The organism is Nitrospirillum amazonense (assembly GCF_007828045.1).
Lineage (GTDB): Bacteria > Pseudomonadota > Alphaproteobacteria > Azospirillales > Azospirillaceae > Nitrospirillum > Nitrospirillum amazonense_C.
On the sequence record NZ_VITN01000005.1, the window covers coordinates 166727 to 208415 of the forward strand.

At 66.8% G+C, this 41689-nt stretch carries 39 protein-coding genes and 1 riboswitch (1 of these 40 only partly in view); of the genes, 24 read left to right on the plus strand and 15 right to left on the minus strand.

The window, feature by feature from the left end; translation table 11 throughout:
* Together dnaG and FBZ89_RS10490 are read right to left on the minus strand one after the other, a co-directional pair.
* Positions 1-133 carry the start of a DNA primase gene (gene dnaG, locus FBZ89_RS10485; protein ID WP_145749932.1) on the minus strand. 1721 nt of this gene lie to the left of the window's left edge, so the window shows 133 of its 1854 coding nt (coding positions 1-133); its start codon is at positions 131-133; its stop codon lies off the left edge, out of view.
* A 76-nt stretch (positions 134-209) separates the two neighbouring features.
* Positions 210-668, minus strand: a complete 459-nt coding sequence (locus FBZ89_RS10490; RefSeq protein ID WP_145749933.1) for a GatB/YqeY domain-containing protein — start codon at positions 666-668, stop codon at positions 210-212.
* 396 nt (positions 669-1064) lie between these two features.
* Here FBZ89_RS10490 and carA point away from each other — a divergent pair, with 396 nt between their 5' ends.
* From carA to greA, 5 genes are all read left to right on the plus strand, one after another.
* Complete coding sequence (carA, locus tag FBZ89_RS10495; RefSeq protein WP_145749934.1) at positions 1065-2234, plus strand: glutamine-hydrolyzing carbamoyl-phosphate synthase small subunit; 1170 nt, start codon at positions 1065-1067, stop codon at positions 2232-2234.
* Positions 2235-2385: 151 nt separating this feature from the next.
* On the plus strand, positions 2386-2718 hold the full coding sequence (locus tag FBZ89_RS10500) for a hypothetical protein (RefSeq protein WP_145749935.1): 333 nt from the start codon (positions 2386-2388) through the stop codon (positions 2716-2718).
* A gap of 118 nt (positions 2719-2836) precedes the next feature.
* Positions 2837-3460, plus strand: a complete 624-nt coding sequence (locus tag FBZ89_RS10505) for a hypothetical protein (protein WP_145749936.1) — start codon at positions 2837-2839, stop codon at positions 3458-3460.
* 245 nt (positions 3461-3705) lie between these two features.
* Entirely contained in the window at positions 3706-6999 is a 3294-nt protein-coding gene (gene carB / locus FBZ89_RS10510) for a carbamoyl-phosphate synthase large subunit (protein WP_145749937.1), read from the plus strand.
* Between the two features lie 159 nt (positions 7000-7158).
* Positions 7159-7632: a transcription elongation factor GreA gene (gene greA / locus FBZ89_RS10515; RefSeq protein WP_145617113.1), complete on the plus strand. Its 474-nt coding sequence runs from the start codon at positions 7159-7161 to the stop codon at positions 7630-7632.
* Between the two features lie 153 nt (positions 7633-7785).
* Here the strand turns inward: greA and FBZ89_RS10520 are convergent, their stop codons facing one another.
* Positions 7786-8301 (minus strand): Lrp/AsnC family transcriptional regulator, encoded by a 516-nt coding sequence (locus FBZ89_RS10520; RefSeq protein ID WP_145749938.1) that lies wholly within the window; start codon positions 8299-8301, stop codon positions 7786-7788.
* A gap of 231 nt (positions 8302-8532) precedes the next feature.
* On the opposite strand from FBZ89_RS10520, the gene FBZ89_RS10525 reads away from it, so the two are divergent.
* The 5 genes from FBZ89_RS10525 (at position 8533) to FBZ89_RS10545 (ending at position 13329) form a co-directional block, all read left to right on the plus strand.
* Positions 8533-9444: a mitochondrial fission ELM1 family protein gene (locus tag FBZ89_RS10525; protein WP_186457288.1), complete on the plus strand. Its 912-nt coding sequence runs from the start codon at positions 8533-8535 to the stop codon at positions 9442-9444.
* Between the two features lie 227 nt (positions 9445-9671).
* Positions 9672-10355 carry a 2OG-Fe(II) oxygenase family protein gene (locus FBZ89_RS10530; RefSeq protein ID WP_145749940.1) on the plus strand — a complete coding sequence of 228 codons (684 nt, stop codon included), beginning with the start codon at positions 9672-9674 and terminating at the stop codon, positions 10353-10355.
* A 96-nt stretch (positions 10356-10451) separates the two neighbouring features.
* A complete protein-coding gene (locus FBZ89_RS10535) occupies positions 10452-12395 on the plus strand; it encodes a hypothetical protein (RefSeq protein ID WP_145749941.1) in 1944 nt (647 codons plus the stop codon).
* A 122-nt stretch (positions 12396-12517) separates the two neighbouring features.
* The gene (locus FBZ89_RS10540) at positions 12518-12793 is read left to right on the plus strand and encodes a type II toxin-antitoxin system TacA family antitoxin (RefSeq protein ID WP_145749942.1); all 276 of its coding nucleotides are present in this window, start codon (positions 12518-12520) and stop codon (positions 12791-12793) included.
* Entirely contained in the window at positions 12790-13329 is a 540-nt protein-coding gene (locus tag FBZ89_RS10545) for a GNAT family N-acetyltransferase (protein ID WP_211115185.1), read from the plus strand. Before FBZ89_RS10540 ends, FBZ89_RS10545 begins: the two co-directional genes overlap by 4 nt.
* Before the next feature lie 73 nt (positions 13330-13402).
* On the opposite strand, the gene FBZ89_RS10550 is transcribed toward FBZ89_RS10545, so the two are convergent.
* Entirely contained in the window at positions 13403-15565 is a 2163-nt protein-coding gene (locus tag FBZ89_RS10550) for a protein-disulfide reductase DsbD family protein (RefSeq protein ID WP_211115186.1), read from the minus strand.
* Between the two features lie 257 nt (positions 15566-15822).
* Here FBZ89_RS10550 and trxB point away from each other — a divergent pair, with 257 nt between their 5' ends.
* From trxB to FBZ89_RS10575, 5 genes are all read left to right on the plus strand, one after another.
* Positions 15823-16791, plus strand: a complete 969-nt coding sequence (gene trxB, locus FBZ89_RS10555; RefSeq protein WP_145749943.1) for a thioredoxin-disulfide reductase — start codon at positions 15823-15825, stop codon at positions 16789-16791.
* A 299-nt stretch (positions 16792-17090) separates the two neighbouring features.
* Positions 17091-18005, plus strand: a complete 915-nt coding sequence (locus tag FBZ89_RS10560; protein WP_088871934.1) for a LysR family transcriptional regulator — start codon at positions 17091-17093, stop codon at positions 18003-18005.
* A 413-nt stretch (positions 18006-18418) separates the two neighbouring features.
* Positions 18419-18937, plus strand: coding sequence for a PAS domain-containing protein (locus FBZ89_RS10565; protein WP_145749944.1), 519 nt, complete (start codon positions 18419-18421; stop codon positions 18935-18937).
* 111 nt (positions 18938-19048) lie between these two features.
* On the plus strand, positions 19049-19468 hold the full coding sequence (locus tag FBZ89_RS10570) for a putative toxin-antitoxin system toxin component, PIN family (protein ID WP_145749945.1): 420 nt from the start codon (positions 19049-19051) through the stop codon (positions 19466-19468).
* Positions 19465-19710: a YlcI/YnfO family protein gene (locus FBZ89_RS10575; RefSeq protein WP_145749946.1), complete on the plus strand. Its 246-nt coding sequence runs from the start codon at positions 19465-19467 to the stop codon at positions 19708-19710. The genes FBZ89_RS10570 and FBZ89_RS10575 overlap by 4 nt, the downstream gene beginning before the upstream one ends.
* 4 nt (positions 19711-19714) lie before the next feature.
* On the opposite strand, the gene FBZ89_RS10580 is transcribed toward FBZ89_RS10575, so the two are convergent.
* The 7 genes from FBZ89_RS10580 to FBZ89_RS10605 all read right to left on the minus strand — a co-directional run bounded on the left by FBZ89_RS10580 (position 19715) and on the right by FBZ89_RS10605 (position 27166).
* Positions 19715-20884, minus strand: coding sequence for an aminotransferase (locus FBZ89_RS10580; protein WP_145749947.1), 1170 nt, complete (start codon positions 20882-20884; stop codon positions 19715-19717).
* Positions 20885-21093: 209 nt separating this feature from the next.
* A complete protein-coding gene (locus FBZ89_RS30820) occupies positions 21094-21477 on the minus strand; it encodes a hypothetical protein (RefSeq protein WP_186457289.1) in 384 nt (127 codons plus the stop codon).
* 256 nt (positions 21478-21733) lie between these two features.
* Positions 21734-23287, minus strand: a complete 1554-nt coding sequence (gene gcvPB / locus FBZ89_RS10585; protein WP_145749948.1) for an aminomethyl-transferring glycine dehydrogenase subunit GcvPB — start codon at positions 23285-23287, stop codon at positions 21734-21736.
* Positions 23287-24630, minus strand: coding sequence for an aminomethyl-transferring glycine dehydrogenase subunit GcvPA (gene gcvPA / locus FBZ89_RS10590; protein ID WP_145749949.1), 1344 nt, complete (start codon positions 24628-24630; stop codon positions 23287-23289). The genes gcvPB and gcvPA overlap by 1 nt, the downstream gene beginning before the upstream one ends.
* On the minus strand, positions 24630-25004 hold the full coding sequence (gcvH, locus tag FBZ89_RS10595; protein ID WP_145749950.1) for a glycine cleavage system protein GcvH: 375 nt from the start codon (positions 25002-25004) through the stop codon (positions 24630-24632). The genes gcvPA and gcvH overlap by 1 nt, the downstream gene beginning before the upstream one ends.
* A gap of 74 nt (positions 25005-25078) precedes the next feature.
* Positions 25079-26194: a glycine cleavage system aminomethyltransferase GcvT gene (gene gcvT, locus FBZ89_RS10600; protein ID WP_145749951.1), complete on the minus strand. Its 1116-nt coding sequence runs from the start codon at positions 26192-26194 to the stop codon at positions 25079-25081.
* Between the two features lie 223 nt (positions 26195-26417).
* Positions 26418-26524, minus strand: a riboswitch (glycine riboswitch).
* Positions 26525-26668: 144 nt separating this feature from the next.
* Positions 26669-27166, minus strand: a complete 498-nt coding sequence (locus FBZ89_RS10605) for a hypothetical protein (RefSeq protein ID WP_145749952.1) — start codon at positions 27164-27166, stop codon at positions 26669-26671.
* A gap of 313 nt (positions 27167-27479) precedes the next feature.
* Here FBZ89_RS10605 and ispH point away from each other — a divergent pair, with 313 nt between their 5' ends.
* The 3 genes from ispH to FBZ89_RS10620 all read left to right on the plus strand — a co-directional run bounded on the left by ispH (position 27480) and on the right by FBZ89_RS10620 (position 29854).
* Complete coding sequence (gene ispH, locus FBZ89_RS10610; protein ID WP_004272219.1) at positions 27480-28427, plus strand: 4-hydroxy-3-methylbut-2-enyl diphosphate reductase; 948 nt, start codon at positions 27480-27482, stop codon at positions 28425-28427.
* A 27-nt stretch (positions 28428-28454) separates the two neighbouring features.
* Positions 28455-29048, plus strand: a complete 594-nt coding sequence (locus FBZ89_RS10615; RefSeq protein WP_145749953.1) for a methylated-DNA--[protein]-cysteine S-methyltransferase — start codon at positions 28455-28457, stop codon at positions 29046-29048.
* A 140-nt stretch (positions 29049-29188) separates the two neighbouring features.
* Positions 29189-29854 (plus strand): class I SAM-dependent methyltransferase, encoded by a 666-nt coding sequence (locus tag FBZ89_RS10620; RefSeq protein WP_186457290.1) that lies wholly within the window; start codon positions 29189-29191, stop codon positions 29852-29854.
* Positions 29855-30040: 186 nt separating this feature from the next.
* On the opposite strand, the gene FBZ89_RS10625 is transcribed toward FBZ89_RS10620, so the two are convergent.
* The 3 genes from FBZ89_RS10625 to FBZ89_RS30825 form a co-directional block, all read right to left on the minus strand.
* Positions 30041-30313 (minus strand): PspC domain-containing protein, encoded by a 273-nt coding sequence (locus FBZ89_RS10625; protein WP_186457291.1) that lies wholly within the window; start codon positions 30311-30313, stop codon positions 30041-30043.
* Positions 30314-30428: 115 nt separating this feature from the next.
* Complete coding sequence (locus tag FBZ89_RS10630; RefSeq protein ID WP_145749956.1) at positions 30429-31106, minus strand: PspA/IM30 family protein; 678 nt, start codon at positions 31104-31106, stop codon at positions 30429-30431.
* Positions 31107-31171: 65 nt separating this feature from the next.
* A complete protein-coding gene (locus tag FBZ89_RS30825; RefSeq protein WP_186457292.1) occupies positions 31172-31318 on the minus strand; it encodes a hypothetical protein in 147 nt (48 codons plus the stop codon).
* Positions 31319-31615: 297 nt separating this feature from the next.
* Between FBZ89_RS30825 and FBZ89_RS10635 the strand changes: the two genes are divergently transcribed.
* Both FBZ89_RS10635 and rnhA read left to right on the plus strand, forming a co-directional pair.
* Positions 31616-32608, plus strand: coding sequence for a homoserine kinase (locus FBZ89_RS10635; protein WP_145749957.1), 993 nt, complete (start codon positions 31616-31618; stop codon positions 32606-32608).
* Positions 32605-33078: a ribonuclease HI gene (rnhA, locus tag FBZ89_RS10640; protein ID WP_145749958.1), complete on the plus strand. Its 474-nt coding sequence runs from the start codon at positions 32605-32607 to the stop codon at positions 33076-33078. Before FBZ89_RS10635 ends, rnhA begins: the two co-directional genes overlap by 4 nt.
* A 182-nt stretch (positions 33079-33260) precedes the next feature.
* On the opposite strand, the gene FBZ89_RS10645 is transcribed toward rnhA, so the two are convergent.
* A complete protein-coding gene (locus tag FBZ89_RS10645; protein WP_145749959.1) occupies positions 33261-33743 on the minus strand; it encodes a peroxiredoxin in 483 nt (160 codons plus the stop codon).
* A 323-nt stretch (positions 33744-34066) separates the two neighbouring features.
* Between FBZ89_RS10645 and FBZ89_RS10650 the strand changes: the two genes are divergently transcribed.
* From FBZ89_RS10650 to FBZ89_RS10665, 4 genes are all read left to right on the plus strand, one after another.
* Positions 34067-34639: a YqgE/AlgH family protein gene (locus tag FBZ89_RS10650; RefSeq protein WP_145749960.1), complete on the plus strand. Its 573-nt coding sequence runs from the start codon at positions 34067-34069 to the stop codon at positions 34637-34639.
* 59 nt (positions 34640-34698) lie between these two features.
* Positions 34699-35559, plus strand: coding sequence for a DUF3108 domain-containing protein (locus FBZ89_RS10655; protein ID WP_186457293.1), 861 nt, complete (start codon positions 34699-34701; stop codon positions 35557-35559).
* Positions 35560-35896: 337 nt separating this feature from the next.
* Positions 35897-36334: an NUDIX hydrolase gene (locus FBZ89_RS10660; RefSeq protein WP_145749962.1), complete on the plus strand. Its 438-nt coding sequence runs from the start codon at positions 35897-35899 to the stop codon at positions 36332-36334.
* Between the two features lie 429 nt (positions 36335-36763).
* Positions 36764-41689 (plus strand): beta strand repeat-containing protein (locus tag FBZ89_RS10665; protein WP_186457294.1); only part of this gene is annotated, 4926 nt, incomplete at its 3' end.

The window sequence follows — 41689 nt, forward strand, 5'->3', positions numbered from 1 at the left end:
TCTTTTCGTTATGGAAGGGACAGGGCGCGCGGAATTCCCGCCCCGCCCGCTGCAGGCGCACGCGCCGCATCACCACGTCCGACAGGGTCAGCCGGTTCCGCAGCTCTTCCAGGAATTGGGGCGGCAGGGCCATGGGCGGTGGCGGGGTCCGAAAAATGGTCTGTCAGGAGGGGGGCCAGGCGGCGCGCCCGGCCCCGGGCGGGTGGTTCTCAGCCGTTCAGCGCGGCCTTGACCAGCGGACCGACGGTAGAGAAGTCCATCTGGCCGGTGTACTTGTCCTTCAGCACGGCCATGACCTTGCCCATGTCCTTGACGCTGGCGGCGCCGGTGTCGGCCACGGCCTGGGCGATGGCGGCCTTGGCCTCGTCCTCGGTCAGCTGCTTGGGCAGGAAGGACATGATGACGGCGATCTCCGCCTCTTCCTGGGCGGCCAGTTCCTCCCGGCCGCCCTGGCGGTACAGGACCACGGATTCGCGGCGCTGCTTCACCATGGTCTGCAGCATGCTGCCGATCTCGGCCTCGGGGATGCCGTCCATCTGGCCCTTGGGACGCGCGTCGATGTCCCGCTTCTTCAGTTCCGCCATGATCATCCGGACGGCGGACAGCGTCTGCGTGTCCTTCGCCTTCATGGCGTCCTTCATGGCCTGGGTGATACGCTCGCGCAGCATGGGTCGGCTTCCTCAAGAGGCTTCATGGCAACCGGCACGCCATCCGCCGGCCCCAGGTTTTGGGGGCGCACGCGGGATGGTAGCCAATCAATGGGGAAGGACGAACCTTACCCGGCCAACCCCTTGAGCGCCAGCGCCCAGATGACAGAGGCGCCCCCGCGCCCCGAGCATGGGGGCCATCGCTTGACCCGGCCGCCCGTGTTCTCTATGTGACAGAAGAATTTCCGACGACATTGGGGCGGCCCTCGCGGCATGCCCGCGTTCCAGGGGGCGGCTCCCGCCCCGTGCTCAGGCGCGCGCCCACAAGGTCGAACCGGATGAGATGAGAGGGCACCTTCAAGGCCGGCAGCCGCGAACGCCGTCCGGGGAGTGCCCCGCAGCGAATGGAATGAAGCGATGACCGCAGCCGCCCCCACCCACCCCCCGCAGCCTGAGGGCGCCACCGGCGTGCTGGTTCTGGCGGACGGCAGCATCCATTGGGGCAAGGGCATCGGCGCCGCCGGGCAGTCGGTGGGCGAGGTCTGCTTCAACACCTCCATGACCGGCTACCAGGAAATCCTGACCGACCCGTCCTACGCCGGCCAGATCATCACCTTCACCTTCCCGCACATCGGCAACGTCGGCACCAACGACGAGGACATCGAGACGGTGACCCCGGCGGCCCGGGGCCTGATCCTGCGCGTCGACATCACCGAGCCGTCGAACTGGCGCGCCACGCGCAACCTGGACGCCTGGCTGAAAAGCCACGGCCTGGTGGGCCTGGGCGGCCTGGACACCCGCGCCCTGACCCGCCGCATCCGCGACGGCGGCGCGCCCAACGGCGTCATCGCCCATTCCCCCGACGGCAAATTCGATCTGGACACCCTGCTGGCGCAGGCCAAGGCCTGGCCCGGGCTGGAGGGCATGGACCTGGCCAAGGACGTGACCTGCGGCCAGACCTTCACCTGGGATGAGAGCGCCTGGACCATCGCCGGCGGCTACGGCCGCCAGACCGATCCCAAGCACCACGTGGTGGCCGTCGACTTCGGCGCCAAGCGCAACATCCTGCGCTGCCTGGCCAACGCCGGCTGCCGCGTGACGGTGGTGCCCGCCACCGCCACGGCCGAGGACATCCTGGCGCACAAGCCCGACGGCGTCTTCCTGTCCAACGGCCCCGGCGACCCGGCCGCCACCGGCACCTATGCCGTGCCCATGATCCAGCAGATCGTGGCCAGCGGCCTGCCCCTGTTCGGCATCTGCCTGGGCCACCAGCTGCTGGCCCTGGCCCTGGGCGGCCAGACCACCAAGATGGAAAAGGGCCACCGTGGCGCCAACCACCCGGTGAAGGACCTGGCCACCGGCCGGGTGGAGATCACCAGCCAAAACCACGGCTTCGTCGTGCTGCCGGAAAGCCTGCCGGACACGGTCGAGGTAACCCACGTGTCGCTGTTCGACGGTACCAACGAGGGCATCCGCCTGAAGGACAAACCGGTGTTCTCCGTCCAGTATCACCCGGAGGCGAGCCCCGGTCCGGAGGACAGCCATTACCTGTTCGACCGGTTCATCGAGAACATCGCCGCCCGCTGACGCGGCAATATTGACCGAAGTATTGATGAACGTGCCTGGAGGGCCGGTGGAGTGCGCTTCACCGGACCTCACCTTTTGAGTATCCGACGCCTCTCGAAAAAATCTTACGCCGCTGCTATAAAATTCATTCGCAGGCGGCATGAGGCCAATAATGGGCGTGTTCGATTTCCTGAAAAAAGATGTGGTGGAAAAGGTGAAGGTGCCCACGCTGGCTGCCAGCGTGGTCATCAATTCGAAGACCTATCCCATCAACAACATGGCGGCCAACAGCTTTACCGCCACGGGGGCCGCCGGCCTGGGCCAGGGGACGAGCTTCAAGATGAAGGTCGCCTTCAAGGACAGCAAAGAGAACATCGCCTTCTTCTGCGACGGCCAGGTGGCCGCCATTATTGGCAAGGACGCCAAGATCAACTTCGTCAACCTGGACGAGGCGCGGCGCCTGAAGGTCGCGGGCTTCCTGACGCGCTACCTGCGTTCCCGCTGATTGGACGCACCCGGAAGGGCGAATATCAGTAAAATTTTAAATAATTCCCGTTAATAGCTTTTTCATCACTTGCGGTACCGACTCCCCAGCCGGGGTTGATCGGTGATATTCTCAAGTGATGCGCATCTCTTCTGTCCTGCTTTCGGCGTTCCTGGCGACGGCCCTCGTGGCCGCGGCGCCCGCCCATGCGCAGACCGCCGCGCCGGCAACGCCCACGCAATGGGTGGTGCGCCCCACGCCGCCGCATGACGGGCTGAAGCTGGCGCAGCCTCAGCCGGGCCACCTGGGCGCCGGCCCTCACGACCCCAGCCCGCCGCCGGCGGTGGCCCTGCCCCTGCCGCCGCGCTACACCCAGCCGCGCATCGTCTATGCCTTCGCCGGCCCGGCGGCGCGCATGATGACGGTGTCGCGCGACCTGTCGGACGCCTGTCGGCGCGGTCGCTTCATCCAGCGCATCGATATGCTGTACCGCGCCTTCGGCCCCAAGGAGAGCCCGCTGGGCGTGGCCTATGGCACCTGGGCCATCAACCTGGTGGACCCCGACCGCAAGCGCGAGGTCGGCACGGTCTATTTCTTCGATAAGCAGGACACGGCCCGCTGCACCGTCTACACCGCCCGGCAGGACGTGCTGCTGCCCTGGTATTACGGACCCGGCGGTGGCTACGGCAAGGACCCGGCCGCGCCGAATCCCGTCGCCAACGGCGTCACCCCCGTTTCGGCCCCCGCGCCCAAGGCCCCCTAAGCCGCTGAATTCCAAGGGATCAAGCCCTGGTTTGACCCGCGGGTTGCGGTAGGCGCACCCCCCCACCCCATATGCAGCGCTTCCCCCCGGGGCGGGGTCCCTTTATATAAGCGGCTCAGCCGAACAATCCCCCGCGCCACCATTCCAGGGCGGGGGATTGTTTTGTGTGGCCGGAGTCTGGAGCCCCCGTCGGGTTGGGCCGGACTGACCGGACGGTAGAATTCAAAAAATGGCGGCTGACCCTTATGCCTAAACGCACAGACATCAAGTCCATCTGCATCATCGGCGCCGGCCCGATCATCATCGGCCAGGCTTGCGAATTCGATTATTCCGGTGTGCAGGCGTGCAAGGCGCTGAAGGAAGAGGGGTACCGGGTCATCCTGGTCAACTCCAACCCCGCCACCATCATGACCGACCCGGGCCTGGCCGACGCCACCTACGTCGAGCCCATCACCCCCGCCGTCGTCGCCAAGATCCTGGAGAAGGAGCGGCCCGACGCCCTGCTGCCCACCATGGGCGGCCAGACCGCGCTGAACACGGCGCTGAAGCTGTTCCACGACGGCACGCTGGATCGGCTGGGGGTCAAGCTGATCGGCGCCAAGGCCGACGTCATCGAAAAGGCGGAGGACCGCCTGCTGTTCCGTGACGCCATGGACAAGATCGGCCTGGAAAGCCCCAAGTCGCGCATGGTGAAGTCGGAGGCCGAGGCCGCCGACGCCCTGGCCTATGTCGGCCTGCCCGCCATCATCCGCCCCAGCTTCACCCTGGCCGGCACCGGCGGCGGCATCGCCTACAACAAGGCGGAATATGTCGACATCGTCCGCGGCGGCCTGCGCGCCAGCCCGGTGGGCGAGGTGCTGGTCGAGGAATCGGTCCTGGGCTGGAAGGAGTATGAGATGGAGGTTGTGCGCGACTGCCGCGACAACTGCATCATCATCTGCTCCATCGAGAACATCGACCCCATGGGCATCCACACCGGTGACAGCGTCACCGTGGCGCCCGCGCTGACGCTGACCGACAAGGAATATCAGCTGATGCGCAACGCCTCGATCGCCGTGCTGCGCGAGATCGGGGTGGACACCGGCGGGTCCAACGTCCAGTTCGCCGTGAACCCGGAGAACGGCCGCGTCGTCGTCATCGAGATGAACCCGCGCGTCAGCCGCTCGTCCGCCCTGGCGTCCAAGGCCACCGGCTTCCCCATCGCCAAGATCGCCGCCAAGCTGGCCGTGGGCTACACCCTGGACGAGCTGGACAACGACATCACCGGCAGCACGCCCGCCAGCTTCGAACCGACGATCGACTACGTCGTCACCAAGATGCCGCGCTTCGCGTTCGAGAAGTTCCCCGGCGCCGACGCCCTGCTGACGACCTCGATGAAATCGGTGGGCGAGGCCATGTCCATCGGCCGCAGCTTTGCCGAATCGGTGCAGAAGGCCCTGCGCTCCATGGAAACCGGCCTGACCGGCTTCGATGAGGTGGATCTGACCGGCGGCACCGGCGTGGTCGATCCGCTGAAGATCCGGGCCGCCCTGTCCAAGCCCACGCACGACCGCATCCTGGTCATCGCCCAGGCCTTCCGCCACGGCCTGACGGTGGAGGAAATCCACGCCGCCTGCCGCGTCGATCCCTGGTTCCTGCGCCAGATCGAAGAGGTCGTGCAGGCCGAGGCCGGCGTGAAGGCCGCCGTCCAGAAGGGCGGCCTTGCCGCCCTGACCCAGCGGGATTTCGCCAGGCTGAAGGCCCAGGGCTTCTCCGATGCCCGCCTGGCCACCCTGACCGGCGCCACCGAGGCCGCCGTGGCGACGGCCCGCCGCGGCTTCAACATCCGCCCGGTGTTCAAGCGCATCGACACTTGCGCCGCCGAATTCGCCAGCAAGACGCCCTACATGTACTCCACGTACGAGGGTGACGGCAGCGTGGCCGGCGAGTGCGAGTCCGAGCCGACGGACAAGAAGAAGGTTGTCATCCTGGGCGGCGGTCCCAACCGCATCGGCCAGGGCATCGAGTTCGACTATTGCTGCGTCCACGCCGTCTACGCCCTGCGCGAGGCCGGCTACGAGACCATCATGGTCAACTGCAACCCCGAGACCGTCTCCACCGACTATGACACCGCCGACCGCCTGTACTTCGAGCCGCTGACGGCCGAGGACGTGATCGAACTGGTGCGGACGGAGCAGGCCAACGGCGAGGTGCTGGGCGTCATCGTGCAGCTGGGCGGCCAGACGCCGCTGAAGCTGGCCCGCGACCTGGAAGAGGCCGGCATCCCCATCCTGGGCACCAGCCCGGACGCCATCGACCTGGCCGAGGATCGCGAGCGCTTCCAGCAGCTGCTGCACAAGCTGAACCTGCGCCAGCCGGCCAACGGCCTGGCCCGCTCGCTGGAAGAGGCGGAGAAGGTGGCCGACCAGATCGGCTTCCCCGTCGTCATCCGCCCGTCCTACGTGCTGGGCGGCCGCGCCATGGAGATCGTCCACGACCAGGCCGGCCTTAAGCGCTACATGGGCAACGCGGTAAAGGTGTCGGGCAAGAACCCGGTGCTGATCGACAGCTACCTTCAGGACGCCATCGAGGTGGATGTGGACGCCGTCTGCGACGGCACCCAGGTCTATGTCGCGGGCGTGATGGAGCACATCGAGGAAGCCGGCATCCATTCCGGCGACAGCGCCTGCGCCCTGCCCCCGTACACCCTGCCCAAGCCGGTGGTGGACGAGCTGTCGCGCCAGGCCGAGGCCTTGGCCCACGGCCTGAACGTCGTCGGCCTGATGAACATCCAGTTCGCCATCAAGGCGAATCCGGAGGGCAACGGCCCGGCCGGCCAGGATATCTACATCCTGGAAGTGAATCCGCGCGCCTCGCGCACCGTGCCCTTCGTCGCCAAGGCCACCGGCACGGCCATCGCCAAGATCGCCGCCCGCGTCATGGCCGGCGAAAAACTGACCGACTTCAAGCTGGGCGGCGCCTTCCCGCCGCACACGGCGGTGAAGGAGGCGGTGTTCCCCTTCAACCGTTTCCCCGGCGTCGATATCCTGCTGGGGCCGGAGATGCGGTCCACCGGCGAGGTCATGGGCCTGGACCCCAACTTCGCCATGGCTTTCGCCAAGGCTCAGCTGGGCGCCGGCGTAACCCTGCCGACCACCGGCACGGTGTTCATTTCGGTTCGGGAACGAGACAAGCCTGCCCTGGTTCCGGTGGCGCGCCGCCTGGTGGACATGGGCTTCAGGATCGTCGCCACCTGCGGCACCGCCAAGGTGCTGTCGGCGGCCGGCATCCCGGTCAGCCAGATCAACAAGGTGCTGGAGGGCCAGCCCCACATCGTTGACGCCATGATCGATGGTGAGGTGCAACTGGTGTTCAACACCACAGAGGGCGCTCAAGCCGTCTCCGACAGCTTCAGCTTGCGCCGCACCGCACTCGTCAATAACATTCCCTATTACACGACGGTCGCGGGGGCCCGCGCCGCCGTGGACGCCATCTCGGCGCTGCGCACTGGCAGCCTTGAGGTTGCGCCGCTTCAGTCCTATCTGAGCGGGACTTACTAACCTGCGGGTGATCGATCGACCAGGGGATGACGGCCGACCGGCCGCCATCCCGGGATCAAGATCACCCTCGGGAGGGTTTCTCGTTGTCGCGATGCGGCCCCTCGGGGCTCGCCCCAGGGCAAGATCCCCTGGGTTCTGAGTAACGGAATATCGAAGGCTATGGAAAAAATCCCGATGACGTTTGCGGGTTACACCCGCCTCCAGGAAGAACTGAAGCATCTGAAGGTCATCGAGCGGCCGGCGGTGATCAAGGCCATCGCCGAGGCGCGCGAGCACGGCGACCTGTCGGAAAACGCGGAATACCATGCCGCCCGTGAGCGCCAGAGCTTCATCGAAGGCCGCGTCATGGAGCTGGAAGACAAGATCAGCCGGGCCGAGGTGATCGACGTCAGCAAGCTGACCGGCAACGCCGTGAAGTTCGGGGCCACCATCCGTTTGGCGGATGAGGACACGGATGAGGAGTCCACCTACCAGATCGTGGGTGCCGACGAGAGCGACATCAAGAACGGCTTCCTGTCGATCACCAGCCCGCTGGCGCGCGCGCTGATCGGCAAGCATGTCGGCGACAATGTCGAGGTGACCACGCCCGGCGGCTCCAAGAGCTACGAGATCGTGGAGATCGCCTTCCGCTGAGGCGGCGGCGACCTTGCGCATTAAAAAGAAAGGCCCCCGCCGGATTGTCCAGCGGGGGCCTTTCTTTTGTGCCTTCACGCGAAGCGGCTGCGGGGGGCCGCGCCCGGGGCCTGAGGGGCATTTGATCAAGGATCAAATGCCATGCGAAAGCGCTTATTCCCCGTCCTCGTCGTCCTCCAACACCTCGGGGCCCACATCGACGTCGATGGGAACGCCGGGGGTGTACTTGGACTGGCGGATGGCCAAGGCCGACTTCACGTGGCTGACGTTGGGGGCCGCCGTCAGCTTGGTCGTCAGGAAGCGCTGGTAGCTGTCCCAGTCCGCGGCCACGATCTTCAGCAGGAAGTCGGTTTCGCCGGCCAGCATGCTGCATTCCCGAACCTCGGGCCAGCTGTTGACCATGCCTTCGAACTTCTTCAGATCCGCTTCCGCCTGGGAAGACAGGCCCACCTGCGCGAACACCGTGACGCCGAAGCCTAGGGCCTCGGGGTTGATGTCCGCATGGTAGCCCCGGATGAAGCCCGCCTCTTCCAGCGCGCGGACACGCCGCAGGCAAGGGGGCGCAGAGATGCCGGCCCGCCGGGCGAGTTCCACGTTGGTCATTCGGCCGTCCGCCTGCAAGTCGCGCAGGATACGCCGATCAATTCGGTCGAGTTTGACCCGCCGCATGGTATTGTCTTGTGCTCCCGGGAGGGGTGGAGTTGAAAGGATATTACATAGATTGCCCGCCGCCCCCAGGCAAGAAAGATTATTGCGCGCGAAACCGTCCCATCCTTTGGGGATGCGCGGTACACTGGCGCCATGAACGCCCAGAGCCCCCTGGCGGCCCCCGCCGTCCCCCCAGCCCCACAGCCCGCAACCCCGCCCATCTGCTGGGTTTTATCCGATGGCAAGGCCGGCATGGAAAACCAGTGCCTGGGCCTGGCGGAGGCCGTAGGCGCCACGCCGGTGGTCAAGCGCATCCACCTTAAGACGCCCTGGCGCCAGCTCAGCCCCTACCTGCCGCTGAGCCTCGACCACGGCCTCACCCCCGACTCCGACGCCCTGGCGCCGCCCTGGCCGGATCTGCTGATCACCTCCGGCCGGCAGGCGGTGGGCGCCGCCCTGGCCATTCGCCGGCGTAGCGGCGGGCGCACCTTCTGCGTCCACATCCAGAACCCGGGCGTGCCCTTCGGCTGGCTGGACCTGGTGGTCATGCCGGCGCATGACCGTAAGGTCGGTCCCAACGTGATGGAGAGCCTGGGCGCCCTGCACCGGGTGACGGCGGCGCGCCTGGCGGCGGAGGCCGCGGCATTCGCGCCCGAGCTGGACCACCTGCCCCGCCCCCGTGTGGCCGTGTTGGTGGGCGGCTCCAACGGTGTCTACCAGTTGACCCCGGCCGTGACCGCGCAGCTGGCCGACCGGCTGGCCACACTGGCGCGCCAGGGCATCGGCCTGATGGTGACGCCCTCGCGCCGCACGGGGCCGGAGAACGAGGCGGTGCTGCGCCAGCACCTGCAGGGGTTGCCGGCCGTGGTCTGGGACGGTGCCGGCGCCAACCCCTATTTCGGCTATCTGGGCCTGGCCGACGCCGTCCTGTGCACCGGCGACAGCGTGTCCATGGTGTCGGAGGCGGCCAGCACCGGCAAACCCGTCTATGTCATCGCCCTGGAGGGCAAGTCGGCCAAGTTCGACCGCTTCCACCAGCTGATGGTGGAGCGCGGCGTCACCCGGCCCTTCACCGGCGTGGTGGAGAACTGGACGCCCACGCCCCTTGACGACACCCCCCGCGTGGCGGCCGAGGTGCTGCGGCGCATGGCCGCCCGGCGCTGACGCCCCGACGGCGCACGGGGACGCGGCCTGTGTTATGGTGGGCCCATCCGTTGCTGGGATGGGCCAATCGCCTGGGCCCAGCATTGACCCCGATGCGCCGCCGCCCCATCTGGGGTGAGGTATTTGCGAACCAATCTCAGCAAGAACGATTCTAAAGTACGATCCGACCCCGGCGTCGCATCAAGCGCCAGCCCCCATCAAGCGCCAGTCTTAGAAGAAGCAGGACCATGATCGGCACTTCCGTCCCCTCCTCCCCCGCGTCTGGCGCCCTGCTGGCGACGGACCCGGGCCACAACATCGACCTGGACGCCTTTCGCGCCACGCCCCTGTCGCACGACCCCTTCGCCCACCTGATCATTCCCGGTTTCGTGCGGGCGGAGGTACGTGAGGCCATCCACCGCGATTTCCCCGAGATCGAGCAGGCCGGCAGCTTCCCCTCACGGGAACTGAGCTTCGGCCCGGCCTTCGCGGCGCTGCTGGAGGAAATCCAGGGCCCGGCCATGACGGCGGCGTTCGAGGAGAAGTTCGGCATCGACCTGACCGGCCACCCCACGATGGTGACGGTGCGCGGCCGGGCCAAGGCCCAGGATGGCCAGATCCACGTGGACAGCAAGAGCAAGATCATCACCGTCCTGCTCTACATGAACCCGTCCTGGGAAACGTCGGACGGCCGCCTGCGCCTGCTGCGCGGGCCGGAAAGCCTGGACAACGCGGTGACCGAGATCCCACCGGCCGAGGGCACCCTGCTGGCCTTCCTGAATGGCCCTACCGCCTGGCACGGCCACACCAGCTTCGTCGGCCCACGCCGCGTCATCCAGCTGAACTGGGTGCAGGACGACGGCGTGGTGAAGCGGGAACAGTTCCGCCACGCCTTGTCGGCCAAGATGAAGCGCCTGAACCCCTTCCGCTGAATCTGTGAAAACGGTGCGTCTGCCCGTATAACGCCCTGATGCGTCACCGCCGGCCTGTTTGCGGGCCGGCGGTCCCCTTGTCATTTGGACCCGTCCATGCCCCTCAAGATCGAAACCTTCAGCAACGTCACCGGCGGCAGCAGCTACTTCAAGGCTATCGGCCACCCGCTGGCGGCGGAACCGGCGCAGGCGCTGCTGGCCGATCTGCGGGCGGCGGGTCGGGTCGCCGTCTACGACCCGCTGAACATGCTGGAGCCGTTCGACGAGATCCATCACCTCACCGGCCCCGGGGGATCGGTCGACGTGGCGGCGGTCTATGCCCAGAACGTGGACAAGATCGGCCAGCCGCTGCTGGGCCGGCCGGCCCAGCCGGTGACCGCCCTGGCCGGCACCGCGGTAGATGCTGTGTTCGTGGCGGCCTTCGATGCCGAACGGCTGGTGGCCCATATCCGGCACCTCATTCCCGCCGGCGCCAAGATCTACTCCCTGGACCCGCTGAAGCTGCCGGAGGAGTTGCTGACCAACCGCCGCACCTATCTGGCGCCGCTGAACTTCGCCACCAACTACGCCTTCTTCCGCGACGGCGCCGGCCACCACACCCGGGTGGTCACGGCCAACTACTGGTCCAGCTACGGCGCCGCCGAGCCCTATCTGTGGCTTTGCCTGTTCGGCGAGGACGGCCAGGTGCTGGCGCGCTGGACGCAGGATCTGCCGGGCGCCGACGGAACCGTGGTCATCGACAGCGCGGCCGTGCGCAAGGAGTTCGACCTGCCGGAATTCACCGGCCAGCTGTTCATCCATGTCGTGGGGGCAGCCGGCCACGATGTGGTGAAGTATGCGCTGGACACCTATGGCGACGCCGCCGACACCCTGTCCTGCACCCATGACGCCAACGCCTGGCCCTCGGACCTCTACGCCGGCCTGCCCGCCCCGCGGGACGATGAGCGCGTGATCCTGTGGGTGCAGAACAGCCACCCCTGCCCCATTCCCGCCGGCGCCGTGGCGCTGAACCTGATGGGCCACGATACGGCCGTGATGCTGGACCGGGAAGTGCCCCCCTACGCCACCTACGCCCTGGACGTGGCCAGTCTGCTGCCCGACGCCCGCTGGCCGCAGCAGTTGGAAATCCGCGCCGGCAAGCATTTCGTCCGCCCCCGCTATGAGGTCATCCGCACCGATGCCGCCGGCGCCATCCGCCACCGCATCGCCCACCCGAACGTGGAGCGCGTGGACCTGAAGCCGGACCCCAAGCTGGCCACCCTGACCAACCTGATGGGCAAGGGCTTCATCCTGCCCGCCCCCATCTTCCCGGCGGGCCGCTTCCGCACCATCGCCCTGCCCACGCCCATGGGCACAACGCAGAGCCACCTGCCGCTGACCGCCATCGTCTATGACGCCGACGGCACGGAGGTGGCGCGCCGCGACCTGGGCCGCCTGCCGCGCGACCATGAGACGGTGTTCGAGGCGGCCGACATCCTGGAGGGCAAGAGCCTGCCCTCGGGCTATGGCCATCTAGAGCTGATCTACGACTTCGCAGCCGGCGAGAACGACGCCGACGGCTGGCTGCACGCCCTGTTCCGCTATGAGGACGGCGTCAGCGGCCACGCCGCCGAAACCAGCTTCGGCGCCCACATGTTCAACACGGTGCTGACGTACAAGAACGAGCCGCAGTCCTATTCCGGCCGAGCGCCGGGCCTGTCCACCCGCCTGTTCCTGCGTACCGGCATGGCGGCCGACGTGGACACGCTGTGCCACCTGATCTACCCGGCCAGCACGCCGTGGAACGCGCGCTCCAACACCGCGCTGATCCTGATGACCAAGGACGGGGAGGAGGTGGCCCGCCGCACGGTCACCATCGCCTGCTCCGGCAGCTTCCACTTCCGCGTGGGCCAGACCTTCACCAGCGGTGAGATCAAACAGGCCGGCCGCGACGCCTACGTCCTGATCCGCGACACCACCTGCCGCCTGTTCGGCTATCACGGCCTGATCCGCGATGGCGCCCAGGGCGCCTTCGCGCTCGACCACATGTTCGGGTTTTAGGAACCGGCGACCGGGTGGCATGTCCTCTGGCCAGATCCAATGCGCTTTGAAAGCGCATTGGATTGCCGATTGCCTTCCCCTTGTGATACAAACGGTGATCATGGTGAAAGAGAGGGACGGCCATGCCCCGAGCAAGCGTTGACGACAACGGTCGGTTCTCGATGGATATTCCACCGTTGGAGAAGGCGCGCCTGGTCCGGGCGGCCACGCTGGAACACACGACCCTCAAGGATTTCCTGCTCCGCAATTCGCTGCGCGCGGCGGACTTGGTGATCGAACGCGCGGAACGGATCGCGCTGTCGGAGCGTGACACCCGGAAGATACTGGACCTTCTGGACAACCCGCGTGAGCCTAACCCGCATATGGTGGCCATCCTAAAGGACCGGCAGGCCACGTGATCGCGCTTCCTGCGTGGCGCGAAGAGGCCATCGATAAGAAGCACGACCGCAAGGGCTTTGACTGCGGACAGGCGGACCTCAATCTCTTCATCGCCCAATATGCTCGCCAATCGCATGAAAGCGGAGCGGCGAAGACCTATTGCGCGATTGAGGCGGCCGACGGAAAGACCATTCTCGGCTTCTACACCATCAGCCCGGGCCAAGTGGATTTGCATCAGGTCCCCCTTGCCGCAAGGCCGGGCGGCGGGGGCCGTTATGCGCTGGGTGGCTTCCGGCTGGCGCGCTTGGCCGTGGCCAAGACCCATCAGGGCCGCAGCCTGGGCGGCCACCTGCTGGCATGTGCGATGGAACGCTGCATGCGTGTTTCGGCCCAGGTGGGCGGCACCGCCCTGCTGATTGACGCCAAGGACGCAGCGGCAGCCGCGTGGTATGCCCGTTATGGCGCCCTGCCGCTCGACGACCGGCCGCTTTCCCTCGTCATGTCCTACGCGGAATACAATAAAGCCCGCGTTGCCGCCGGACTGCCCCCTTTGTAGGAGAGGCGCGGGGCCGCCTGGTTCTCGGACCGGCAAGCCTACGCCCCTTACTCGGCGCTGGTGTTTTGCTCTTTTACTGCGCGCTCGCGCTCTGCCTGGGCAGGCTGCCCACCGCGTCCAGCACCTGGGCCTCGGTCAGGATCTGCGGCCAGACGTCCGGCTCGGCCTGGCCGGGACGATAGAACAGGTAGAGGGGCACGCCGCTGCGGCCGTGGGCTTGCAGCACGCGGGTGATCTCGGCGTCCCGGTTGGTCCAGTCGCCCTTCAGCAGGGCCACGTTGTGGCTTTTCAGCGCCTGGTGCACCGTGTCGCTGGACAGGGCCACGCGCTCATTCACCAGGCAGGTGATGCACCAGGCAGCGGTGAAGTCCACCAGCACCGGGCGGTTGTCGGCGCGCAGCTTGTCCAAGGTGGCGGGGGAAAAGGCCTCGAACCCGTCGGTCAGGACCACGGCCTTGCCGCCCGCCGCCGGGGCGGCATTGCCACCGGCCTGGGGCACCACGGCCGCCACCGCCAGCACCAGGGCCGCCAGGGCGGCCAGGGCGCCGCCGCGCCGGCCCCAGCCCTCGGCATAATGCGTGACGCCATAGAGCCAGGCGGCGAAGCCCACCAGCACCAGGCCAACCAGGATGCCGGTCATCCCGGGCGCCCCCACCTGCACCGCGAACACCCAGACCAGCCAGGCGGCGGAGCCGTACAGGGGGAAGGCCAGCACCTGCTTCAGCCGCTCCATCCACGCGCCGGGCTTGGGCAGGTGGCGCAGCAGCCAGGGGCTGCAGGCCAAGGCCAGGAAGGGCAAGGCCATGCCGAAGCCCAGGGCCAGGAAGACGGCCAGCGCCACATACCAGGGCTGGACCAGGGCATAGCCCACGGCCGCCCCCATGAAGGGCGCCGTGCACGGCGTGGCGACGACGGAGGCCAGCACGCCGGTGAAAAAGGAGCCGGCATAGCCGTCACCCTGGGTCAGCCCCTGCCCCACACCCATGAACTGGTCGCCCACGGTGAAGACGCCCGACATGCTGAGGCCCAGCAGCAGCATGACATAGGCCAGCACGGCCACCACCAGAGGCGACTGCAGCTGGAAGCCCCAGCCGATTTCCTGCCCGCCGGCGCGCAAGGCCATCAGCACGATGGCGATGGCGGCGAAGCAGGCCAGCACGCCGCCGGTGTAGACCAGGCCGTGCAGGCGGGCGTGGGCGCCCTGGTGTCGCACCAGGGCCATGGCCTTCATGGACAGCACGGGGAAGACGCAGGGCATCAGGTTCAGGACCATGCCCCCCAGGCAGGCGAACAGCACCGCCTGCCACAGGGGCAGGACGGGCGCGTTGCCGGTGTCCGCTGCCGCGCCGCCGGCCGGCGCGGCCCCAACGCCGTCGGCGGGAATGGCGATGGCCAGCGCCTGGGTGGTGGGCTGGCCGTTCACCAGTTCCGTCACCTCCAGGATGCCGTTCACCGGGCCGGGCGTGGCGCGGCCGGTGGGCTTCAGGGTCAGGGTCAGGCCATCCTTGGTGACGGCCAGCTGCTGCGGCGCGCCGGCCTCCACCAGGTCGGGGTTCTCGGCGAAGAAGTAGGCGTCCTTGACCTGGTCAGCCGTCAGGCCGGGGGCGGCCAGGCGCAGGGTGACGGCGGTCTTGGTGCTGCTGACGCTGGCGGCGTAAGGGCTGGGCACCGGCAGGGCCGCACGCGCCTCCGCGAACAGCGGCGCCACGGCCGGGTCAGGGCTGGCGCTGGCGGCGACCGGCACCTCCAGGGTCAGGGTGGCGTCCTCGGGCACGCATACGTCGGCGCAGATCAGCCAGTTGGCGGCGGCCGTCAGGGTGACGGTGCCGCCCGGCTTGGCATCGGCCGGCACGTCCAGGCGCGCCAGGACGTGGGTGGCCTTTTCATAGCCGTAGTTGACCAGCGGGCCGGTGGTGAAACGGTGCGGCGCCGGGAAGTTCAGCGGACCGGCCTTCCAGCCGGCAGGCAGGGTCCAGTTGACCTCCGTTGGCAGGCCCGAGTCGCCGGGATTGACCCAATAGGTGTGCCAGCCATCCTGCAGCTTCTGGTCCAGCGCCACCCACAGCGGCTGGCCGGGAACGGCGGGACCCTCGGCCACCAGCTGGCTGACGGTGTGCTCGGTGTGCACCGGGGCGGCCGACGCGGACGCGGCTGCGAAGCCGGCGAGCGCCACGAGATACACCGCCCATTTCCTGAAACCGCCCATCACCGCCGCCGTCTTCCATCGTTCATCCACAAACCCATCCCCCTCATGTAGTGCATGAGGGCGGCCGCCGCCATGGGGGAATGGCCGCACCCCAGGCCCGCCAGCCCCCGCACCTTGGCGGCACCGGACACTCCTTTTCTGTGACGTCTGGCGTTGAGCTCGGGGCCGCTTGCCGGTATCGTCCCGCGTCTGAGTGAAATGTCACGCCTGCCCCACCATATCTAGAGGGCGGCGAGGGCCTGGCCCCCAATCAAGGGGGTCCCCTTTCCCTGCCAGGAACAGTTCCCATGACCACCCATCGCACCAAGGTCCTGATCATCGGCGGCGGCCCCGCCGGTTACACCGCCGGCATCTATGCCGCCCGCGCCAACCTCCAGCCCATCCTGGTCCAGGGCATGCAGCCGGGCGGCCAGCTGATGATCACCACGGAGGTGGAGAACTACCCGGGTTTCGCCCAGGCGGTGCAGGGCCCCGACCTGATGGAGCAGATGCGCCAGCAGGCCGAGCATGTGGGCACTACCCTGGTCTACGACGTCATCACCTCCGTCGACTTCAGCCAGCGCCCCTTCGTCTGCAAGGCCGACAGCGGCGACGAGTTCGTGGCCGACACCGTCATCATCGCCACCGGCGCCCAGGCGCGCTGGCTGGGTGTGGCCGGTGAGCAGGAGTTCCAGGGCGCCGGTGTCTCGGCCTGCGCCACCTGTGACGGCTTCTTCTTCCGGGGCAAGGAGGTCGCGGTCATCGGCGGTGGCAACACCGCCCTGGAAGAAGCGCTGTACCTGACGCACCATGCGTCCAAGGTCACCCTGGTCCACCGCCGCGACGCCTTCCGCGGTGAGAGGATCCTGCACGACCGCGTCTTCGCCAACCCGAAGATCGAGGTGCTGTGGAACCATAAGGTGGACCGGGTGCTGGGCAAGGGCGGGGCGGCCGACGGCGGCTTCGACCTCAACAACCCCAAGCAGGTCACCGGCCTGGCGCTCAGCGACACCGTCACCGGCGAGGGACGTGAGCTGTCGCTGGATGGCGTGTTCGTCGCCATCGGCCACGACCCCGCCACGGCCATCTTCAAGGGCCATGTCGAGATGGATGACGAGGGCTACGTCATCACCGCCCCGGACAGCACCCGCACCAACGTGCCCGGCGTGTTCGCCGCCGGCGACGTGAAGGACAAGGTCTTCCGCCAGGCCGTCACCGCCGCCGGCATGGGCTGCATGGCAGCCCTGGAGGCCGAGCGCTTCCTGGGCGGCCACTGAGCCCCTTCCAGCATCCCCGAGTCACCGAAGCGGGCACCGCCGTTCTGGTACGGTGGTGCCCTTCTTTGTACTAATTCGCGGTATCCGTTCGGGAATTCGCCACCGGGGCGTTGCCAAAACGGCACGATGCGGTGCTAAAATGCCTTATCAGTCTATGGCCTAACCGTGTGGACACCCACAATCGGTAGCGTCTTGGACAAGCTGGGTATATATTCTTTGCATGGCGGCCCGCTTGAGGCCGTCATTTCCGACGGTTCCGCCTGCGGGACCGCACAGTCTTTGACGCATAAGGACCGGGAATGGACTGGGACAAGCTTCGCGTTTTCCACGCGGTGGCGGAGGCCGGCAGCTTCACGCATGCTGGCGAGACCCTGAACCTCAGCCAATCGGCCGTCAGCCGGCAGATCAGCGCGCTGGAGGAAAGCCTCCACGTGCCGCTGTTTCATCGCCACGCCCGCGGCCTGATCCTCACCGAACAGGGCGAGCTGCTGTACCGCACCGCCCGCGAGGTGTTCGCCAAGCTGTCCATGACAGAGGCGATGCTCTCGGAAAGCAAGGAGCATCCGAAGGGCCCGCTCAAGGTGACGACCACCGTCGCCTTCGGTTCCACGTGGCTGACCCCGCGCATCCGGGAATTCCTGTCGATCTACCCCGACGTGCAGCTGACCCTGCTGCTGGACGACAACGAGCTGGACCTGTCCATGCGTGAGGCGGACATCGCCATCCGCATGGTACCGCCGCGGCAGCCCGACCTGATCCAGCGCCACCTGATGACGGTGCGCACGCACCTCTACGGTCACCGCACCTATTTGGAGAAGCGCGGCACGCCGGAGACGGTGGAGGACCTGCAGAAGCACGACCTCATCGCCTATCCGTCCGACGCCAAGGCGCCGGTGCCCAACATCAACTGGCTGCTGGCCCTGGGGGATCCGCCGGGCGGCGAGCGCGACACCATCTTCCGCGTCAACAGCCTGTACGCCCTGTACAAGGCGGTGGAGAGCGGCCTGGGCATCGCGGCCATCCCCGACTACATCATTTCCGAAAGCAACCCCGACTTGGTGCGCATCCTGCCGGACGTGACGGGTCCGCGCATCGACGCCTACTTCGTCTATGCCGAGGAATTGCGCCATTCCAAGCGCATCGCGGTCTTCCGTGACTTCCTGGTGAAGAAGGTCGCGGAAACATTCCCCGCGACGCATGCGCCTACCGCATAGCTGAGACGGCTAATCACCCCTTTAAACGGGGCATCAAAAGATTAAATATTGGCCATCGGATGTTGCGACGCAGCATCCGATGTTTCCTCCAGGATGCCCGTCCTGGAGTGGGCCTTCGGGCCCAACGTCTCCCAGACGTGAAGCCTCCCTGTTCAACTCGCCGGTAAGTCTTCGACTTACCGGCAGTTTTTTTACTTGGTGGTTGCGAAGTACCCCGTCGGGGTTGCTCCAGGATAACTGCGATGCGCAGGCCTGGCCTCTCTGGTTTTTATCTGCCTGATCCATTCCAGCCGTCGCGCATTCCACGCCGGGATGAGGACGGGCCTTTGCCGTTTTGCGTCCCGTCCGGGCTCAAATGTTATGGCCCCATCGACTTGCGACGCTCATGTAGAACGTAAGGATGGGAGACGAGAGTGACTGGACCTGCCACCTGGGGCGCGACATCGGTCGCCCGCTTCCCTTTACAAATCCAGAATTCAACTCTACGCCTTCTGCACGACTATTGGGATATCCTGCGCGGTGATCGCGCCTTTCCCGACAGTTCCGAGGTCGAGGTGGTGGATCTGCCGGTTTCGCCCGGCGGCATCATGCTGGTGGACGTGGCGCCCAACCAGATGGCCTTCACCCTGCATTGGGTCGGCACCGACTACGTTTTGTGGCTGCACCGTGAGTCCACCGGCCTGCAACTGGAAGATCTGCCCCCTTCCCCCAACACCATGCCCTTCGCCCAGATGCTGCGCCGGTCCGCCGACAACGGCCTGCCCCAGACCCGCAGCCTGCCAGCCATCCCCTCCATGACCATCCCCGCCGCCGAGCTGGTGGTGCTGCCCCTGGGCGGACCGCCCCAAAGCGGCATGGCCGGCAAGGTGGCCCGCCTGCTGGTCGGCTGCGCCTTCGACCGCAAGCGCCGGGGCCTACAGGTCATCGGCTGATTTTTTTGCGCCGCAGCTGGTAGCGCTACCTTACGGCGCACCTCGCATCCGATTTGCCGTTACTCGTGGTACCGTATATAGTACCGTCCATTGGCGACTGGTCCGGATGGCATGCGGGTTGTCTTCGATACCGATGTTATGGTCGCGGCGTTGGAAAGTGCCAACGGCGCGTCTCATCAACTGTTGCTGCGGGTCGGGCGGGGCGAGTTGCGGCCGCTTCTCTCCACCAGTCTCTTGCTGGAGTATGAGGCCGTCCTTACCCGGCAAGCCTATCTTCAGCGAACCGGCCTGACGGCGGAAGATGTTCAGGCGGCGTTGGACGACATGATCCGGCTATGTCACCGGGTGTCCGTTCAAATCCGATGGCGCCCAGCCGCCAACGACCCGGACGACGATCATGTGCTGGAGACGGCGTTGAATGGCGGGGCGGATGCCATCGTGACGTTCAACCTGCGCGACTTGGCGAAGGCGGCCGACCGCTTTGGCGTGCCGGTCCTTAGGCCTGGCGAGTTGCTGAGGAGATTGAAATGACGAACGTGAACCTTCGTCTGCCCGACAGCACCCACGAAGCTGCGGTGCAGCGTGCGAAGCAGGAAGGAGAATCCCTCAATGCCTTTATCGTGCGGGCGGTAACAGCACAGCTCGCCGCATCGGGTGAAGCCGACCGGTATTTCGAGCTGCGGGCGGCAAGGGCCAAGCCTGGCGCGCTGATGGATGTCCTAGGTAAGGTCCGGGATGATCTGCCACCGCGTGCTGGTGATGAAGTGAATTAGGCCGCTACCGGCCAAAGAACTCCTTCAGGCGCATCACCGCGCCGTCCAGGATGGCGTCCTGCTTGCTGAAGCAGAAGCGGATGAGGTGCGTGGGCGCCCCTTCCTCGTAGAAGGCGCTGACTGGAATGGCGGCCACGCCGGCGTCCGTCGTCAGGCGCCGGCAAAAGTCCGCATCATCCTCGCCTGGGCGCAGGCCGCGCGCGCCGGTGATGTCGGCCACCACGAAATACGTTCCTTCCGAGGGCAGGACCGGCAGGCCGGCAGAGACCAGGCCCGCCGCCAGGCGGTCGCGCTTGGCCTCCAGCGCCGCCGCCAGCAGGCCGAAATAGGCGTCGTCCTTGGCCAGGCCATAGGCCACGGCCGCCTGCAGGTTGGGCGGGGTGCTGAAGGTCAGGTACTGGTGCGCCTTGGCCACCGGCTGCAACAGGTCCGGGGCCGCCGTGACATAGCCGACCTTCCAGCCCGTCAGCGAGAAGGTCTTGCCGGCGGAGCCGATGCGCAGCGTGCGCCCGCGCATGCCGGGAAGGGTCATCAGCGGCACGTGCCGGCGGCCGTCGAACACCAGGTGCTCATAGACCTCGTCGCACACGGCTAGGCAATCGTGCGCGATGATCTGGTCCGCCAGCAGCCGCAACTCCTCCGCCGACCAGACCTTGGCCGCCGGGTTCAGGGGGTTGTTCAGCACCACCAGCTTGGTGCGCGGGCTGAAGGCGGCGGCCAGTTCATCCGGGTCCACGGTCCAGCCCGGCGGCCGCAGGCGCACGAAGCGGGGGATGCCGCCCGCCCGGCGGATGATGGGGACGTAACTGTCGTAGAGCGGCTGGAACAGCACCACCTCATCGCCCGGCTCGATCAGGCCGAACAGGCAGGCGGCCAGCGCCTCGGTGGCGCCGGAGGTCACCATCACCTCCCGCTCCCAATCCACCTCCAGCCCGTAAAAGCGGGCCGCGTGGGTCGCCACGGCCTGGCGCAGGGCCGGTAGGCCCATCATGGGCGGATACTGGTTGTTGCCCTCCAGCAGCGCGCGGGCGGCCACCTGCAGCACATCCTCCGCCCCCCTGTCGTCGGGGAAGCCCTGGCCCAGGTTGATGGCGTTGTGCGCGCCCGCCAGCCGCGACATGGCCTCGAAGATGGTCGTCCCGTATCCCGACAGGATGGCGTTACCCGATCGCACCTGGCGCTTCCTCCCAACCTCTTGGCCAACCCTTCCGGGGTCCTTATACGGCTCGCGCCGGATCTCCAGATCCGGTCCCAGATCCGCCCCGCGCGTGACACCCATCGTCCGGGTCAATCACGGAATGGTCAAGGCGTTGAAAAGACAAAGGGCCGCGGCGTGACATCCACGCTACGGCCCTCGCCTTGTCCTCGGGAACTTGCGTAGGGTCAGGCGTTGCCGGCCACGGTCATCGCGGCCAGCTCGCCCTGGTCGTTGGCGGCGACGTCGTTGGCGGCGGCCAGCACCTTGGCGGGCACGCGCACCGGGGCGCCCTGGGCGGTGCGGTGGCGGTGGCGCCAGGCGTCGAAGCGGCCGAACAGCGGGCGAACCAGCCGGGGGGCGTGGTCGCGGGCGCGCACATAATGGCGGCGGGCCGAGACCGAACTGCGCAGCACCATCAGGCCGCCCACCGCCAGCAGCGGCGTGGAGACAGGGCCGGGTATGGGCAGGGACAGCACGCCCAGGCCCATGACCAGCCAGCCCGACGCCTGCAGCGCCGGACGGCGCAGGCGGGCGATTTCAACCCTGGGCAAGCTGGCAACGGTCAACATGGGGGATGGTCCCGGCGGAAGGTCGCGGCACCGGATCGGCCGCGTGGTCAGTGATGACGGGAGATTTGGCCGAAATTGAGATGGAAGCTAGGCCCCCCTGGGGCAATGCCGATTTGTGTGCGTTGCAACCCGATTGGGTAAGCCAACGGCGCGGGCCCCGAAATGGGCCCGGCCCAGAAGGAAAAAGGGCGGAACCCAAGGATTCCGCCCTTTTCCCAACGATATCCTGGGGCCGGGCAACCGGCCCCACCCGTCGTTACGCCGCCGGCGGCGTCCAGCGCAGGACTGGCTTGCGCGCCGCGGCAGTCTCATCCAGACGGCGGCGGGGGGTGTAGCGGGGGGCCGCCAGGAAGTGGGCGGCGTCACCCGCCTTGGCCTTGCCCGCCAAGTGCCGCATGGCGCCGATGAACTGGTCCAGCGTGGTCTTGGACTCGGTTTCCGTCGGCTCGATCAGGAAGGCGCCGTGCACGACCAGGGGGAAATACATGGTCATGGGATGGAAGCCTTCGTCGATCATCGCCTTGGCGAAGTCGAGGGTGGTGACGCCCGTGTCCTTCAGGAAGCGGTCGTCGAACAGGGCCTCATGCATGCAGTAGCCGTCGAACGGCACGCTCATCAGATCCTGCAACCGCGCCTTCAGGTAATTGGCGTTCAGCACGGCGTCGCTGGAGGCTTGGCGCAGGCCGTCGGCCCCGTGGCTCATGATATAGGCCAGGGCGCGGACGAACATGCCCATCTGGCCGTGGAAGGCCTTCATGCGGCCGAAGGGCTTGGACTCCCCCTCCACCTCGCCCTCATGCTCCACCAGGCGGAAGCCGTCGGCTCCGTGCACCACGTACGGCAGCGGGGCGTAGGGGGCCAGCGCGTCCGACAGGACCACCGGGCCGGAGCCCGGGCCGCCACCGCCGTGCGGGGTGGAGAAGGTCTTGTGCAGGTTGATGTGCATGGCGTCCACGCCCAGGTCCGCCGGGCGCACCCGGCCGACGATGGCGTTGTAGTTGGCGCCGTCGCAGTAGAAATAGCCGCCGGCGGCGTGCACCGCGTCCGCGATCTCCTTCACCTGGGGCTCGAACAGGCCGCAGGTGTTGGGGTTGGTCAGCATGATGCAGGCGACGTCGGGGCCCAGCTTGGCCTTCACCGCCTCGACACTGACGCGGCCATTGGCCTCGGCCGGGATGGCGTCCACGGTGAAGCCGCAGAAGGCCGCCGTGGCCGGGTTGGTGCCGTGCGCGGACTCCGGGACCAGCACGCGGGTGCGGCCGGCCTCGCCCCGGGCCTGCAGCGCGGCGCGGATGGCCATCAGGCCGCACAGCTCGCCATGGGCGCCGGCGGCCGGCGACATGGCCACGGCCGGCATGCCGGTCAGGGTCTTGAGCCAGTGGGCCAGCTGGTCGATCAGTTCCAGGGCGCCCTGGACGGTGGACTGCGGCTGCATCGGGTGGATGTCGCCGAAGCCCGGCAGGCGCGCCAGCTTCTCGTTCAGGCGGGGGTTGTGCTTCATGGTGCACGACCCCAGCGGGTACATCGTGCTGTCGATGCCCAGGTTCTTCTGGCTGAGGCGCGTGTAGTGGCGCACCACCGTCGGTTCCGACAGGCCGGGCAGGCCGATGCCCTCACGGGCCTTCAGGCCGCCCAGGCGGCTGGCGACGGCGGGCACCGCCTCCAGATCCACGCCGGTGACGCCGGGGTTGTCCAGCTCGAAGATCAACGGCTCTTCATGCACCAGGGCACGGTTGCCGGTGTAGGTGCCCACGTCGGTGGCCGCCGCCGACTCGATGTCGGGCGTGGTCTTGCGTCCTTGGGTGTTCATCACTGCTTGCCTCCCAGGGCCTGAACGAGGGCGTCCATGTCGTCTTCGGTGGTCGTCTCCGTCACCGCCACCAGCAGCAGGTCGGCGAGATCCGCCTGGCCGGGGTGCAGGCGGGAAACGGGCACGCCGGCCAGCAGCGGTTCCGCAGCCAGTTTGTCGACCAGGGCCGCCGCGTCGCCCGACACCTGGACGGTGAACTCGTTGAAGAAGCCCTGGTTCAGCACGGTCACGCCGGCCGCGGCCAGCTTGTCCGCCAACTGCGCCGCCTTGGCGTGGTTCAGCCGCGCCAGGCCGGTGAAGCCCAGCTCGCCCAGCAGCGACAGGTGCATGGTGAAGGCCAGCGCGCACAGGCCGGAGTTGGTGCAGATGTTGGACGTGGCCTTCTCGCGGCGGATGTGCTGCTCACGCGTGGACAGGGTCAGCACGAAGCCGCGCTTGCCGTCCGCGTCCACCGTCTCGCCGCACAGGCGGCCGGGCATCTGGCGCACGAACTTGTCGCGGGTGGCGAACAGGCCCAGGTAGGGCCCGCCGAAGTTCAGGCCGTTGCCGATGCTCTGGCCCTCGGCCACCACGATGTCGGCCCCCATGGAGCCGGGCGACGGCATGAGCCCCAAGCTCACCACCTCGGTCACCACCACCACCAGCAGGGCGCCCTTGGCGTGGCAGGCCTCGGCCAAGGGGGTCAGGTCGGCGACATAGCCGAACAGGGTGGGGTTCTGCACGACGACGCAGGACGTCTTGTCGTCGATGGCCGCCGCCAGATCCTCGATCCCCTTGGGGTCGGCCGGCAAGGTCGCCAGGTCCACGCCCAGCACGCCGGTGGTGGTGGCGGTGACGTCGCGGTAGTGCGGATGCAGCCCACCCGACAGCACGGCGCGGTTGCGGCGCGTGACGCGGTTGGCCATCAGCACCGCCTCGGCGCAGGCCGTGGCGCCGTCGTACATGGACGCGTTGGCCACATCCATGCCGGTGATCAGCGCCACCTGGGTCTGGAACTCGAACAGGTACTGCAGGGTGCCCTGCGTCACCTCGGGCTGGTACGGCGTGTAGCTGGTGAGGAACTCACCGCGCGTCAGCAGCTGGTCCACCGAAGCGGGGACATGATGGCGGTAGGCGCCGGAGCCTAGGAAACTGGGGCAGCTGCCAGCGGGCACGTTGCGGGCGGCCAGGCGCGACAGGGCGCGCTCCACCTGCAGTTCGCCCTGGTGTGGGGCCAGGCCGGCGATGGGCTGGGTCAGGTGGGCCGCCGCCGGGACGTCGCCGAACAGCGCGTCCACCGACGGGGCGCCGATGGCCGCCAGCATCTCCTGCCGGTCGGCCTCGGTCAGGGGCAGATACCGCATCAGTGCTGACCTTCCACGAAGGCGTCATAGGCGGCCTGGTCCATCAGGCCGTCCAGCTGGGCCGGGTTGGCCAGCGTCATCTTGAAGAACCAGCCGGCGCCCTGCGGGTCGCTGTTGACCAGGGCCGGCTCGTCGACCACGGCCTGGTTGCCCTCGACCACCGTGCCGTCCACCGGCGCGAACACCTCGCTGGCGGCCTTCACCGATTCCACCACGGCGGCGTCCTTGCCCTTGGTCAGGGCGCGACCGGCCTCGGGCACCTCGACGAACACCACGTCGCCCAGCTGGCTCTGGGCGAAGGTGGTGATGCCGACGGTGGCGACGTCGCCGTCGACGCTGATCCACTCATGGTCTTCGGTGAAACGGATGGTCATGGTTCTGCTCCTTGGGGGAAAGGCGTTCATCAGGCAAAGGCGGGCCCGGCACCGGCCGGGCCGCGCGATGGGGATCAGCCGCGGTAATAGCGCTGCGGCACGAACGGCAGGCTGGCGACCTTGGCCGGCAGGGCCTTGCCGCGCACGATCAGCGACAGGGGCGTGCCGACAGCGGCGTTGGCGGCGGTGACGTAGCCCATGGCGACGGGGGCGTTGGCGCTGGGGCCGAAGCCGCCGGAGGTGACCTCGCCCACCGTCTGGCCGCTGGCGTCCTGGATTTCTGTATGTTCACGCGCCGGCGCCCTGCCCTCGGGCTGGATGCCGACGCGGTAGCGCGCGGCGCCCTCGGCCAGCTGGCGGCGGACGATGGCGTCGCCGGGGTAGCCCCCCTCCTCCCGCCGGCGCTTGGAGATGGCCCAGGTCAGGCCGGCTTCCACGGGCGTGGTGGTGGTGTCGATGTCGTGGCCGTAGAGGCATAGGCCGGCTTCCAGGCGCAGGCTGTCGCGGGCACCCAGGCCGATGGCCGCCACCTCGGGTTCCGCCAGCAGTAGGCGGGCCACGTCCTCGGTGCGGTCGGCGTCGATGCCGATCTCATACCCGTCCTCGCCGGTGTAGCCGGAGCGGGCGATGGTCACGGGAATGCCCTTCAGGCTGGCGCTCACCATGGACATGAAGGGCATGGTGGCGACCTCGGGCAGGAAGCGCGCCAGCACGGTGGCCGCCACGGGACCCTGCAGGGCCAGCAGGCCCCGGTCATCGCCCAGATATTCCACCTCGACGCCCGGCAGACCCGCCACCAGGTGCGCGATGTCCGGCCCCTTGCAGGCGGCGTTCACAACCAGGAACAGGTGGTCGCCGCGGTTGGCGATCATCAGGTCGTCCAGAATGCCGCCCTGGTCGTTGGTGAAGAAGCTGTAGCGGATGCGCCCTTCCTTCAGGGCCTTCAGCTCGCCGGGCACCAGCTTTTCCAGGGCGTCGACCACGCCGTCGCCGCGCAGGATGACCTGGCCCATGTGCGACACGTCGAACAGGCCCACCTGCTCCCGGGTGTGCAGATGCTCCTTCAGCACGCCCAGGGGGTACTGCACCGGCATGTCATAGCCGGCGAAGGGCACCATCTTGGCGCCCAGCTCGCGGTGCAGGGCGTTCAGGGGAGTAAGGAGCAGGGGCGAATCGGTTTCACTGGACATAGGTGCTGGACTCCCGGTGGACGAGTTCCTCCCGCGCGGACGGATTCCGCGCGGGCTCGCCCCCCTCTGTCCCGGACCCTGAGAGATTCACGGGCACCCACATCCTGTCGCCAGGAAGGTCCCGCTTACTCCGTCGGTGGGCTTGTGGCCTCCAACACCGGAAATCCACCCCAAAGGGGTGGTTCAGGCGTTGCTATGAGGCCGGGCCGCTTTCCAGATGCGCTTCTTCCTCGCGGTCCTTTTGCCTGAGAGTTTCCGGGGGCGGTTGCTCCTTCGGCGCCGGTCCTAGCGGGTAGCCCACAGGGGGCCGGTCTCTCCCGCGAGATGTCATCAGCTTCGCGAGCGCACCCTAATCCAACGGGCCCCAAAAAGTAAAGGCGGGCCGCTGCCCCGCGGCCCGCCTTCCCCCTGGTGGTTCCCCGGCCCTGGCGCCCCTGCCCGGCCGGCCGAACCTTCACACCGTACTTCCTGCGCTTACTTCCCGGCCGCAACCGGCGGCGCCGGCGGCTTGGAATTGAAGCGGATGTTGGCCTCCAGCTGCTCTGGCGTCAGCTGGAAGCCCACCAGCACCTCGTAGTAACGGCCGTCGACTTCCGGGCTCAGCGGGATGAACTGGGTCAGACGCTCCACCGAACCGCCGCTGCCGGTGCTGACGTCCAGCGTGACGTTGTAGGTCTGCTTGGTCAGGATCTTGCGGTCGGCATTGGTGACGGCGACGAAATAGGTCAGCGGCAGCGGGCCGCCGGTGTAGGCCGGCCCCGTGCTGGCGCCCACGCGCAGCTCTTCGGTCATGGTGACGCCCTTCTCGGCATACTCGCAGCGGCCCTCGATGTTGGGCATCACCGCGGTGTAGCTCAACTGGCCGTTGGCGCCGGGCACGCCCACCGACGAAGCGTCGCGCACGATGGCCACGGTCGGGCAACCCGGACGGTAGCCGACGTTCTTGTTGGCGCATGCCGCCAGCGACAGCATGAGAGGCATCCCCAAAAGCAGGGCCAGGCGGCCGCGGGTGCCTTTCCTGGTGGGCGAACCTATATTAGTGTCCGTGTGGATGTTCATTGAAGCGGGGCTCGTCTGGAGTTGGACGCCGGCCGGCGTCGGGGCCCCGCGACAATAGAGAAGCAGCCATACCGGCACAAGACATCGACTGCGCCGTCCCTATATTGATAGGGCGACCAGATTTAACGTAACGGCGCTGGCGATCCACGGACGCGCCGTTTTATGATCCGCCGCCATGATCGGCCCCTTACCCGGGGCTTACCGGAACCGAGTAGACCCAATCACCATGACCAAGCCGACGCTCAACATCCTCCTGGCCTCCCCGCGCGGTTTCTGCGCCGGTGTGGACCGCGCCATCCAGATCGTCGAGGTGGCGTTGCAGCGGTATGGCGCACCGGTCTATGTGCGGCATGAGATCGTGCACAACCGTTTCGTCGTGCAGGGCCTGGAGGCCAAGGGCGCCATCTTCGTGGAGGAATTGGACGAGGTGCCGGACGGCCGCCCCGTCGTGTTCTCCGCCCACGGCGTGCCCAAGTCCATCCCGGCGGAGGCGGAGAGCCGACAGCTGCTGTATGTCGACGCCACCTGCCCGCTGGTGTCCAAGGTCCATCGTGAGGCGGAACGCCACTTCGCCGACGGCCGCCAGATCATCCTGATCGGCCATGCCGGCCACCCCGAGGTGGTGGGCACCATGGGGCAGCTGCCGCCGGGCGCGGTGCTGCTGGTGGAGTCGGAGGAGGACGTGCGCACCGTCCAGGTGGACGACCCGCTGAACCTGGCCTTCGTCACCCAGACCACGCTGTCGGTGGACGACACGGTGCAGATCGTGGCCGCGCTGAAGGCCCGCTTCCCCGCCATCGCCGGGCCGCGCAAGGAAGACATCTGCTACGCCACCACCAACCGCCAGACGGCGGTGAAGGCCATCGCCGAGAAGGCGGACGCCATCCTGGTGCTGGGCGCGCCCAACAGCTCCAACTCCATGCGACTGGTGGAGGTCGCGGCCAAACACGGTTGCGTCAATTCCATGCTGGTGCAGCGGGCCACCCAGATCGACTGGTCCATGATGGACAAGGTCAAGGTGCTGGGCATCACCGCCGGCGCCTCGGCCCCGGACATCCTGGTGCAGGAGGTTATCGAGGCCTGCCGTGAGCGCTACGATGTCCAGATCGAGGAAGTCGTGACCGCGGTGGAAAACATCACCTTCAAGCTGCCGCGCGGCTTGGCGGCGGAGTGATTCCGGGCCCCTGACCCCTGGCTTCCCATGGCGACACGCGCCCACATCCTGTTCGACACCGCCATCGGCGCTTGCGCGCTGGTATGGGGGCCGGATGGGATCGTGGGCGCGCAATTGCCCGAGGGCGGGCCTGAACAGGCCGGGGCCCGGCTGGCGCGGCGTTTCCCCGGCGCCATGGCGGCGGCGGAGCATGACCTGCCGCCCGTGATCAGCGAGGCCCGGGCCCGTATCCGGGCCTTGATGGCGGGGGAGGCGGTGGACATCGCCGACATCCCCCTCGACCTTGCCGGTCTCGATCCCTTCGCTCTTCAGGTTTATGCCGTGACCCGCGCCATTCCGCGCGGGGAAACACTGACCTACGGCACGGTTGCCGGCCGGATCGGCGCGCCGAAAGAGGCGGCTCGGGCGGTGGGCCAGGCGCTGGGCCACAACCCCATTCCCATCCTGATCCCTTGTCACCGCGTGCTGGCGGCGAGCGGCGGCACCGGTGGCTTTTCCGCCAGGGGCGGCATCGACACCAAGTTCCGCATCCTGGCCATCGAGCAGGCCAGGACGGAAGCCGATCGCGCACAGGGCCCCGGCCTGTTCGGAGATCTGCCACTGGCGATCCAGCCCCGCTGATCTCCGTCTATCGTCACAGCCTGATTGGCCGAGCCTATCCTGGCGCAGGGCGCCCGTGGCCAGCCTGATGGAGATTTAAGCATTTTTTGAAACAGAAAAAGGCTACGATGTGGCATTGTGTTAGCGAAGGAAATCCCGCGATGACCTTGAATTTAGAAAATTTCCTCTATCCGAACATTCCAACGACCCATTGGCAGATGCAGCCATCCGAGCGTATGGCGCTCACGGGGCTTTTGGCCCGCCTACGTCCTCAAGTCGCCCTTGAGATCGGCGTTTTTTATGGCGGCAGCCTCAATCTCATCTCCCAATTTGCGGAGCGCGTATGGGCGTTGGACATTGATCCCCAGGTTCTAGAGCGCTTTCCCAAGCCGGCCAATGTCGACATCCGCATCGGTGATTCAAATACGATGCTGGCGACCATGCTGGCGGAATTGAATAGCCAGGGGCTGACCCCCGATTTCATCTTGCTGGATGCCGACCATTCCACTGAAGGCGTGCTCCGGGACCTTCAAGTACTGCTGACCATCCGCCCACGGGCGCCGATGGTGATTGTGATGCACGACAGCGGCAATCCGGCCTGCCGCCAAGGCATGCTGTCCGCCCCCTGGGCATCGAATCCTTATGTACATGACTTGGACCTGGACTTCGTGCCGGGCCAGATCGTCCCCGGCGGCAGCGGCAAGTATGAGGTTTGGGGCGGCATTGGGCTCGCGTACCTGCATCCTGAGCCGCGGGACGGCGATCTGATCATCCGGACAACCGGCTTGGCCACCATCCTTCAACTGCATCGCGCCACCGCCGCCTGATTTCGGATGGGTTGGAGGGTGGCCCGAACACGCCGGAATTTGGACCGGCATATCTGACATAATGGTACCGGCCCCCACCGCCCGAGCAGCGTTGCGCGTTCAAAGGAAGCGCAGTCGCTCAGGCGGCGGGGACCGGTCGGGACGGTCCCCCGCGAACCGTCCGATAGCGTCACTGGGCCGATGGGCTTACCAGTGGGCGCGGTAGAAGCTGCGGCTGACGTAGATGTCCTCGCGGTCGGCGTATTCGCTGTCCAGCACCAGGGCCAGGACGCCGTAGACCACCAAGGTGGCGCCAAAGAAACAGAACAGGCTCAGCACCGTCAGGACGCGGATGAAGGTGGCCGGCAGACCGGTGTAGCGCGCCAGGCCGGCGCAGACGCCGAACAGGACGGCGCGGCTGGGGTCCTTGGCCAGGCGATGGCGGCGCATGGTGGCGGAAATACGCTGAAAGCTCCTCATAATCCCCTCTCCCGTGTTCATAAGGCGCAAGGTGCGCCGGTGTTCAGTGAAGCCAAGCGCCGGCGGGCGCTGCGGTCGTGTGCCGGTCGTCTCGAACCTGGCCTTGCGGGCTGGCTTAGCCCTGCGGGTTGGCGCGGCTGGCCACGCGGGCCTTCAGCGCCTCAAGCTCGGCGGTCACCTTGTCGTCGCCCAGGGCGTCGATCTCGGCGGCCAGGCCGCGCGGCTGGCGCCCCATCTCCATGACCTCGGCCTCGCTTTCCAGCAGGTCGATGTCGCGTTGCAGGGTGCCATAGTGGGACAGCGCCTCTTCCAGGCGGTTGTCGTGGATTTGGCTGCGCAGGCGCAGGCGGGCGGTGGCGCTGCGGTGCCGGGCCATCAGGCTGCCCTGGCGGGCCCGGGCATCGGCCAGCTTGGCCTCCAGCCGCGCCACGTCGTCGGCGCCCTTGGCCAGGCTGTCGCTGATGGCCTGGATCTCGCGCCGGATGGGGTCGGCGGCGTCGGCCAGCCGGGCCTTGGCAACCAGGGCACCCCGGGCCAGATCCTCGCGACCCTTGGTCACCGCCAGTTCGGCTTTTCGGTCCCATTCCAGCAATTCGAACTCGACATCGCGGTATCGGACCTCCAGCTCCTTGCGGCGGGCCATGGAGCGCACGGCTTCCGCCCGCACCTCCACCAGCGTGTCCTCCATCTCCTGGATGACCAGGCCGATCAGGCGTTCCGGATCTTCAGCCCGGTCCAGCATGGCATTCAGGTTGGCATCGATGATGTCGCCGAGGCGGGAAAACAGTCCCATGGCAGGCGTCCTTGAGATGAGGCGGTGGCGGACGGAGGCGCCCCTTTGGGGCGGTACTAAGTCGCTTAGAACAGGCTGACGATGGCAACCGACAGCAGGGCGGTGACGGCCAGCAGCGGCAGGTGGCGCACCAGGGACGACAGGGCCCGCGGGGTGTGGCCGGCGTGGGCGGTGAAGGTCCGGGTGGCGGCGGTCATGGTCAGGTCGGTCATTTCAATCTCCGTGAACGGAAGCTCGGTTGTCTCGGGGGCCGGTCGCCGTGGCGGTGTCGGCCGTGTCCCATCAAAAGCAACTGCCGTGCCAGTTCCAGGTCCATGCGATAATGCCTTGTTTTTGCTGCATAAAAATTTTTTCCCCTCAACAAGGGAAGCGACACCGTGATAGTTTGCGCCACTAAATCGCCGAATTCGCTACTCAGGCCACGGCCGACCGCCCCGGGGCTGGAAAAGGCGCGATCCGCGCCGCCGCGACCATTGACCCCGGCCGGGAATCCCGCTACCTCGCAAGGCATGGCCGTCTATACCGAAGTCACCGATGAGGAACTGCGCACGTTCATCGCCGATTACGCGATCGGCGAGGTGATCTCGTGCAAGGGCATCGCCGAGGGGGTGGAGAACTCCAACTTCCTGCTGGTGACCACGGACGGGCCCTACATCCTCACCCTCTATGAAAAGCGGGTGAATCCGGCCGACCTGCCCTTCTTCCTGGGTTTGATGCGCCATCTGGCGGCGCGCGGCATCGTCTGTCCCCAGCCGGTGCCCGGCCGTGATGGCGAGGCCTTGCGCGTACTGGCCGGCCGGCCGGCGGTCATCGTCACCTTCCTCACCGGCATGTGGCCGCGCCGCATCCTGCCGGAGCATTGCGCAGCCCTGGGCGCGGCCCTGGCCCAGCTGCACCTGGCCGGGGCCGACTACGCCACCCCGCGTCCCAACAGCCTGTCACTGGACGGCTGGCGCGCCCTGGTGACGGCGACGGCGGACGGGGCCGACGGCGTGAAGCCCGGCCTGAAGGCGGCCCTGGCGGATGAACTGGCCGCCCTGGCGGCCCTGTGGCCCGGGCGGGATGGCCGCCCCAGCCTGCCCCAGGGCATCATCCACGCCGACCTGTTCCCGGATAACGTCTTCTTCCGCGATGGCGCCCTGTCCGGCCTGATCGATTTCTATTTCGCCTGCAGCGACATGCTGGCCTACGACCTGGCGATCTGCCTGAACGCCTGGTGTTTCGAGCCCGACGGCGCCTTCAACGTTACCAAGTCGCGCCTGCTGCTGGCCAATTATGCCAAGGTGCGGCCGCTGGCGGCGGCGGAGGTGGCAGCCCTGCCCCTGCTGGCGCGTGGCAGCGCCCTGCGCTTCCTGCTGACCCGTCTGTATGACTGGGTGAACACACCCGCCGGCGCGCTGGTGAAACGCAAGGACCCGCTGGAGTACTTGCACAAGCTGCGCTTTCACCAGCAGGCCCTTGGCCTGGCCGACTACGGCTTGGCGCCAGAGGAATTGACGTGACCGACACCCCCGCCCCCCCGAAGGTTCCCAGCCTGCGTGTAGAGATCTTCACCGACGGCGCCTGCAGCGGCAACCCCGGCCCCGGGGGCTGGGGTGCCATCCTGCGCTGGAACGGCACGGAGCGTGAGCTGAAGGGCGGGGAGCCCGACACCACCAACAACCGCATGGAACTGATGGCCGCCATCCAGGCGCTGGAGACGCTGAAACGGCCGGTGAAGGTGGACCTGCACACCGACAGCCAGTACCTGCGCGACGGCATCACCAAATGGATCCACGGCTGGCGGGCCAAAGGCTGGCTGACCGCCGACAAGAAGCCGGTGAAGAACGTGGATCTGTGGCAGCGGCTGTCCGCCCAGGCCGACCGGCACGAGGTGGTGTTCCACTGGGTGCGCGGCCATGCCGGCCACCCCGAGAACGAACGCGCCGACCAGCTGGCCCGCGAGGGCCTGGCGGAAGCGCGCGGCAGATAGTTCAGTTCCGCCAGACGCCGGACCCACATTCCGTGGCCTCGGTTAATCCTCATCTTTCAGTTCGCTGACGCTCCCCGGAATGTTCCGGCGTGGGCTCACGCGGTAAAACTGAGGTTATGCTGAAAAAAGGCCCGCGCCAGTCACGGAACCGGCGCGGGCCTTTCGGTGTTATCACCCTGGTTTTACAGGTTCTTCAGCACCGCCTCGGCGCTGGACACCTCGAAGGCGCCGGGCTTTTCCACGTCCACCCGCGTCACGACGCCGTCGTCGATGACCAGGGCGAAGCGCTGGCTGCGGTGGCCCAGGTTGTAGGCGGTGCCGTCCATGGTGAGGCCGAGTTCACGGGTCAGCGTGCCGTTGCCGTCGGGCAGCATGAACACCGTGTCGCCCACGTCGTTGGCCTTGGCCCAGGCCTGCATCACGAAGGGGTCGTTGACGGCCAGGCAGATGACGGCATCGACGCCCTTGGCCTTCAGCGCGTCGGCGTTCTGGATGAAGCCCGGCAGGTGCTTGGCGGAGCAGGTGGGGGTGAAGGCACCGGGCACAGCGAAAAGGACGACCTTCTTGCCCTTCAGCAGGGCGTCGGTGCTGGTCTCCTGCATGCCGGCTTCGGTCAGGTGCTTGATCGAGACGCTGGGGAAGGTATCGCCAACCTGGATGGTCATGGACTGGAACTCCCGTTGATGTTGGCCTGGGATATTTGGCCTGGAGCGTAAATGCCGGAGGTGCTGGATGGTTCAGGCCCTGTGGTTCTATGTCCCACGGGGCGGTATGGGCAAGGGAAACGGGTATCCACCCCTTGTCAGTCGGCGCCGGCGCGCAATATGACCAGAATAGGGACGTTTCCCCGCCCCCACGGGGGCGACGGAGCGATGCGGCCATGCTACGCTGAAGGCATGGACAGGCAGTATGACAGCGCCGGCCACAGGGGCCGGCCCCCGGTGGCCGCCCCTGGCGAAGGACCGGGTGACAAGGGAAGGCGCCGCCCATGAAGGACACTACCATCCGACGTTTCCTGACCGGGCAACTGCTGGTCGCCATGCCCGCCATGCCGGACGAGCGCTTCGCCCGTACCGTCATCTATGTCTGCGCCCATACCGACGACGGCGCCATGGGCCTGGTGATCAACCGGCTGTTTGATGGTATCGACGCCGGTGGCCTGCTGGAGCAGTTGGGCATCGACGGCGGTGATCCGGATGACCGCCTGCGCGTCCATTTTGGCGGGCCTGTTGAACCGGGCCGGGGCTTCGTACTGCACAGCACCGATTACCAGCGCGAAGGGACGCTGCGGGTGGAGGATGAGGTGGCGCTGACCGCCACGGTCGATATCCTGCGCGCCATCACGGAAGGGCGCGGCCCCCGCCAGTGCCTGCTGGCTCTGGGCTACGCCGGCTGGGCCGCGGGCCAGCTGGATCAGGAAATGCAGGCCAATGGCTGGCTGCACGTGCCGGCCGATGCCACCCTGCTGTTCGACGACGACATGGAAACCAAGTGGGAGCGGGCCATCGCCAAGCTGGGCGTCAGCCTGCCCATGCTGTCGGCCGAGGTGGGGCACGCCTGAGGGCCATCCTTTCCCGCCATGCCTTGCCGCCGCCATCTTCACAATCGAGGATGGGTGGCATGACCACCATCGCCCTTCCCCGCCCCGTCCGCGCTGCCGCGCTGATCCTGTCAGCCCTGGCCATACCCCTGTCCGGCCACGCGGCTGAAACCCCACAGCACTTGCGCCTCGGCTATGACGTCTATGTCGGCGGGCTGAAGATGAGGCGCATGACCCTGGAAACGGAGATCAAGGGCGAGGACTATCGCGTCACCGTGGGGGCGGAGGCCGGCGACATGCTGGCCCGTCTGATCAAGTGGTCCTACACCGCCGAGGCGGACGGACGTTTCGGCGGCGTCAACGGCGTCGCCCCACGCCACTTCCATAGCCTGCGCACCCTTCGGGACAAGAGCTGGGACGCGACGCTGAGCTATGCCGCCCCTTATGGCACACGCGATACGGCCGTGACCTTCACCCAGACGCCCCCGCCCTCGCCCGACGACGCCAACGCCGTGCCGGCGGACCAGCGCCCCGGCACCGTCGACCTGCTGAGCGCCGCCGTCGCCATCAGCCGCCATGCCGAGGGCGGCGACTGCGCCAGCCGCCTACCGGTCTATGACGGCCGCCGCCGCTATGACGTGCTGATGGAAAGCCGGCCCCGCCGCCATATTGAAAAGTCGGACTATACGGTGTTCGACGGCGACGCCATCGGCTGTCACGTCGCCATCCTGCCGGTGGCGGGCTTCCAACCGGCGGGGCGTGGCAGCCAGAACTTCTGGACCGCGGCGCCGGACGGCAAGCCCCGCGGCTTTGACCTGTGGGTCGGCCGGCCGATACCAGGCGGTCCGGTGGTACCGGTGCGGCTGGAGGCGGGGGAGCTGTTCTTCACCCATGTCATCGGCCATCTGGTCCAGGTCGACGTCCTGCCACCTTCGCCCTGAGCCCCCTCCGTCAAGTGCGCCTGAGTCGGCCCTGCCCCCTATCCCTTCCGTAAAAGCGACCCCTTTTTCGCCCCTGACCGTCTGGTCAGGATAGGCCGCATGGGCGTCCCATCGGTCGCCTGGGCGCACCGGCACGAATTTTGGTCTTAGACAGCTGAAAAGGTTTACGACTTGGCAACCGTTCAGGAATTATATGAAACAGGGATGCGGGTGTACGATTGTAGGAGATCGCCCCCGCCACCGCGGTTGCCTCCACCCCTTTTCGACACCACCTTTCGCGACAAGGTTCCGCCCCCTGTCCCACGCCGCACCCCTTCTCGTTTCGGATCAGCCAGCCATGGGCTGCGAGGCCACCGAACGCCAGTACGCCGCCATTCCCGTCCGGGTGCAGGACGGACAGCTGCAGGTGATGCTGATCACCTCGCGGGAAACGCGGCGCTGGGTGGTGCCCAAGGGCTGGCCGGAAAAGAAGCTGAACGCCCGGGGCGTGGCCGCCAACGAGGCGTTCGAAGAGGCGGGCCTGATCGGCACCATTCACAAGAAGCCGCTGGGCACCTTCCACTATTACAAGGTCATGCCCACGGGTAAGCGCCTGCCCTGCGCCGTCGACGCCTATCTGTTCGAGGTGGAGCGGGAGCTGGAGGACTGGCCGGAAAAAGGCCAGCGTGAACGCCGCTGGGTCAGCCCCTCACAGGCGGCCTTGATGGTCGCGGAAGGCGGCCTGGTCAGCATCCTGCTGTCACTGGCCAGCATGGCGGGCGGCGACGAGGGCTGAGGTGCCTGGCCGCCCGAGTCTGGATCGCGCCTCTTTTCATGCCGTGGACGCCCCTCTCCTCCGCCCCGATGCGCTACACTTGTATTCCCGTTTCCTGATGCACCATCGCCCAATGGCGGCCAACCGTCCTACGCATTTAAATTCGCAAAAATGAATTAACAAATTATCCGTTTGCTATATCCTCTCCGCCAAAATGCATAAGAGATGGGCTGTGAACCGATATGCCTGCTCCAGGTCATATTAATATTAACCTGAGTTGCCCAGCGCGCCGGCAAGCGCCGATTGCATGCGCCCATCGGGCTTGGTCGTGCCCGCTACCACCGGGCTAAACCTCCGCATTCCTCCGCAATCACATCCGCACCAGCGCGCAGCCCGCCGCTGGGCCTGTCCTTGACACTGAAATCCATGTTCTCAGGAGCATTCCCCACCATGCGCACCGCCGTCCCGACCCGTTCCAAGGCCCTGCTGCTCGGCGCCTCCGTCCTGGCGCTCGCCACGTCGTGGCAACACCCGGCGCGGGCTGACATCAACGTTACGGGCACGTCGGCGGCCGTGACCATCACCTCGGGCAATCTGGCGAATAGCGGCACCATCAGCAGCAGCACGTTCATCGCGGCGGTCAACGCCTCCGGTTCCGTGGGGACGATCGCCAACACCGGCACCATCAAGCTGGCCGGCCCCTATGTCGGGCTGTCCGGCGTTGGTATGACGATCCAGGGTGCGACGATCGCCGGCACCTATCAGCCCGCCACGATCGGCCTGCTGAGTAACGGCGCGGGCGCCACCATCCTGGGGGGCGCTTCGGGCGTCCGGATCGACGGCGCCACCATCGGCACCATTGCGAACAGTGGCACCATCACGACCTCTCCCTCCTACGGCGCGGGCGCGGCCATCAGCGCCGCCGCCCAGCTCTGGGCTGGCTCGGGCTTGCAGACCGTTACCGTCGGCACGCTGACCAACAATGCCGGCGGCGTAATCGGCGGCGGCATCAACTTCGCTGGCAGCACGATCGGCACCCTGGTCAACTCGGGCCAGATCATCGCGCAAAGCGGCTTTGGCAGCGCCGCGATCACCCTTGGCAGCGCCACACTCTATTCGTCCACGTTCAATGGATCGATCTACACGACACAGTCTATCGTGGCCCTCGGGGGCATCGGCACCATCATGAACAATGCCGGCGGCACCATCGCCGGGGACATCTTGGTCCGTGGAAGTGGGGCCACAATCGGAATTATCGACAATGCGGGCCTGATCACCGGTTCCATCACGGGAACGCAAGCCACGATCGGCAGCCTCCACAATGAGGTCGGTGGCAGCTTGGCGGGTGTCACGCTCACCGGTGGCAGCATCGGCAGCTTCGTTAACAGCGGCACCATCGCACCGGCCCCCAACAGCTATGTTTACAGCGGTGCCGTCAATCTGGGCGCGAGCAGCGTTTACACCGGGTCCGACACAACCGTCGTGCCCAGCAACATCGGCATCATCAACAACCAAGCCGGCGCCACCATCGCCGGGGGCTTGCAGGCCCAGGGCGCAACCATCGGAACGTTCACCAACGCCGGCGGCATTGGCGGGGGCGTCAATCTCGGCGCTTACAATAACTTCGGGTCCAACACGACCGTCTTGCCCAGCAGCATCGGTACCATCAACAACCAAGCCGGCGCCACCATAGCCGGGGGCTTGCAGGCCCAGGGCGCGACCATCGGAACGTTTAACAACGCCGGCGGCATTGGCGGGGGCGTCAATCTCGGCGCTTACAATAACTTCGGGTTCAACACGACCGTCTTGCCCAGCAGCATCGGTACCATCAACAACCAAGCCGGTGGCACCATTACGGGAGGCTTGGCTGCCGTCGCATCCTCGATCGGCGCGTTCAACAACGCCGGCTTGATCAGCGGTGGCGTTAACCTGGGTGCCGCGATCCCCTACACCTATTCCAGCAGCGGCACGGGCTACACCTATATCTACGGCGCGGTGACCTCCACCATCGGCCAGTTGACCAACGCGGCCGGCGCCACCATCACGGGCGGCAGCGGCCTGACGGCGACCGGCGCCTCCATCGGCACGCTCACCAACGCTGGCATGATCCAGGGCAGCGTGAATCTCGGCGGAGCCAGCACCTCCACCTTCAGTTCCAATGGGACAACGTACAGCAGCACGTATTCCAGCGTGGACTCCACCATCGGAACGCTGATCAACAAGGCCAACGCCAGCATCACCGGTGGCGTCTACATCGGCGGCACGGTGGGAACGTTCGACAATGCAGGCATGATCGGCTCCATCGGCACCTACACTTACAACTCCTATGGCCTAAGCTTTGGCAGCAATTCCAAGGCCACCCTCATCAATAACGAAACGGGCGCCACCATCGCCGGTTTTGCTGGTCTGAACTTGAGCGGTACAGACGTTGGTACGCTGAGCAACAGCGGCCTCATTGAGAGCTTGAACAACACCGCCATCACCGGCGGCCTCAAGTCCTCTTACAACTCGGTGACGTCGAGCTATGCGTATTCGGCTGCGAGTATCGGCACCCTGACCAATGCGGCCGGCGGCACCATTCAGGGTTACTACGGTGGCATCCAATATCAAGGCTCCATCGGCACGCTGATCAATGACGGCCTGATCGCCACGGAAAGCGGCAGCGGCGTCTCGATCGCTGGGAATGGTGCCACGGCGGCGATCGGCACGCTGATCAATGGCGTGCACGGCACCATCAGCAGCCTTTATTACTCGGGCGCCATCGCTGTTTCGGGAGCCACGATTACGGCTCTGCAGAATGATGGCCTGGTAAGCGGTGGCACCTCTGGCAGCGCCATTCTGGTCTCGGGAAACTCTTTCTACGCATACGATACTGTTCACGGCACCTACGGAACCACCTATTTCACTGGGCAGATCAATACGATCAGCAACAGTGGGTCTGGCAGCATCACGGGCAGTATCGGTATTAATGTATACGGCGACAGCCATGTTGGCACGTTGAGCAACGACGGGCTGATCCAGGGATCAACGGCAGCCGGTATCGCCTTAAATTACAACTACAACAATGGCACCCTAACCCCGCATTTGGACACCCTGCTCAACAACAGCGCGGGGACTATTACTGGCAACACCGCCGTGTATATCGAATCCGGCACGTTAGGCACCTTGGTCAACAACGGGCTGATCAGCGGCACGCTGGCCGCCATCAACGGACAGAATAACAATTTTTACCTGAGCACGTCGGGCCAGCCTTCGATCAGCACGCTGGTGAACACGGGCATCATCACAGCAACGGGAACCCTGATTGGCACGGTCACAAGCCAGGGAGCCGCCATCAGCATCACCGGTATCAACCTCGGCACGCTCAGCAACAACGGCCTAGTCTCCGGCACTTCAGCCCTGGTAGCGCTTGGTTTCGACCAGGGGACCTACCACACGATCGGTACAATTGGCCTGATCGAGAACTTATCTGACGGCACGCTGATCGGTACTGGACAGTCAGCCGCTGTATCCTTGCAAACAAATGTCGACACGATCCGCAATGCGGGCCTGATTACGCAGCAGGGCACAGGCACCGTAGGCGCGGGAATTGCCGTTTCCGGCGGCACCGTGGGGACGCTATGGAACCAAACGGGTGGAACCATCAACGGGACGGGCAGCGCCGTTGAGTTGGAGGCCGTTATTGACACGCTGGGGAACAGCGGCTTGCTGCAAGGTGGGGTAGCTGGAATTCGCTTACCAAGCGTTGCTATAAGTATCTTCTCACAAACAGCATCGGCCCAAACCAGTAGCATAGGAGCCATGAGCAACACCGGCACCATCGCTGGTGGCGTGAACGGAATCGATAGCGCAGGCCAAATTGGCGTCCTGACCAATGGTGGCTCCATCATGGGCAGCACAGGTGCCGGTATCTCCAATGTCGGCAGCGTGTACAATCTTTCCATCACCGAGGGCTATTTCCCCATCTTCAACGGGGGAACGACAATTACCCGCACGGTGTCCAGCGCGGGCGGCACCATCGGTACGCTGGCCAATAGCGGCACAATTGCAGGAGGCCAGAGCGGTATCGTGAATGGCCTATCCTCGGCAATCCAGACGGTAACCACATCCATACAGGCCTATCAGTCCGCCACCACGGTGATCGGTACCACCGGCCCCATCGGCGGCACCATTGGCACCCTGATGAACAGCGGGACCATCCGGGGCGTGGCCGGGGCCGGCATCGACAACGGCGCCGCCACTGCGGTCATCGGCACCATCGTCAATAGCGGGCTGGTCCAAGGCGGCCAGACGGGCCTCATCAACGCCGGCACCATCGGCACCCTGACCAACAGCGGCACCATCACCGGCGCCGTGGCGGCCATCCGTGACAGCGGCACGCTGGGACCGGTCACCAACACCGGCGTCATCGCCGGCGATATCGTCCACACCGCCGCGTCCGACCTGTCCATCACCGGCGGCAGCGGCACCACGTTCGGCACCCTGACGGGCGTCAACGGCGCCCGCGGCACCCTGTCCAGCACGGCCGGCAATGTGACGCTGGCTGGCAATCTGGTGCTGAGCGACAGCGTCAGCATCGCCGGCCACACCCTGGTGGAGAATGGCGGCAGTCTGGTGCTGACAGCCCCCACCACCATCACCGGCAATTATGCCCAGACGGGCGGCACGCTGACGGCCATGGCGGTCGGCGGCACCGTGGGCGGCCTGCAGGTCAGCGGCAGCGCCGGCATCAGCGGTGCCACCGTGGTGCTGACCTCGCAATACGCCTACGGCCTGACCAGCGGCGCTAGCTACACCATCGTGGCGGCCGGCGACGCCGCCTCCAGCTATGCCAGTGTGACCGCACTGGCCCCGGGCTACAATTCCACCACCGTCACCAGCACGGTGGTCGGCGGCCAGACCGACCTGATCGTCAGCGTGGGCAACAGCAGCCTGTCGGCCGGCGGTACGGCCACTATCGCCGGCGGCGCCGGGGCCCTGGACCAGATGACGGGCGGCGCCCTGGCCATCACCGGCGGCACGCCCACGGTGGGGTCCATTGCCGGCGGCACGTTGACCCAGACCAGCGGGTCCGCCAGCCTGGGCACCGTCTCGGGCGGCACTATCGCCCTGGGCGGCGGCAGCGCCACCCTAGGCACCATCGCCGGCGGCACCCTGACCCAGACCAGCGGTTCGGCCAGCCTGGGCACCGTCTCGGGCGGCACCATCGCGCTGGCTGGCGGCAGTGCCGCCCTGGGCACCATCGCCGGCGGCACCCTGACCCAGACCAGCGGTTCGGCCAGCCTGGGCACCGTCTCGGGCGGCACTATCGCCCTGGGCGGCGGCAGCGCCACCCTAGGCACCATCGCCGGCGGCACCCTGACCCAGACCAGCGGG

Bases quoted from the DNA above. Each gene is read 5' to 3' on its own strand.
- FBZ89_RS10490 (WP_145749933.1), bottom strand. From the start codon at position 668: ATGCTGCGCGAGCGTATCACCCAGGCCATGAAGGACGCCATGAAGGCG.
- carA (WP_145749934.1), top strand. From the start codon at position 1,065: ATGACCGCAGCCGCCCCCACCCACCCCCCGCAGCCTGAGGGCGCCACC.
- FBZ89_RS10500 (WP_145749935.1), top strand. From the start codon at position 2,386: ATGGGCGTGTTCGATTTCCTGAAAAAAGATGTGGTGGAAAAGGTGAAG.
- FBZ89_RS10505 (WP_145749936.1), top strand. From the start codon at position 2,837: ATGCGCATCTCTTCTGTCCTGCTTTCGGCGTTCCTGGCGACGGCCCTC.
- carB (WP_145749937.1), top strand. From the start codon at position 3,706: ATGCCTAAACGCACAGACATCAAGTCCATCTGCATCATCGGCGCCGGC.
- greA (WP_145617113.1), top strand. From the start codon at position 7,159: ATGGAAAAAATCCCGATGACGTTTGCGGGTTACACCCGCCTCCAGGAA.
- FBZ89_RS10520 (WP_145749938.1), bottom strand. From the start codon at position 8,301: ATGCGGCGGGTCAAACTCGACCGAATTGATCGGCGTATCCTGCGCGAC.
- FBZ89_RS10525 (WP_186457288.1), top strand. From the start codon at position 8,533: ATGGAAAACCAGTGCCTGGGCCTGGCGGAGGCCGTAGGCGCCACGCCG.
- FBZ89_RS10530 (WP_145749940.1), top strand. From the start codon at position 9,672: ATGATCGGCACTTCCGTCCCCTCCTCCCCCGCGTCTGGCGCCCTGCTG.
- FBZ89_RS10535 (WP_145749941.1), top strand. From the start codon at position 10,452: ATGCCCCTCAAGATCGAAACCTTCAGCAACGTCACCGGCGGCAGCAGC.
- FBZ89_RS10540 (WP_145749942.1), top strand. From the start codon at position 12,518: ATGCCCCGAGCAAGCGTTGACGACAACGGTCGGTTCTCGATGGATATT.
- trxB (WP_145749943.1), top strand. From the start codon at position 15,823: ATGACCACCCATCGCACCAAGGTCCTGATCATCGGCGGCGGCCCCGCC.
- FBZ89_RS10560 (WP_088871934.1), top strand. From the start codon at position 17,091: ATGGACTGGGACAAGCTTCGCGTTTTCCACGCGGTGGCGGAGGCCGGC.
- FBZ89_RS10570 (WP_145749945.1), top strand. From the start codon at position 19,049: ATGCGGGTTGTCTTCGATACCGATGTTATGGTCGCGGCGTTGGAAAGT.
- FBZ89_RS10575 (WP_145749946.1), top strand. From the start codon at position 19,465: ATGACGAACGTGAACCTTCGTCTGCCCGACAGCACCCACGAAGCTGCG.
- FBZ89_RS30820 (WP_186457289.1), bottom strand. From the start codon at position 21,477: ATGTTGACCGTTGCCAGCTTGCCCAGGGTTGAAATCGCCCGCCTGCGC.
- gcvPB (WP_145749948.1), bottom strand. From the start codon at position 23,287: ATGAACACCCAAGGACGCAAGACCACGCCCGACATCGAGTCGGCGGCG.
- gcvPA (WP_145749949.1), bottom strand. From the start codon at position 24,630: ATGCGGTATCTGCCCCTGACCGAGGCCGACCGGCAGGAGATGCTGGCG.
- gcvH (WP_145749950.1), bottom strand. From the start codon at position 25,004: ATGACCATCCGTTTCACCGAAGACCATGAGTGGATCAGCGTCGACGGC.
- gcvT (WP_145749951.1), bottom strand. From the start codon at position 26,194: ATGTCCAGTGAAACCGATTCGCCCCTGCTCCTTACTCCCCTGAACGCC.
- FBZ89_RS10605 (WP_145749952.1), bottom strand. From the start codon at position 27,166: ATGCTGTCGCTGGCGGCATGCGCCAACAAGAACGTCGGCTACCGTCCG.
- ispH (WP_004272219.1), top strand. From the start codon at position 27,480: ATGACCAAGCCGACGCTCAACATCCTCCTGGCCTCCCCGCGCGGTTTC.
- FBZ89_RS10615 (WP_145749953.1), top strand. From the start codon at position 28,455: ATGGCGACACGCGCCCACATCCTGTTCGACACCGCCATCGGCGCTTGC.
- FBZ89_RS10620 (WP_186457290.1), top strand. From the start codon at position 29,189: ATGACCTTGAATTTAGAAAATTTCCTCTATCCGAACATTCCAACGACC.
- FBZ89_RS10625 (WP_186457291.1), bottom strand. From the start codon at position 30,313: ATGAGGAGCTTTCAGCGTATTTCCGCCACCATGCGCCGCCATCGCCTG.
- FBZ89_RS10630 (WP_145749956.1), bottom strand. From the start codon at position 31,106: ATGGGACTGTTTTCCCGCCTCGGCGACATCATCGATGCCAACCTGAAT.
- FBZ89_RS30825 (WP_186457292.1), bottom strand. From the start codon at position 31,318: ATGACCGACCTGACCATGACCGCCGCCACCCGGACCTTCACCGCCCAC.
- FBZ89_RS10635 (WP_145749957.1), top strand. From the start codon at position 31,616: ATGGCCGTCTATACCGAAGTCACCGATGAGGAACTGCGCACGTTCATC.
- FBZ89_RS10645 (WP_145749959.1), bottom strand. From the start codon at position 33,743: ATGACCATCCAGGTTGGCGATACCTTCCCCAGCGTCTCGATCAAGCAC.
- FBZ89_RS10650 (WP_145749960.1), top strand. From the start codon at position 34,067: ATGAAGGACACTACCATCCGACGTTTCCTGACCGGGCAACTGCTGGTC.
- FBZ89_RS10655 (WP_186457293.1), top strand. From the start codon at position 34,699: ATGACCACCATCGCCCTTCCCCGCCCCGTCCGCGCTGCCGCGCTGATC.
- FBZ89_RS10660 (WP_145749962.1), top strand. From the start codon at position 35,897: ATGGGCTGCGAGGCCACCGAACGCCAGTACGCCGCCATTCCCGTCCGG.